Source organism: Tsukamurella sp. 8F, assembly GCF_029167375.1.
Lineage (GTDB): Bacteria > Actinomycetota > Actinomycetes > Mycobacteriales > Mycobacteriaceae > Tsukamurella.
The window spans coordinates 1-40,513 of the sequence record NZ_JARFTP010000036.1 but is presented as its reverse complement, the minus strand read 5'-3'; the positions used below and the strand labels follow the sequence as shown (position 1 = coordinate 40,513).

Below are 40,513 nucleotides of genomic sequence, written 5' to 3'. Positions count from 1 at the left end.
CTCCGGCCAGCACGGCGACGCGGTGCCGTCGCTCGCCGCCGGGGCCAAGTTTGGGGGGCAACCCCCCCCCCCACCCCGCCCCCCCCCCGACTCCTTCGGGAGAGCAGGAGGGCCGGTTCCGGATGTCACACCCGGAACCGGCCCTTCGTCTGTGTCGGTCGGACCGCTTCAGTCCTTCGGCATGATGATCCACAGCAGTATGTAGAGCAGGAACTGCGGGCCCGGTAGCAGGATCGAGACCACCGCCAGGACTCGGACGAGAGCCGGGCTCACGCCGAAGTAGCGGGCGGTGCCGGAGCACACACCGCCCAGCCACCTGTCGCTGGTGTCGCGGGTGAAGCGTCGGGGTGTGGGGGTGCCGGTGTTCGGGTACGTGTTGCTCATGCCTGCCATCGTGGCCCCTGACGGTGCCGTCGGCATCGGGGTCAACCCCCATTCGGGCCCGGATTATGGTTGGGCGATGAGCGATCAGAACCTGCAGGAGCAGATCCAGTCCAACGAGCTCAAGGGCTTCGACGTCGTGCTAGGTCTGCGCTACACCGCAGCGTCGCCCGACTCCGTCACCGCCGAGTTCACCCTGCGACCAGAACTGCACCAGCCGTGGGGGATCACGCACGGTGGCGTCTACTGCTCGGTGATCGAGTCGGTGGCCAGCGTGTCTGGGCAGCTCTGGATAGGGTCGAGGGGTATCGCCGGGCACGTCGTCGGGGTGAACAACAACACCGACTTCCTGCGCGCGGTGTCCGAGGGCGAGCTCACGGCCGTGTCGACCCCGATCCACCGCGGTCGTCGACAGCAGTTGTGGCTCGTCGAGATCACGGGCGCCGACGGTAAGACCGTCGCCCGCGGCCAGGTCCGGCTGCAGAACATCGAAGACTAGGGGTGCCGTACCGGCGATCGAGGCTCGGAGCTCCCGGCTCGGATCCGCCGTTGCAGGAGAAGATTCGCGGCCAGCGTCAGTGTCATCACCGCGGCCGTGGCTACGAAGACCGCGCGCACACCCCAGGTTCCGCCGACCTCGGCACCGAGCACCGGCCCCGCGATCTGGCCGATGTAGCTCGCGGACACGTTCAGGCCCAGTACGCGCCCGACGCGGTCCGACGGGGTGTGTTGCCGGATCGCCGCCGCGACCGCAGGGGTGAGGCCGGCCAGGGCGACGCCCTGTGCCAAGCGTAGGGCGCACAGAGCCCATGGCGCGCCCGCGCCGGCCTGCGCGAGGAGGAGCAGGGCTCCCGCGCCCAGGCTCGCCGCGATCACCGTCGGCGCGCCTCGCGCGTCGGTCACGCGACCGAGTAGCGGTGCCGCCGCGACGCTGCCCGCGGCCGACAGCGCCATGGCGACTCCCGCCCACGTCGCGGCGCGCGTGCCGCCTCCGAGGGCGCCCATGTACACCGTGATGATCGGCTCGGCCGACATGAGGGCGAACATGAGCATCGTCGATGTGACCAGCAGGAGTGGAACACCTGCGGGCAGGCGGCGCCCGGGATACGCCTCCGCATGGCCGGTGGCGGTGCCGGAGTCCGGGACGTTGCGGACGAAGGCCGCGGTTGCGAGGAACGCCACGAAGATCGCCGCTCCCGACGCGATGAATGTCGGCCCCGTGCCGATCATCGCCGGCAGCGTGCCGCCGATGAGTGGCCCCGCGACGGATCCCGCCAGGATGCCGGACGAAAGCACTCCGAGCGCCCAGCCGCGCCTCTCCTCGGGCGCCTGCGCCGCTACGAGGATGGTTGCGCCAGAGGAATATCCACCCATCAGCCCGGTCAGTAGCCGCAGCGCAACGAGTTGCCAGACCGAGTGGGACAGGCCGATGAGCGGCGTCACCACCGCCATGCCCAGGCTGGCGCGCAGCAGCATCGAACGCCGTCCGTAGCGGTCGCCGAGGGCGCCCCACAGGGGTGCCGTCAGCGCCGCCGTGAGGAACGTCGCACTGTATGCGTAGCCGGACCAGCGCAGCACCTCTGCGTCCGAGTACACCCCCAGTGTCCGCACGAAATCGGGTAGGAGCGGAACGAGCATCGTCATCGCGACGAGGGTCGTGAACGACCCGAATGCGCACACCGCCAAGTTGATCCGCCACCCGCTGCCATCCCGTTGCATTGCACCAGTGAAACATGCCGTTCCTGATATGTGGACTCGGCGTCTCAATATATGGACATCGAGTCCGTTCAGCGGATGCGCGCCCTACGTGGCACTATGAGCTCGCGCGGTCTGCAGGCCAGGCCGCACAGCACAGCAGGAGGCCCGATGCATCTCTCCCCGCACGAGCAGGAACGTCTGCTCCTGTCGTATGCGGCGGAGCTGGCTCGGCGCCGCAGGGCGCGGGGGCTGCGGCTCAACCATCCCGAGGCCGTCGCGATCGTCACGGACCACGTGCTGGAAGGCGCACGTGACGGACGCACCGTGGCCGAGCTCATGGCCTCCGGGCGTGAGGTGCTCACGCGCGACGACGTCATGGACGGCATCCCCGAGATGCTGCACGACGTGCAGGTCGAGGCCACCTTCCCGGACGGCACGAAGCTCGTCACCGTCCACCATCCGATCCCCTGAGCGAGGCGCGAATGATCCCCGGAGAAGTTCTCGTCGACGACGGCGTGATCGAGCTGAACACCGGCCGCCCCAAGACGACGGTGCATGTGGTCAACGGTGGCGATCGGCCCGTGCAGGTCGGCTCGCACGTCCATTTCCCGCAGGCCAATGGTGCGCTGCGGTTCGACCGCGCTGCGGCCCACGGGCTGCGGCTCGACATCCCCGCCGGCACCGCGGTGCGGTTCGAACCCGGAATCGGACAGGACGTGTCACTCGTGCCGATCGCCGGCGCGCGCGAGGTATACGGGATCTCGTTGGATCCGCCCGGGCGGCTCGACGGGGAGGCGGCGTCCACATGAGCGAGATCTCGCGCCGACGCTACGAGCAGATGTTCGGCCCCACCACCGGCGACCGCATCCGGCTCGCCGACACGGAGCTCTTCATCGAGGTCGAGCGCGACCTCTCGGGCGGCCCCGGCCTTGCGGGCGACGAAGCGGTCTTCGGTGGAGGCAAGGTACTCCGCGAATCGATGGGGCAGGGTCGAGCGACCCGCGCCGAAGGCGCCCCCGACACCGTGATCACCGGCGCCGTCGTTCTGGACCACTGGGGGATCGTCAAGGCGGACATCGGGATCCGCGATGGTCGTATCGTCGCGCTGGGCAAGGCGGGCAACCCGGACACGATGGACGGCGTGCACCCGGATCTCGTGGTCGGTCCCTCGACCGAGGTGATCGCGGGCAACGGCCGGATCGTCACGGCGGGTGCGATCGACTGCCATGTGCACTTCATCTGCCCTCAGGTCATCCCGGAGGCGCTCGGTGGCGGCATCACGACCCTTATCGGTGGAGGCACCGGCCCGGCGGAGGGAAGCAAGGCGACGACGGTGACCCCCGGCGCCTGGCACCTGGCCCGGATGCTCGAGGCGCTGGACTCCTGGCCCGTCAACGTGGCGCTCCTCGGCAAGGGCAACACCGTGAGTGCCGATGCGATGCGCGAGCAGGCCCGTAGCGGCGCAGCGGGTTTCAAACTGCATGAGGACTGGGGCGCGACCCCTGCCGCGATCGACGCGTGCCTGCGGGTGTGCGACGAGACGGGCGTGCAGGCTGCGCTGCACACCGACACCCTCAACGAGGCGGGCTTCGTGGAGGACACGGTCGGCGCGATCGCCGGCCGGAGCATCCACAGCTACCACACCGAGGGCGCCGGTGGCGGCCACGCACCGGACATCATCACCGTCGCGTCCCTGCCGAACGTCCTGCCCAGCTCGACGAACCCGACGAGGCCCCACACCGTCAACACGCTCGACGAGCACCTCGACATGCTCATGGTGTGCCATCATCTCTCGGCCTCGATCCCGGAGGACCTCGCGTTCGCCGAGTCCCGGATCCGTCCCTCCACCATCGCGGCCGAGGACGTCCTGCACGACCTCGGCGCGATCTCGATGATCGGTTCCGATGCGCAGGCCATGGGGCGAGTGGGTGAGGTAGTGATGCGCACGTGGCAGACGGCGCACGCCATGAAGCTCCGTCGGGGGACCCTGCCCGGGGACGGCCGCGCCGACAACCTCCGAGCACGGCGGTACGTCGCCAAATACACGATCTGCCCGGCGGTCGCGCATGGTCTCGACGGTGAGGTCGGCTCGGTCGAGGTGGGCAAGCTGGCGGATCTCGTCCTGTGGGAGCCCGCGTTCTTCGGCGTCCGGCCGCACGCGGTGCTCAAGGGTGGGGCGATCGCGTGGGCGCAGATGGGCGATGCCAATGCTTCGATCCCGACGCCCCAGCCCGTCCTGCCGCGGCCGATGTTCGGTGCGTCGGCGCCGGTGGCGGCTGCCACCAGCGTTCACTTCGTCGCCCCGGGTGCGGCCGATGCCGGCCTCGGCGACCGAATCGATGTGCGGCGCAGGCTGGTTCCTGTCCGCGATACGCGCAGTCTGGGCAAGGCGGACATGCCACTCAACGACGCGTGCCCGGACATCCGCGTCGACCCCGATACGTTCACGGTGCGCATCGATGGCGAGGTGTGGGACTCGGCGCCCGTGGCCGAGCTGCCGATGGCGCAGCGCTACTTCCTGTTCTGATGGACGAGTTGCGGCTGGCCGGCCTTCTCACCCTGGCGGATTCGCGATTGCCGGTGGGTGGGCACGTGCACTCGGGCGGGATGGAGGAGGCGATCGTCTCCGGTCTCGTCCGGGACGTCCCCGGGGTCGGTGCGTACCTGGAGCGGAGAGTGCGCACCGTCGGGCTCGTCACCGGCTCGATCGCGGCGGCGGTGTGCGCGGGGCGCCTGACGCCCACCCGTGCGGATATCGAGACGAGCGCGCGGACGCCGTCGCCGGCGGCTCGCGAGGCATCCCGCATACAGGGGCGCGGTTACCTGCGATTCGGCCGCCGCGCATGGCCGGACGAAGATCTCGGATGGGCCGAGAGGCCACACGCCGCAACGGTTCTCGGGGTCGTGGCCCGTCTGGCCGGGGTATCGCCGAACGGCGCCGCGCTGGTAGCCGGGTACACCGCGATGACGGGCGCGGCGACCGCCGCCCAGCGCCTGCTCGCCCTGGATCCCGCGGATGTCGCGGTGCTGACGATGAAGCTTGCGACAGAGTGTGAGATCGTCGCCGCCTCGGCGGTCACGGGCCTCGCGGACCTGTCCGACCCCCTCCAGGACGTCCTCGCCGAACGCCACCTGCTGCGGGACAACCCCCTGTTCGTATCCTGAAACACCATGGAAGGGAGGGCGTATGCCCCCGCATCTGATCGACGGCAAGCCGCACACCCACGATCCCGACAGGCCCAAGCGGACCCGGATGCCGGGGGAGGCGCTGCGTGTCGGAATAGGTGGCCCGGTCGGCGTCGGTAAAACGCACCTCGTCGCCGCGGTCTGCCGTGCGCTCCAGGCGGACCTGTCGATCGCCGTTCTGACCAACGACATCTACACCGAGGAGGATGCGGACTTCCTGCGCCGCAATGCGATCCTGCCGGACGAGCGGATCGCCGCCGTGCGCACCGGCGGCTGCCCGCACACGGCGATCCGTGACGACATCACCGCCAATCTCGACGCCATCGAGGACCTGACCGCGCGGAACCCCGGTCTGGACCTCGTCCTCCTCGAGTCCGGCGGCGACAACCTCACGGCCACATTCAGTTCCGGCCTCATAGACGTGCAGATCTTCGTTCTGGACGTCGCCGGGGGAGACAAGGTGCCGCGTAAAGGTGGCCCGGGGGTCACGTACTCGGACCTGTTGGTGATCAACAAGACCGATCTCGCGCCGCTGGTAGGTGCGGACGTCCAGGTGATGATCGACGATGCCGGGAAGGTACGTGACGGGCGACCGACGGTGACGGTCTCCCTAGTGGAGGACGACCTTGCGGGTCCGGTGACCGCGTGGATCCGGGAGCAGCTTGCTCACGTGCGTGCGCACGAGGCCGGGCAGCCGCACGTGGATCCCGGGTGATCACACGGGTCCGGATCGAGGCCTACCCCGGCCGACGACCGTCGCTCGCCGCCGAGGGGGGATTGGCCGCTCGCCTGACCGGGGCGGACCGGGTACACCTGGTGTCGGCCGCGGCGACGCCGGTGGGCGACGACGAGATCACCGTCGATGTGACCGTGCACGCGGGCGCGGTGCTCGAGCTGACGACGGTGGCGGCCACCGTCGTCTACCCGGGGCGCACCTCGGGTCGCTCGACGACGCGCTGGCTGCTCACCGTCGGCGACGGCGCGCGGTTGGATCTCGCACCCGAACCCACCATCGTGGCCGGAGGTGCAGCACATATGAATTCGACGGAGTTGGACCTGGAGCCCGGCGGTTCCGCGCGGGTCGTCGAGCGCGTGCAGCTCGGGCGCCTGGGCGAGCCCGGTGGAACGTGGAGCGGGCGCCTGGCCGTCGATCTCGGAGGCATGCCCCACCTGCGGCACACCGTCGAACTCGCGCAGGGAGCCGCCGTGCCGGACAGGGCGCTCCTGAGCGCATACGAATTCCCCGGTACGGCGGTTCCGCTCGCTTCGATACCGCCGTCGTACGCCGCGGCGGTGCTGCCGCTCGAGCGCGGTGGATCGCTCACGACGGTGACCGGCCACCGCGTGGCCGACCTCGGCGACGAACTACTCCTCGCGCGAGCCTCGCTCTGACGGTGGCGCCCACCGTTCACGGATCCCGGCGAAGCGCCACACGAGCACGGCGCTCACCCACGTCGTGACGAACAGCCCGACGATGAGATAGCCCAGCACGTTCAGGTCGAGGCCCGCCACGGCGTCCCAGAACGGCCCGGACCAGCCGAACTCCTCCGCGAGTAGCGCCAACACCTCGACGGTGCCCACCGCGAGCGCGACCGCGATCGACAGACCGGTCACGACGAGGTTGTAGTAGACCTTGCGGACCGGATCGGCGAACGCCCAGCCGTAGGCGAAGTTCATGAAGGTGCCGTCGATGCTGTCGAACAGGCTCATGCCGGCCGCGAACAGGATCGGCAGGCACAGCACGGCGTACCACGGCAGACCGGCGGCCGCGCCGGTCCCGGCGAGCACGAGCAGCGCGACCTCGGTGGCGGTGTCGAAGCCGAGGCCGAACAGCAGGCCGAGCGGATACATCTGCCACGGCCGGGTGATGGCCCCGGTGAATCTGCCGAGCAGGCGGTTGACGAGACCGCGCTGCGCGAGACGTGCCTCGAGCTCGGCCTCGTCGTACGTGCCGCGGCGCAGGTCGCGCAGGACCCGGAGGATCCCCGCGAGGACCGCGATGTTGAGCGCGGCGATGAGGTAGAGGAAGCCGCCCGAAACCGACGTGCCGACGAGTCCCGTGACGCGGTGCAGAGCCGATGCGTCGTCCTCGACCGGACCGGCCAGGGTGCGCACCCCCGCGGCGAGGAGGACCGCGAGGGCGAACACCACCGTCGAATGGCCGAGTGAGAACCAGAATCCGACGGTGACGGGGCGACGCCCCTCGGCCATCAGCTTCCGGGTGGTGTTGTCGATGGCGGCGATGTGGTCGGCGTCGAATGCATGCCGCATGCCCAAGGTATAGGCGGTGAGCCCGACCCCCACGCCGAGCGTCTGCTGCCCCAGGCTGAGGTGCTCGGGTGCGACGACGAATACCAGTGTGCCCCAACCGAGCAGGTGTAGCAGTGCGATCACCGCTGTCATACCGCCGACACCGGCCCAACCCGCCGGGGTGAGTGCCGCCGTGAGGCGTCGCTGGGCGGGTTGGGCCGGCATCATCGGAGCGATGGCTGAGTCCTAGGTCGTCTCGGGCAGGATGTGCTCCCCGGTCCGGTCGGTGGAGAGGGCGAGGGAGCTGATGTACAGCGTCTCACCTTCGGGCCCGCGCTGCGCGGACGCGATCATATCTGGGCGTTCGAACTCGATGCCCGTGACGTGACACAGCAGTGTGTCGCCGGAGGGGTTGCCGTGCTCGTCGAACATCGGCAGATCGATGCCGTCATCGGCACGGCGTAGGTAGTACCTGCCGCGCGTCGCGATCGCGATCACGGGCGGCAACACCAGCGCGAGAACGAGGGCGACGATCGGGGAGTAGGGCTGGATCGCGTCCCCGAACACGTTGAAGTACACGAGGATAGAGGCTCCGGCCGCGACGATCAGTGACACGAATCCCACCGGATTGACGGCGTACAGCATGCCGCGCCGGAACTCGGGAACCTTGGGCGACAGCTTCAGCAGATACTTGTTGATCGCGATATCCGATGCGACGGCGACGATCCACGCGATGCCGCAGTTCGCATAGAAGTTCAGCAGGTTGTTGAGGAAGCTGAACATATCGGCCTCCATCAACACGATGGCGATCGCGACGTTGAGCACCAGGAAAACGAGCCGGCCGGGGTAGGTCTTGGTGACGCGCGTGAAGCTGTTGGTCCATGCCAGCGACCCGGAGTACGCGTTGGTCACGTTGATCTTGATCTGGCTGATGACGACGAGGGCCACGGCCAGGGTGAGTGCGAGCCAGTGCGGGACGAAGTCCTGGTAGATCTCGAGGAATTGGTGCACGGGCTGGTTGGCGATCCCGGCATTGTCGGCGGCTTGCGCGATGAGGTAGACGGCGAGGAACAGGCCGACGATCTGCTTGATCGCACCGAAGACGACCCAACCCGGGCCCGCGGTGAGTACGGCTATCCACCACTTGCGGCTGTTCTCGGGCGTGCGGGGTGGCATGAACCGGAGGTAGTCGATCTGCTCTGCGATCTGGGCGATGAGAGACAGGCACACGCCTGCCGCGAGCATCGTCCCGGCGAACGAGACGCCGTGGCCCGCAGGCGATCCGTCGGGGTTGCTGCCCGAGTATGCGAAGAAGTCGCCGATGGCGCTGGGGTGTGTGATCAGCAGGTAGGCGAAGGGGAGCACCATCATCACCAGCCACAGCGGGGTTGTCCACACCTGCAGTTTCGCGAGCGTGTTCATCCCGTAGATCACGAGCGGGATGACCAGTACCGAGGACACCAGATACCCGAGCCAGAGCGGGATCTTCAGGCCGAGCTGCAGCCCCTGCGCCATGATCGAACCTTCGAGCGCGAAGAAGATGAACGTGAACGACGCGAAGATCACGTTGGTGACGACGGAGCCGTAGTAGCCGAAACCCGAACCGCGAGTGATGAGGTCGAGGTCGATGTTGTAGCGCGCCGCGTAGTAGGCGAGCGGCAGACCGGTCAGCACGACGACGATCGCGAAGAAGGCGATGCCGAGCAGAGCGTTCCCGGTTCCGTTCGCGATGCCGATGTTCGCGCCGATCGCGAAGTCGGCGAGGTAGGCGATGCCGCCCAGCGCGGACGTCGCGACGACCGCGGGCCCCCACTTGCGGTAGCTGCGCGGCGCGAACCGGAGCGTGTAGTCCTCGAGCGTCTCGCGGGCGGCCGCCGCGGCGGCGCCCGAGCGGCGTGACGGAGATGCGTCGGTGGTCTGCGAGGCGGGTGTCCCGCCCGGGACCGAGTCGATTGTCGGTGGCATGCGAGGACGGTAGGAGCCCCGGTTGTCGCGGGCGCTACCCCGGTGTTGCGGCGCTGTTTCGCGCGGTTACAGCATGGCTGTGCCCGTTCAGACCGTGGCGACGCCCTCCACGACCCGGCCGAGGTCGAGCTTGATCAGGCGGTCGGCGCGGTCGAAGTAGCGGTCGTCGTGGGTGATCACGATGACCGTCTTGCCTCGGGCACGCAGGTCGGAGAGTATGCTGCCGTAGAACAGGTCGCGGAAGTGCGGGTCCTGATCCGCGGCCCACTCGTCGAAGAGATATACCGGCCGGTCCTCCAGCAACGCGGTCAGCAGCGCCAGTCGCTTGCGTTGCCCCTGGGACAGCGCGATGGTGGACAGGCGGCCGTCCGAGACAGTCACCTTGTGTGACAACTGGAGGTGATCGAGCAGCGTGCGCACCTCGTCGTCGATGCCCGGGCGGTCCATGCCGAGGTAGTCCTCGAACAGGTGGAAGTCCGTGAAGACCGCTGCGGTGTGCTGCCGGAACCACTCGACGTTGTGCCGGCCGATCTCCTCGCCGTTCAACCGCACCGAGCCGGCGTCCGGAGCGTAGAGGCCGGTGATGAGCTTCGCCAGCGTGGACTTGCCGCTGCCGTTACCACCCACGATGAACGTCACATGCCCGGGTTCGAACGCCAGGTCGACGGGGCCCAGATGGAAGCCCTGCCCGCCGTCGGGCGGGAACGGGGGATGGGGAGGCAGCGGATGGCCCGTCGGCGGCTGATGACGGCCTCGCCCGCGGCGGCGCGGTGCCGGCCGGCGGCCCGGACCGAAGTCCACGCCGTTGACGTCGGGATGCTCACCGTCTCCGCCCAGGGGGTGCGGCCCGGGAGTCCCGGCACCGTCGGGTCCGGGAGGAGGAGGAGGAGGCATACCCGGCGCCCCGGGGGCACCCGGCATTCCGGGCCCCTCCGGCGGGTACGTGTAGCCGACTCCCACGAGCTCGATCCGCGCGGGCGACATCACGGGTCGGTCGTCATAGGGCAGGTCGGACTCGTCGTGCGCGACCTCCATCGACAGGCTGAGCGACCGGATCTTGGCGAGAGCCACGTCGCCGCGTAGCAGATCGGGTATGCGATGCATGATGTTCTGCATGGGCATGGCGAGGAACGTCGTGATGAGGACGTAGCCCACCATCGTCTCGCGCGGCATGTGGATGATGAGCGCCAACCCGAACAGGATGAAGGCCATCGTCGCCAGCTGGAAAAGCTGTCCGAATCCCTGTGCGAACGCGAATTGTGAACCGGCGTCGACGTTCTGGTCCCGCAGTTTGCGCGCCGTGCCGAGCAGGTGCCGATCCATGAAGTCCGCGCGGCGGCCGCGGTGCAGTTTGAGCTCCTTGATGCCCGAGCCGACAGCGGTGAACGCGTGCAGCAGAGCATCCTCGTTCTCGCGGGCGGATCGGAAGAGTCGCCGCACGCGCGACAGGATCGTCTCCACGCACGCGATAGTGATGAGTGTCGATCCGACGGTGATGGTGAAGACCACGCCCGACACGATCGCGAGGTATACAAGGCATCCGACGATCGTGGCGGCGTCGATGCACATCATCGGGATCGCGGTCGCGGCCTGTGACAACGACCGCACATCCTCGGTCAGCGTCGCGATCAGCCGGTGCAAACCGAGGCGCTCGAGGTGCTGCAGCGGGGCGGCTACGATGCGCTCGCTGAGCCCGGCCCGGAAGCGGTACACCGCGTTCTGGGCCAGGCGCATCAGTATCACCTGCGACACGAGGCCGCCGACCAGGACGATGAGACCGGTGACTATGAACTGCTGCGGTGCCCCCGGGCGCGGCTGCGGCCCGACGGAGCTGTTGATGAGCGTCACGAGATACGCGTTCGCGGCGCCGCACAGCAGGCCGGCGACGATCGCGCCGACTATGCCGGCCCACGAGACGGTGAACAGATACCTCAGAAGTCGCATGGCCGTGTCACTCTCGTACCAGGTCGAACAGGACGCCCTCGAGGGTGACGCCCGGTGCGAACGAGAAGGCCACCCCTGTGAGGGGGCCGCTACCGCCGGACGTCGCGGCCCGCCGCGCCATCTCCTGTAGGACGAATATCAGCGAGACACTGAGCATGTTGCCGTACTCGGCCAGGATGTCCCAGCTGACGTCGGCGACCGACGGATGGAGGCCGAGTGAGAGTGCGGACTGGTCGATGATCTTCGGGCCGCCGGGGTGGATCGCCCACAGGTCGATGTCGTCGGCCGAGAGATCCTGCCCGGCAAGCAACTCCGCGACCACGGGCGCGACGCCGCGCCGGATGTACTGCGGCAACGACTCGGCCAGCTCGCAGGTGATCCCATCGTCGTTCACGCCGAGCACGATGCCGTCCTCCGCATCATCGAACAGATGGGAGAAGCTCTGTCGCAACACGATCCGTCCCGCGGGCAGCTGGTGCTGCACCTCGGAAGCCCCGACGACCAGGGCGCCGCAACCATCGCCGAACAAGCTGTGTGTGATGATCTCGTCGGCCCGCACGTCGCGCACCCCGTCACCCCGCTGCCCGCCGCCGAACACCGCGTTGACACTGCTCAGCTCGAGGCAGACCACGAGGGCCTTGCGGTCGGGGTGCGCGCGAACGTAGTCGGACGCGGTCTGCACGCCGTTCATCGCGGCCGCGCAGCCCATGAAGTTGACGACCACGCGGTTCACGGTACGAGGCAGGCCGAGCCGCTGGACGATCGCGACGTCGACGCCGGGCGCGACGAAGCCCGTGCTCGTGACGAACACGAGTAGGCCCACGTCGGCTGCCCGGACGCCGGCATCGGCGATCGCCCGCCCGGCGACGTCGACTGCCAGCGGCGTCGCGTGCTCCATGTAGAGACGCATCCGCTCGCGGATGGTGGCGGGTCGCCGCCCGAACTCCTCGAACTCGGGCGAGGTCGGGTCGATGGCGAGATGCCGACGCAGGACCCGTGTCTTCGCGTAGACGCGGGGAATGCGTGCGCGTTGCTGAGGGTCGTCGAAGAGGGCGGCGACGCGCGCCGCAGCATCGGCCTGTTCGATCACCTGCTCGGGAGCACCGGTCGCGATGCCCTCGACGACCGCGACGCTCGTCGGTGGCGCGGGCGGCAGCGGCGACTGCGCGGGCTGGAGGCGGGTGGCTGTGCCGGGGCGCTTGCCGCGACGGGCCGAGCTGCCCCCGTCGGTTACGACGGTGACGGTCATGATGGTTGTCCTTGTCTGGGAGCGGGGTGCGGGTCAGACGGTGCCGATGCCCGTGAACCCCTTGACGGTGTAGTCCGCGCAGGTGCGCAGTGCGGAGGGGGAGAAGTGCTCGCGCCAGAAGCCGAGGCCCTGTTCCTGGGCCGGGCGCGAGGGAGCGAGGAGATAGGTGGCGACCTGTTTAGGCAACCTGTCTGCGAAGAAGCTCTTGGCGGGCAGCCATTCGACGCCGAATTTCGCCGCCTCCTCGCGGATCACGTCCTCGCTGGCGATGTTCGCGAACCCGCTGCGCTGGAAGGGGAGTACATGGTGGGCGCGGTGGCTGGAGAGCCCTGCCGAGAGGAAGCAGTCGACGTAGCGGTTACCGACGACCTTGAGGTCGTATGCCTGCTCCAGTTGGTTGACGGCCCAGTCGTCGGTGTTCACTTCGATCTCCTCGGTCTCCACCTCGAAGTCGTGGCTCGCCACGACCAGGAAGGTCGATACCCAGAGGGTCACGACGAACTGCAGGGCCCAGGCCCAGAAGTCGCCCATCACGAGGAACAGCACCATCTCGCCCAGCAGCAGGAAGCGGGTCCCGAAGGCCCCGATGAAGTGGGGCAGACCGCCGCGCCAGGAGCCGTACATGTCGGCCATGCCGACCTTGCGGGTCAGCTTGCAGATCTCCAGCATCCGCACGAACATGCCGGTCACCGTGTGGCCGAACTTGTGCAGAGTGTGCACCGGTACCCGGAAGCCGCGCGGCAGATCCATCATGAAGGTGAAGACGTTCTTCTTGATGTCCACCTCGCTCTGGGTATGCGGATGGTGCAGCAGTGCGTGCCCGTCGGCGGTCACGAAACTCAGTGCGACGTAGTTGAAGTCGAACGCGTTTACGAAATACTTGTTCGCGCCCTTCTGCGCCCGGTGGATGGCGTAGTGGCCGAAGCCGGCGAGGGAGCTCCGCAGCACGACCATCAGGATCACGAACGCCCACAGGGGCATCCAACTGCGCTCGAAGAGACGGAGCCCCTCGACGGCGAAGTATGCGACCAGCAGCAGGGCGGCGACCACGTCGAACAGCCGGTCCATCCGCTTGAGGCGCGCGGCGAGCGCCGGCTCCTTGAGCCGCCCCTTGATCTGGTGCAGAAGGTCGTTGCGGTCGGTGAAGTCGTAATGCGGAGTGTCGCGCCAGCTGTCGAACCCCTCGGTGAAGAGGAAGTCCGGAGCATTGTTCTTGGGGTGGACGTCCTCGACGACCGCGTCCCGGCCGAGGGAGTAGCGCTCGAGCATCCGCTCGATCTTCTCGGGGTCGCGATGGTAGGAGCCGATGATCGACGTGATGTCGCGGTTCTTGGTGCGCCCGATGAAGAACTCGCCGCCCGGATGCTTGGAGATCCAGTCGCTGAGGTCGTAGGCCTTGCCGTTGTACACCCAGACGTTGGAGAGCCGCGGCCCGCCGTCGGGCCCGGGCATCCGGCCGAGATCGTGCTCCGCCGGCACCTCGGCGTCGCCGTCGCCCACGGCGACGGGATCAGAGGGCGTGGCGGGATCCGGCTGCGGCGGAAGGACTTCCCCCGGTGCCGGCACCGCCTCGTCGGCGGGTGAATGGTCGATGGACATGGCGACATCCTCCGCTGGTCGGCTAGCCCTCGACTGAACAATCGCCAAATGGTACGTGGCTTGTAACAGGCTGTGACCGATTGATCTTATATTTTCGAAATTGATCGGAACCGTTGCCAATGTACAGTCGGTGCCCAGCCAAGCGGATTACTACTGAAACGCTGGTGGGGCGGGCTACAGTCGCCGTCATGAATGCCCATCTCCGCGGTTCCACCGCACGTATCCGCTCCGGACTGCTGCCTGTCGTCGCCGTCGTCTCCGTGTCCGCCGCGCTGGTCGCGGGCTGTTCCAGTGGCAATGGCGGAGGTGTCGCCACCAACGCGCCGACGGCTGGCTCCGCCGCGTCGTCCGAGACCATCCCGCCCGCCCAAGACTCCGCGACGGGCTCGGTCCCGCCCACCGTCGCTGCGACCGATGCCGCGGCGGTGCTGACCGAAGCCGCGAAGGTCACGCAGATGATGCACTCCGTGCACATCGTCATGAAGGTGGACAAGAACGTTCAGGGCGTGCCCCTGCAGAGCCTGACCGGCGACGTCACCAACCAGCCGTCGGTCGCCGCGCAGGGTGAGGGCAGCTTCCGGATCGACGAGAAGTACGTCAGCGCCAAGTTCGTCGTGATCGACGGCAATCTGTACGCGCAGCTCGCGGGCGCCGCGTACAAGAACTTCGGCCCCGCCAAGAGTGTCTACGACCCGGCGGTCATCCTCAACAAGGATCTCGGCCTCGGTCACCTGCTCGGAGCCGTCAAGAGCCCCAAGTCCGCCGGCAGCGAGTCACTTGCGGGAACCCAGACCATCAAGATCACGGGCACCGTCGACTCCGCAGTCGTCGACAAGATCATCCCGAGCAAGTCGCCGACCGGTGCTCAGAACACGTCGGGCGACCTGCCCATCACCGTCTGGCTATCCGAGAAGGCCCCGCACAACCTGGTGCAGGCCGAGATCACCATGGGCTCCGGCAAGGTGACCATCCAGAGCAGTGACTGGGAGAAGAAGGTCTCCATCTCCAAGCCCGCGACCTCGTAACGCCGCGGATCGCCGACGCGAAGGCCGCCCACCGGATCAGGTGGGCGGCCTCTCGCTTTCGCCGTCCGCCGCTCAGCCTGCGGTGCCGTCTGTCGGCGGGACGGTCAGCTGGCCTTCTCGTCGGCCTTCTCGTCCGACTTCTTCGGCAGCGCCTTGCGGGGAGAGCTCGTCTGTACGGGCGGGATCGCTACGGAGCTGCGCCCGCTGGATTCGATCTCCTGCAGGGCATCCAGCGCCGAACGTGCGTAGACCTGCTGCTCGGTCACCGTCATCTGGCCGCGCTTGTTGGTCAGGAAGGTGATGGCCCACGACAGGAGGGTGACGACGCGGTTCTGGTAGCCGACGATGTACCAGAGGTGCAGGCCGAGCCACATCAGCCAGGCGATGAACCCGCCGAACTCGAACTTCCCGACCTTCGCGACGGCGCTGGCTCGGGACACCGTGGCCATCGAGCCCTTGTCGAAGTACTTGAACGGCTTGCGTTCGGTCGCCTGCTGGCCCTTGAGCCCGGCCTTGATGGCCTTGGCCGCATAGGTCGAGCCCTGGATGGCGCCCTGCGCCATGCCCGGCACACCGTCGACGGCCATCATGTCGCCGACCACGAAGACGTTCGGGTTGCCGGGGATCGTCAGGTCCGGCAGCACCTTGACGCGGCCTGCGCGGTCCAACTCGGCGCCGGACTGGTCGGCGAGGGTCTTGCCGAGCTTCGATGCGGCGACTCCCGCCGACCACACCTTGCACTGCGCTTCGATGCGGCGCTCGGTGCCGTCCTTCTCCTTGACCGTGAGCCCGTCGGCGTCGACGCCGGTGACCATCGCGTCGAGCTGGATCTCCACGCCCATCCGGGTGAGGCGATCGGCGGCCATCTTGCCGAGCTTCGGACCCATCGGGGGGAGAACGGCCGGGGCTGCATCGAGCAGGATGACGCGGGCCTCGGTGGCGTCGATGTTGCGGAAGGCGCCCTTGAGGGTGTTGTCCGACATCTCCGCGATCTGCCCGGCGAGCTCCACGCCTGTGGGGCCGGCACCGATCACAACGAAGGTGAGGAGACGCTGCCGCTCCTCGTGGTCGTTCGACAGCTCGGCCTGCTCGAACGCGCCCAGAATACGGCCGCGCAGCTCGAGGGCATCATCGATGGTCTTCATTCCCGGCGCGAACTCGGCGAACTGGTCGTTGCCGAAGTACGACTGGTCGGCCCCCGCGGCGACGATGAGACTGTCGAACGGTGTGACGGTGGTGCGTTCGAGCAACTGCGACGTGACGGTGCGGTTCTCGAGATCGATATCGGAGACCTCGCCGAGCAGGACCTGCGCGTTGCGCTGCTTCCGGAGGATGACGCGGGTCGGGGGAGCGATCTCGCCTTCGGAGAGGATGCCCGTGGTGACCTGGTACAGCAGCGGCTGGAACAGGTGGTGGGTGGTCTTGGCGATCATGGTCACGTCGACGTCGGCGTTCTTGAGCGCCTTCGTTCCGAAGAGGCCGCCGAACCCCGAACCGATGACGACCACCCTGTGGCGGCCGGATCCGTCGTTGAAACTCATCTGATCACATGCTCCTGCACTAGTCTCGATTCCTCTCGGTGGTCCGCGCCGACACACCGCCCTGCCCTACGGTAGTCGTCCCCAGGCGCCGCGTCGCGCGGCGTGGTGGCTACCCGTCAGCGGCGTCGTCGTGGCGCAGCGCACGTCGCTCGCGGTACGCGGCCACGTGTGTCCGATTGGCGCAGTTGCCCGTCGAACAGAACCGTCGTGAACGATTGCGGGTCAGGTCTACGAGGACGTGGTCGCAGCCGTCTGCAGCGCAGGTCTTGAGCCGGTCGACGTTGGCGCTGCGCACCAGGTCGACGAGTGCCATCGCCATCTCTGTGCGCAGGCGCACCGTGATCGGGGCGTGGTCGTCGACGAAGTGCAGGTGCCAGTCGAACTTGCCGTGCTTGACCAGGTGCGGTTGCTGCGGCGTGTCGGCCAGTAGCTCGTTGACGAGTGTCGCCACCGTGGGGGTGTCGGGCGCGGCCCAGACCGCGGCGAGGCGCTCGCGCAGTTCGTGCACGGAGTCCAGGTCCGCTTCGACGGCGTCGCGCCAGCCTGTCATGTGGTGGCGCCGGAAGAACGCGCGGAGCTCGGTGCCCGAGTCGAGGAGGTCCCCAGCATCGCCGCGCGCGCTGTTCAGCAACTCCGCGGCCATGACCAGGGACGGCTCCGTGTCATGGGAGAAATCCATTTGACTCCTTACGAGAGTTCTCTATATCGTCATGAGTGTAATCGAGTTAGAACATGTCGTGCGCTGGTCGGAGGTTTGGTTAGGAAGGGGATTGCTGTCGCGCTGGTGTCGGGCGCGGCGTTCGCCATGTCGGGTCCGTTCGGCAAACCGCTCATCGAGGCCGGCTGGTCACCCGGCGCGGTGGTGCTTACGCGTCTGTGGATCGCATCGCTCGTGACCTTGGTTCCGATGCTCGTCTTCGCCCGAGACCGCCTCGCGACCCTGCGCTCAGCGCCGCGCAGCGTGATCGCATACGGATTGGTCGCGGTGCTGGCGACCAATCTCTCGTACTTCTATGCGGTCAGCCGGATGTCGGTCACCGTCGCCCTCCTCATCGAGTTCTCTGCTCCCGTCGTGGTCATCGGCTACCTGTGGATGCGGTTCGGGCGGCGCCCTTCTGTGCTCACCACGGCGGGCGCAGTGGTGGCGATCGCGGGGCTGGCCCTCGTCGTCGGGGCGTCGGACGGCGGGGCGCGGGTGACGCCCGGGGGCGTGGCGTGGGCGCTGCTCGCACTCGTCGGCTGTGCCGGCTACTTCCTTCTCGCACACGACGGTTCGGACGGCGACGAGGCCCCAGAGGCGGATCAGATGGCGCTCGCGGTCGGCGGCATGACCGTCGGGGCGATCGCACTCACCGCGCTGTGGGCCGTGGGTGCGGTGCCTGTCCGCATCCATGCGGTCGACGTGCACATGGGTCACCTTGGAACGGTGCCCTGGTGGGTGCCGGCGGTCGTCGTGGGCGCGGTCGCGACCGGACTCGCATACGTCGCGGGCATCGTCGCCATCAACATGGTCGGCCCGACACTGGCGTCGTTCCTCGCGTTCAGTGAGGTGCTGATGGCAACGGTCGCGGCGTGGTTCCTGCTGGGCGAGTCGCTTGCCCCGGCACAGTTCGGCGGGGCCGTCCTCATCATGGCGGGGGTCATGGCGGTCAAGCGGGGCGAGCGGCGTGCCGTCCCTGTCCCGGGCGACGCCCCCGTGCCAGCTCCTCCAAGGCGCGGTCGAGCAACTCTGCGGAGGCGACCTGATCCGCGGGATCGGCAACCTGTCGGCTGAGTCGCGGCGGAAGTGGGCGGCGGGCGGGTGTTCCCGCCCATCCGCCGCTGCGCCGGGTCAGCCATGTCTCGCGATCGATCTCGTACTCGAGCCGCGCGAAGGGGCGTAGGTCCAGCCCGTCGGGAGCTGTGGCGTCGGCTATCGGTGGCGCCGCAACATCTTCCGCAAGGGACTCCCAGTCGTGCATCGCGACCTCGACCTGGCGCATACCGAGCGTCTCCAGCACGTGCCGCGACGCGGCGTTCGAGAGCGCCGTGTGCGCATATACGCGCAGCGTGCCGGTCACGGCGAATGCGTGGCCGACGAGGCTCGCGGCGGCCTCGGTGGCGAATCCCCTGCGCCGGAAAGGGGCGGCGACGGCGTAGCTCAGCTCGAGGCCGCCCGCACCGATGCTGTGTCGTGACGCGCGCAGGGAGATCCGGCCCAGGGTGCGTCGCAGGTGCCGGTCGACGATGGTGAACCGGCCGTCGGTCGACGCCGGGCAAAGCCACAGGCGGGCGCTCTCGACGCTCGTGCACAGGGCCCGGTACGGGTCCACTGACGCCGCGGCCGGGGGCTGCGTCGGGCAGGGGCTCGTCACGCGGCGCCTTTCGTCGTCGTGGTGGACTCACGTGAGCAGTCGCATCGGAGGCCCGGCTGCTCGAGGGAACCGTCAGCCTAACCCGCGTCCACACCGATCCGGTGGTGCTTCACGCGGGTGTCGCGGACGGGGGTGCGAGGGCGACTGCCATACTTGCTCGCGTGAGTTACCGAATTGCCCTAGCGACGGCGGCCGCATATCCGGACCTCGACGACGATGGCCGACTGGTCCTCGACGCGCTGCGCGCGGCCGGCCACACGGCCGAGCCGGTGGTGTGGGACGACGCCTCTATCGAGTGGGAGGACTACGACGCCGTCGTGCTGCGCGGCACGTGGGACTACTCGCGGCGATACGACGACTTCCTCGGCTGGATGTGGAAGATCAAGGACAAGGCACTGGCCCTCAATCAGGAGCCCCTCGTGCGTTACTACGCGGACAAGCGCTACCTGCGCGACTACGAGTCCGAGGGTGTCGACATCGTTCCGACTCAGTTCGTCACCGTCCACGACCCCACACTCGAGCACGACTACCTGGGTGTCGAGCACATCGTGCGGCCGTCGATCAGCGGCGGCCTGCTCGAGGCCCGGCGCTTCGGTCCCGGTGACGCCGAGGCGAGCAAGGCCGAGCTGGAGAAGATCAAGGCGGCGGGGAAGACGGCGATGATCTCGCCGTACGTCGAGTCCGACCTCGAGCGTTCGGGCGTGTCGCTCATCTACCTGGACGGCGAGTTCAGTCATGCGGTGGCCCGATCCCTGCACATCGCACCGGACTCGGACCCGTCCGACGAACTGCGGCCCGGCGAGGACGTGGTCGACATCGAGCCGACCGAGGGGGAGCGCAGGCTCGCCGATTTCGCGCTCTCCCGCGGCGTGACCGAGTCTCCGCTGTACGCGCGCGTCGACCTGATCCGCACGCCGAAGGACGCCCCGTGGCTCATCGAGGTGCAACTGGTCGAGCCCGTGTTGTTCCTGGGACGCGTTCCGGGATTGGCAGAGAAGTTCGCGGGCCAGATCGTGGCCAGGATCGAGAAGGCCGCGAACGCCTGACCCCCGGCCCGAGTCGAACGGCCCCGTCACCGCTGGTGACGGGGCCGTCTGCGTTCCGGGCACGGCCCCCGATGTCGAACCGTCCAAGCAGGACATGTCACGGCGCCTTGCAATCGACACGATCGCGATATATCGTGAGTGCATCAGTAAGAAACCGGCGCTCCCGGGACAACCCCGAGCGAGCCGCCCTACACGAGAGGAGTGCCACCATGGCACCGCACATGATGAATCACGAGTTCGGCCGCGACGACGACTTCGGTGGAAGGGGACGTGGCCGCGGCCGGCGCGCGTTCCGCAATCCGGGATTCCCCGGCGGCCCGGGCTTCGGTCCCGGCTTCGGGCCGGGACGTCCCGGCGGCCGTCCCGGCCCGGGCGGACGCCCAGGGCCCGACGGAGAATTCGGCGCCGACTTCCGCGGTGGGTTCCCCGGGCCGTTCGGCCCCGGCGGACCGGGACGCGGCCGGGGGCGCGGTCGCGGCCGCCGCGGGGTCCAGCGCGGAGATGTCCGCGTCGCGGTCCTGCAACTGCTCGCAGCCGAGCCGATGCACGGCTATCAGATCGTCCAGTCCATCGAGGAGCGCACGGCCGGAGGCTGGAAGCCCAGCCCCGGCGCGATCTACCCGACGCTCAGCCAGCTCGAGGACGAAGGCCTGATCACCATCAGTCGCGATCAGGGGCGCAAGGTCGCCACGCTGACCGACGCGGGCCGCGAATACGTCGCCGAACAGCTCGGGGACGTGAACCCCTTCGCGGTGTTCGAGGGCGGCGCGGATCAACGCGACCATCTTCGCGAGACCGTGCGCGAGCTAGCCGAGGTCACGCGGCGCGTCGCCCGCAACGGTGACGCCGACCAGATCACCGCGGTGGACGAGCTGCTCGGGGATACGGTGCGCAGCATCTACCTGCTGCTCGCCAACGCCGATCGGACCCCTGCGGCCGCGGCCGAGGAGCCGACGGACGAGGCCGACGAGGCATGAGGCCCGAATCACCGCCGGGCGGCGTCTCGGACTCGCGCGGGATCCGGTAGCGCGGACACCGCCTGCCCCGCCGCCAGCTCGGCGTAGCGCTCCAGCGGAAGGTCCGCCGTCAGCGACGACGGCGGACCTTCCGTCGTCTCGACGGTCGCGCGACAACGTCCGGCGAGCAGCGTCACATCGGTGATGCGTGCGGGCGTGCCGCCCGTGCCGGGCGCGTCGAGATCGAGCGCATCGGGTGGGAACACGATCGCCCCCGCGTCGGTCGGCAGGTAGTTGAGCCCCGTCAGCTGCGCAACGAATCGTGTTGCAGGCGTGAGCAATGCCTCGCGGGCCGGGCGGTGGTCGACGAGCGCTCCTTCGTGCAGGACGGCGACGGTGTCGGCGAGTGCCAGTACGTCGGTCGCGTCATGCGTGACCAGAACCGTCGTGCGCTCGGCGAGCACGTGGCGCAGTACCGACCGCGCGTCGGCGGCCGCGGCGACATCGAGTGCCGCCATGGGCTCGTCCAGCAGTAGCACGTCCGGCTCGGCGGCGAGGGCCCGCGCGATCGCGATCCGCTGGGCCTGGCCGCCGCTCAGCTCGTGTGGCCTGCGGTGCCCGAGAGACGCGCCGTCGACTGCATCGAGCCAGTGCTCCGCGGCCGCGCGGGCCTTCGCCCGCGAGCGCCCTGCGCTGCGCGGCGCGAACTCCACGTTGGCGCGTACCGACAGGTGCGGGAACAGGCGCGTGCGCTGCCCCAGCAGGGCGACCCGCCGGCGGTGGGGCGGCACCCAGACTCCGTCGCCGAATACGGTTCGGCCCCCGATGGCCACCGTGCCGTCGTCGGGGCGTAGCAAGCCGGCGATCGCCTGCACGAGAGTCGATTTGCCGGCGCCGTTGCGGCCCACGACGGCCGTGGTGTCTCCGGCGGCGACAGCGAGCGTCACGGCGACGCCGCGGTCGGCGCGCACGACGTGTGCCTCGAGATCCGTGTCGCTCACCGCCACGAGCGTCTCCCTGTCCCGTAGACCGAGGCGACGATCACCGCGGCGACCGCGACCAGTAGCAGTGACAGTGCGACCGCGGTCTGCGGATCGGTCTCGTTGGCCAGGTAGATCTGCAGCGGCAGGGTGCGCGTCGTGCCCGCCAGAGAGCCGGCGAACGTCAGCGTCGCGCCGAACTCGCCCAGCGCACGTGCGAATGTGAGCACCAGCCCCGACGCGACCGGGGGCAGCATGAGAGGCAGGGTGATCCGGCGGAAGACGGTGCTCGGGCGCGCGCCGAGAGTCGCAGCCGTCTGCTCGTGGCCCGTCCCGAGCGTCCGTACCCCGCCCTCCACGGACAGCACGAGGAAGGGGAGCGATACGAAGGCCTGGGCCAGTACCACCGCCACTGTCGAGAACGCGATGTGGCCGCCGAGCCCGCCGATCTGCCCCACCAGTCCGCGCCGGCCGAACGTGTACAACAGCGCGATGCCGCCGACGACCGGTGGCAGCACGAGCGGCAGCAGCACCAGCGGCCGTGCCAGCTGTACGGCTCGTCGGCGCGACCGCGCGAGGACCAGGCCCATGGGCACGCCGACGACGGCGCACAACACCGTCGCCGCAAGCGACGTCTCGAGCGACAACCACAGTGCGGTACGTGCGTCGGAGGAGGTGACGAGGGAGCCGAATTCGCCCCAGTGGACTTCGCTCACGATCCCGGCCAGCGGCAGAACGACGAACAGGAAGCCGAGGGCCACCGGCAGCCACAGCCACCTGGGCACGGTGCTCATGGTTTGCTGAAACCGGCTGCGGCGAGCTCCTTCTGGCCGTCGGTGCCGAGCACGAAGTCGACGAACTGCTGCGCGGCGGCCGCGCTCTTCGACTCCTTGAGAGTCGCGATCGGGTACGTGTTGACGGCTTTCGCCGCTTCCGGGAAGTCGACGGCGGTGACTGCGTCGCCCGCGCCCTTCGCATCGGTCGTATAGACGAGGCCGGCGTCGGCCTGACCTGTGCGCACCTTGGTGAGGACGCTCGTGACCGAATCCTCTTCACTGACGGGATGCAACATGATGCCGGTGGCCTTCTCGACCTTCTCGGTCGCGGAGCCGCACGGCACGGGAACGGCGCACACGACTACGGATACGTCGGGCCGCGCGAGGTCCGCGAAGCTCTGCACGCCCGCGGGGTTGCCTTTGGGCGTGGCGATCGTCAGCGTGTTGCTCGCGAAGTTCTTCGGATCGCCCGCGAGGAGGGCCTGGCCTCGCGCCTTCTCCATGTTGGCGGTGTCGGCGCTTGCGAACACGTCCGCGGGCGCCCCCTGGGAGAGCTGGGTGACGAGGCTCGACGATCCGCCGAAGGAGAACTTGACCGTGACCTGCGGATGCGCTGCCGTGAACTCCTTGCCCAGCGTCTCGAACGTCTTCTGCAGGCTCGCCGCGGCGAACACCGTCAGCGTGGCCGGACCGGCCGTACCGGATCCGGCCGCCGCACCCGATGAGGAGCCGGCGCTGTCGGTGGAACCCGAGGAACAGGCGGCGAGCGCCGTGGCCACGGCCACGGCGCCGGCGGTGACGGCGACGGCATGGGGGAGTCTCATGGAGTCGAAGCCTACGACCAGCCACGGGCTTCCGCGCGGGATGCGGCGTAGGCAGGCGGCGACACCCGGGCCGGTTCGAAGGTCCTCGTACCGGACTGCCAGAATCGTCCGCATGCCTAAGAAGACGGTCGAGATCCAGATGCGCTGGTCGGACATGGACCTGAACGCACACGTGAACAACGTGCTGTTCCTGCGCTACTTGGAGGAGGCGCGGATCCGCTTCATGACGGACGTTTGGCAGGCCCAGACCGGTGACGTCGCCGTGCTCGTCGCGCATCAGGAGATCGACTATGTGCGCCCGCTCGTGTACGCCCTCGAACCCGCGCGCTTCGACATCTGGATCAGCGACATCGGCACCTCGCGCTACACGTTCGGATACGAGGTGTTCGACCCCGCGGGGAACCTGTGCGCACGCGCCGAATCCACCCTGGTCAGCATCGACCCCCGGACCCAGCGCGCCACGCCGATCCCGGACGATGTCCGGACGGAGCTCGAGGCCCACCTGGGCGAGCCCGTCGCCCTGCACCGCAGGACGTCCGGCAGAGGCTGACTACACCCGCTCCGACACCGGAGCACCTGTCCGCCGCGCGAGCTCGATCGCCGATGCGATGGTCGCGACGACCGCGACGAGGACCGCGAACCCGCGTGCGCCGGTCAGCGTCACCGACTCGTCGAGCACCACGGCACCCAGCACCGCGGCGCCCACGGGCTCCGCGACCGTGATCGCGGGCAGCGACGACGCGATCGGGGCGAGCTGGAAGGCCCGCTGCTGCAGGTACATCGCGCCGAGGCCGCAGGCCACCAACAGGTACAACCGCCAGTCGGTGAACAGGCGCAGCGTGTTGGGGACGAAGTCGCGCTCCTCATAGGAGACGAGCAGCGGCTTCGTGAGCACCGTCGTGATCGCGAACAGGAGACCTCCCGCGACGCCGAAGGACAGCGCGCGCAGCGGTGTCTGCACACGCGGTGTCGAGCCGACGATGCACGCTATCGCTGCCACGATCCCGACGGCGACCAGCGGCCACAGCCAGATTCGGCCGGGCTTGTCGCCTACCCCCTCGGTGGGGTTGCCGGCCACCAGGAACACCGCGAGGGCTACGGCGAGGACGCCCGCCAGCGCCCACGTGGTGCGGCCGATCCGCGCGTGGTTCATGACCGCGGAGATAGGCAGCGCGAACAGCAGCGTGGTGACGACGAGCGGCTGCACTACGAGGACTGATCCGACGCCCAGCGCGGCGGCCTGGAAGACGTAACCGCCCACGTCGCCGCCGATACCCAGCCACCATCGTGGCTGCCGGAGCAACTCGCCCATGAGCGAGCTGCCCTCGGTGACCTGCTCCGCCTCGTTCTGCTGCATCGCGGACCCGAGGGCGAACAGGAACGCCGCGATCACGGCGAGCACGATCGACAGGGCCAGCGACGTGACGTGACCTCCCGTCACAGCCCGGCCTCCACCGCGGCGAGGTAGCGCCTCGCGTACACCCGCTGCAGGGCGCGGGCCACTGGCGCCCCGAGCCACACCAGCGGGTTCCCGGGGCGCGAGAACGCGTAGACGAAGGCCACGACGTCGTCGCCGCGGAGTTCGACGCCGAAGAATTCCTCGCCGCGCTCGGGATGGCCGGGGAGCGTGCCGTAGGCGAACCCGGCGAGCTCGGGCTCGTCCAGGACGTAGACCACACGTGCCGGGAACGCGGGCGCGAACGGCAGCAGCCGCAGCCGCAGGCCGGTTTCGGGCTGCGCAACCGGTGTCGTCGCGGACACTCGCATGCCGGCCCCGCGCTGCATCCCGTACTCCAGGATGAGCGTGCGCACGGCCGCGAAGTCGTCGCGTCCGCGCCCGACGGTGCGCTCGTGGCGCAACACGTCCCAGCCCCCGGGCGGCTTGCCGCCCGGGGCGGTCGAGCCGACGCCCGGATAGGTGAACGCGGCCGGTCCGCCACGCCGAAGAAGCCTCACGATGCGAACGGTACTCCCGCCGTCGCGATATGTTCCGGGCCGAGAACTATCGTGAGGAGAGCCCCATAGTGGCGAAGGTCGAGAGCACCGTCGAGGTCCCTTTCACCCCGGAGGTCGCGTGGTCATATGCTGCGGATCTGCAGCGACTGCCCGAGTGGGTGGTCGTACACGACGGGTGGCGCGGCGAGCTGCCCGCCGAACTGGAAGCGGGCGTGACGCTCACGTGCGTCGTCAAGGCCAAAGGCCTGCGCAACCGCGTCGACTGGACCATCACCGAGTACGATCCGCCGCGCCGCCTGACCCTGAGTGGCAAGGGGATGGCCGGCACCAGGTACGGGCTGACGGTGAGCGTCGAGCCACGCGGTGAGGGCACCCGGATGTCCCTGCGTGCGGATCTCGGTGGCGCGCCGTTCTTCGGACCCATCGGGGCGGCGGTCGCTCGCGCACTGAAAGGCGACATCGAGACGTCCCTGAAGCAGTTCGTGCAGCTCTTCGGCTGATCCCGGCGCCGCGCGGGGCGGGAGCCGAACCTGTCGGTGCAGTCTGTGAGAATCCACTGCATGCTCACCGTGCACCGATCCCAGCGCGCCGATGTACTGGTGGACGCCCTGGGGGAGGTGCTCGCCACCCCGGCCGACGACCCGTTCGTCCCCGAGGTGGTCGCGGTCCCCGCGCGCGGCGTCGAGCGCTGGGTCACGCAGCGCCTCGCGTTGCGCCTGGGGGCGGGTGCCGACCGGGACGGAATCGCCGCCAATATCGAGTTCCCTTCGCCGGGGCGCCTGGTCGCGGACGCCGTGGCGGCCGCGGCCGGCGTCGCGACCGACGAGGATCCGTGGGGTGGTGAGCGCCTCGTATGGCACGTGTTGGGGGCGGTCGACGAGCTGGCGTCCGAGCCCGACGGTGCGGTGCTCGCCCACCATCTCGGGCTCGGCGCCGGTCCTGAGGCCGGGTACAAAGCAGGTCGCCGTTACGCGACGGCCTACGGACTCGCGCGGCTGCTCCGCGGGTACGCCGCCGATCGCCCCCGCATGCTCGCGGCGTGGGCCGCGGGACGCGACACCGATGGGACCGCGCCGCTGTCGGCGGATCTCGCCTGGCAGCCCGAGCTGTACCGCCGCGTGCGGGACCGGGCCGGCATGCCCGGCCCGGCCGAGCGACTCGACGATGCGTGTGCCGCGCTGCGGTCGGACCCGCAGGCCGTGGATCTGCCGTCCCGGCTGTCGCTGTTCGGGCCCACACGTCTCGCCGCCGACCAGCTCCAAGTGCTGGGCGCGCTGGCCGAACACCGTGACGTGCACCTGTGGTTGCCGTACCCGAGCCCCGCGCTCTGGGACGCCCTCGCGGACGCACCCGCCTTGACCACGCGCGCCGAACTCGAGACGCACGCAGGCAACGAACTGCTCGCCAGTCTCGGCCGTGAGGCGCTCGAGACGCGGCTGCGGCTGCGTTCGCTCGAAGGCGCGGACGTCCTGCACCCCGCGCCCCCGCGCCCCGGCACCCTGCTCGGCCGGCTGCAGGCGGCAGTAGCGGCCGACGCGCCGCTGACCCGACAGCCGGAAGCGGAGGCGGACGGAACCGTCGAGCTGCACGGATGCCACGGAGCGGCCCGCATGGTCGAGGTCCTGCGGGAGCGGCTGGTCGGTGCCTTCGAGGACGATCCGTCGCTCGAACCCCGGGACGTGCTCATCAGTTGCCCCGACATCGAGACCTTCGCGCCCCTGATCCGGTCCGCATTCGGCACGGCGAGCGGTGACGGCGGCCATCCGGCCGGGGAGCTGCGGGTACGGCTCGCCGACCGGTCGCTGCGGTTCACCAACCCGGTGCTCGACGTGATCGCGACGGTGCTCGAGCTCGCCGACGCCCGCGTCACGGTCACGGACGTCCTCGACCTCGCGGCCGCAGCGCCGGTGCGCGCCCGGTTCCGGTTCGACGACGGCGACGTCGAGCGCCTGCGTGAATGGGCCGCGGAGGCAGGTGCCCGCTGGGGGCTGGACACGGCTTCCCGCGACCGGTTCGACCTGGGCGGCTTTCCGCAGAACACTCTCGCTGTGGCACTCGATCGCATCCTGCTCGGCGTTGCGGCGGACGAGGGAGCGTCGGAATGGCTGGGAACGGCCCTGCCCTTGGACGACGTCGACTCCGTGGATATCGACCTGGCCGGCCGGTTCGCCGACTTCCTGGCCGCGCTGACCCGCGCAGCGCATGCCGCGGATCGGCGGCAGCCCGCGTCGGCGTGGGCGGATCTATTGGTCGGTACGGCGGAGGAACTGGCCGACGTGCCACGGGTGGACGCTTGGCAGGCGACCCAGGCCCGTCGCGAGCTGGCGGCGGCTCTCGAGCACGGCGGGGATCGTGACCTCTCGCTGGCCGACGTGCGGTCCATGCTCGCGGCCCGCCTCGCGGCCAAGCCGACGCGCGCCAACTTCCGGACCGGCGAGCTCACGGTCTGCACGCTCGTGCCCATGCGGTCGGTGCCGCACCGCCTCGTCGTTCTGCTAGGCCTCGACGACGAGGTGTTTCCGCGCGGCGGGCGGCCCGGTGGTGACGATGTGCTGGGCCGCGATCCGCGGATCGGCGAGCGCGACCGCCGTGCGGAGGACAGGCAGTTGTTCCTTGATGCCGTCCTGTCGGCCACCGACCGGCTCCTGGTCTTCTACACGGGCGCAGATCCGGTGACGGGCACGCCTCGCCCGCCCGCGGTACCCGCGTCGGAGCTACGGGACGCCGCCGCCGTGCTGCTCGGCGCGGACCCTGGTGAGCCCGTTCGCGGGCTCGAGTACCGGCACACGCTGCAGCCTTTCGATCCGGGTAATTTCGCTGCCGGGGCACCTCGGAGCTACGACGCGGCGGCGTACGCGGGCGCTGCGGCGTCCATCGAACCCACGCGGCCGGCGCGCCCGTTCCTGGCCGGACCGCTTCCCACGACGGCGGACGACGTCGAGCTCGACGACCTGGTCGCGTTCTGCGAGCACCCGGTGAAGGCCTTTCTCAAGCAGCGCCTGGGTATGCGCCTGCCGGAGCCGGACAAGGATCTGGCGGATGCCCTGAGCATCGATCCGGATGCGTTGGCGCGCTGGGATATCGGTGAGCGGATGCTGGCCGCGGCGGTGGCCGGTGTGCCGTACGAGACGTTCGCGGCGGCGGAGGTCCGGCGGGGTACGCTGCCGCCCTATGCCATCGGTTCGCGTCTGCTGGCCGATATCGCCGGGGACGTCGGTGAACTCGCCGGCGCCACCGGGCCCTATGCGGGATGTGAGTCGCGCACGGTCGACGTAGCGCTCGACCTCGGCGGCGGCCGCCGGCTCTCCGGCTCGCTGCCAGGTGTGCGCGGTGACGTGCTGCTCCGCGCGTCCTACTCGAGACTCGGTCCGCGGCAACGAATCGCCGGTTGGGTCCGCCTGCTGGCCCTGGCCGCGTCCGATCCGGACGCCGGTTACCGGGTCGAGCTGGTGGGGAAGGGGCGGTTCCGCGGCGCGGCTACCGCCACGCTCAGCGCTCCCGAGAACCCGGCCGAGGTGCTGGCGCAGCTGGTAGACCTGCGCGACCGCGGCCTGTCCGAGCCGCTCCCGCTGTTCCCGAAAGCGTCACCGGATTACGCGGAGCGACGCCTTCGTGGCGATCCGGGCGCCGGCGAGAGCGCGGCGGGAGTCTTCGGCGGGAGGTTCGGCGACCGGACGGACCCGGCCGTCCGCTATGTGTTGGGGGAGCGTGCCTTCGAGGACGCCGCCGCCACCGCGAGTGCCGAAGAGGCGGCCTGGGACGGCGAACCGACCCGATTCACGGCGCTGGCGACACGGCTGTGGACGCCGATGCTCAGGCACGAGAAGACGAGGTGGTAGCGATGGGCGCCAAGCGGGACTCGGTCCTGCCCGTCACGCCGTTCGACCTGACGGGGCCGCTACCGACGGGCACCAACGTGCTCGAGGCCAGCGCGGGTACGGGTAAGACGTATGCGATCGTCGGGCTCATGGTGCGGTACGTCGCCGAGGGCCACGCGCGCCTCGACGACCTCCTACTGGTGACGTTCTCGCGTGCCGCGTCACGTGAACTCCGGGAACGCGCGCGATCGCGGCTCGTGTCCGCCGAGCGGGCGCTGCGGGACCCGGGAACCGCGCGCGCAGGAGCCGACGAACTCGTCGCCTTCCTGGCACGCCCGGACGACGGCGAGGTCGCTCGCCGTCACGCCCGGCTGGCGCGTGCGGTGGCGGACTTCGACTCCGCGACCGTCACGACCACGCACGGGTTCTGTCAACAGATGCTCATCGCGCTGGGGCTCGCAGGCGATCTGGAGCCCGACGTACAGCTGGTCGAGGAGGTCGACGACCTGGTCGCTGAGGCGGCCGACGACATCTACCTGCGGGCGTACGCCCGCGCCGACCGGCCGGGGATGTCGATCGACGAGGCCCGAGACTATGCGCGAACGGCTGTCGCCAACCCCGGCGCGGTCCTCTCGCCCTCCGACGACCCGCGTGACTCGGCTTCAGGCGAGCGTGTGGCCTTCGCCGGAGCGGTGCGCCGTGAGGTGGATCGGCGCAAGCGGGCGGGCCGACTACGGGACTTCGACGACCTACAGGTCCTGCTGCGGGACGCGCTGAAGGACCCGCTGCATGGCCGGCGTGCGTGCGAGCGCCTACGGCGCCTGTACAAGGTGGTGCTGGTCGACGAGTTCCAGGACACCGACCCGGTCCAGTGGGACATCTTCCGCACCGCGTTCCACGGGCACGCCGATCTGGTACTGGTGGGTGACCCCAAGCAGTCGATCTACGCGTTCCGCGGAGCCGAGGTGCTGAGTTACCTCGCCGCCGCCGACGTGGCCGACCGGCACCAGGCGCTCACGACCAATTGGCGCACGGACGGGAACCTGGTGACCGCGCTGCACGCGCTGTACGGGGACACCGCCCTCGGCGACCCACGCATCGTCGCGCACCACGTCGAGGCGGCCCACCCGGGCACGCGCCTGAGCGGCGTCGCGCCCCTGCGCATCCGGTGCCTCGCCAGGACCGGCCACGGTCCCACGTATGCGTCGGGCTACCCGCGCGTCGACAGGATCAGGCCCGACGTGGCGCAGGACGTGGCGGCGGACATCGTCGCCCTGCTCGGCTCGGGCGCCGAATGCGATCTCGGGCGAGGTCCGCGCCCACTGGAGCCGGGGGATATCGCCGTGCTCGCGCGGACCGGCGCGCAGGTCGCCCTCGTGCAGGCGGCGCTCCAGGCCGTGGGGGTGCCGTCCGTCGTCGCGCGCGGGAGTTCGGTCTTCGGCACGGCCTCGGCGACGGACTGGCTGTGGGTGCTGCAGGCGCTCGAATCGCCGCACCGCGGGGATCGCGCACGTCTCGCAGCGCTGACACCGCTGCTCGGATACACGGCCGACCAACTGGCTGCCGGCGGCGACGAGCTGGTCTCGGATGTCAGCGGGCGACTTCGAGGCTGGTCACGGCTGTTCGAAGAGGCCGGATTCGCGGCGATGTTCGCCCGCCTTGCTCGTGACAGTGAGCTCGAGGCGCGCCTGTTGTCTCAGGCGGGCGGCGAGCGCGTCATCACCGACCTCCGACACATCGCCGAGCTGCTGCAGCGCGAGACCGTCGCGGAGGGGCTGGGGCTCACGGCGCTCACACGCTGGCTCGGCGAGCGTGTCGCCGATCCCGCCGCAGGCGCGAGCACGGACCGAAGCCGCCGATTGGAGACGGATATCGCGGCGGTGCAGGTGATGACGGTGCACGCCAGCAAAGGCCTCGAGTTCCCCATCGTCTACCTGCCGTACGCGTGGGATGCCGCCCGGCCGAGCGAACCCCGGACGCTGCTCCTGCACGCGGACGACGGAGCCCGTCTCGTGGACGTCGGCACCGCGGACAGCCCCGGCTACTCGGACCGTAGACGCCGGGCGGAGGCGGAGGAGGCCGCGGAGGAGCTGCGCCTGCTGTATGTCGGAGCCACGCGTGCGAAATGCCAGGTCACCCTGACCTGGGCGCCCAGTTCGGTGACGTCGCGTTCGGCGCTGAATCGTCTGTTGTTCGGACGAAACCCCGCCGGGGAGGTCCCCGTCGACGGCGCGGAGGTGCCCTCGGACACGGACGTTCCCGGGAGACTGCGCGAGTGGGCCGCCGACGCCTCGAGCCACATCTCCGCCGAGCCCGCGGGACGGCACGAACCACGCGACTGGGTCCCTCCGGACATCGGCGGTCGTGAACTCGCACTCGCGGTGGCCGGCCGCGAGGTGGATCACGCGTGGCGGCGCACGTCGTACTCCGCTCTCATCGCGTCGGCGGCTCATGGTCCCGCGTCCACGAGTGAGCCGGAGGCTCTCGATCGTGCAGACGAGCCGACCGAGGAGCCCGCCGACGCGCCCGTGGACGCCCCGGACGCGCCATCCTCGCTGATGAACGGGCTCTCCGGGGGCGCCGCGTTCGGGACGCTCGTGCACGAGATCCTGGAGCACGTCGACACGGCGGCGGCGGACCTCGAGGCGGAGGTGCTCGAGAGATGCGCGGCCGCGGCGGCCTTCGGGGGTTCTCCGGATGCCCCCGAGGATCTCGCCCACGCTCTCGTGGCGGTGCTGCGGACGCGCCTAGGTGGTGCACTCGGTGAGCTCACGCTCTCCGGCGTGGAGCCGCGGGACCACCTGGCCGAGTTGGACTTCGAACTGCCTCTGGGATCTCCGGACACGTCCGCGACGCTGGCGACGATCGCCGATCTGCTGGACGCCCACCTGCCCGCCGACGATCCTCTCGCGGGCTACGCCGAGCGACTGCGCGAGGTGCCGGGCGCTGCGTTGCGCGGTTACTTGACCGGCAGCATCGATTCGGTGCTGCGGGTACGCAGCGACGGCGATCGGTATGTCGTGGTCGACTACAAGACCAATCGGCTCGCGCGCGGGGATCTCACGCTGGCCGACTACACACCCGATGCGATGGCCGCCGAGATGATCAGCTCGCACTATGTCCTTCAGGCTCTGCTGTATTCGGTCGCACTGCACCGCTTCCTACGGTGGAGGCTCGCGGACTACGCTCCGGAGCGACATATCGGCGTCGTCCAATACCATTTCGTGCGGGCCATGATCGGGCCGGATGCACCTGCCGGTAGCGGAGTGTTCGAGTGGCATCCGCCGGCCGCGCTCGTGACCGCGGTATCGGATGCGCTCGCCGGGACGGGGGGCCTGCCATGACGTTGCTCGACACGTTCGCCGACGCCGGTGTGCTGGCGTCGGCGGACACGCACGTGGCGCGCGCGATGGGCCGTCTCGGTGGCGAGACCGACGAGTCCGTGCTGCTGGCCGCCGCGCTCGCGACCCGGGCGGTGCGGCAGGGCTCGGTGTGCATCGAGCTCTCCCGCATGCGGGAGGTCGGCGTCGACTCCGGCGGTGAGGTCGACGTCTACGCCCTGCCGTGGCCCGACCTCGCGGAGGTCCTCGCGGCGCTGGAACGCTCACCGCTCATCGTGGGGTCCCCGGCGGGTCCGCTCAGGCCGCTACACCTCTCGGGCGATCTGCTGTACCTCGATCGCTACTACCGCCAAGAGGAGGCGGTGCGCGAGATCCTCGACAACCGTGCGGGGCCGGCGCCCGGCGTAGACGCGGATCGGCTCGCTGAGGGCCTGCGGCGTTTCTTTCCGGAGCCGGGCACCGACCGGCAGCGCGTGGCCGCGGCTGTCGCGGTGCTCTCGGCGACGTCGGTGATCGCGGGTGGCCCCGGCACGGGGAAGACCCACACCGTGGCCCGCATCCTGGCGCTCCTGTTCGACCAGCACGGACCCGAGCTGCGCGTGGGCCTTGCGGCGCCGACGGGGCGCGCGTCAGCGCAGTTGCAGGACGCCGTGGCTACACAGGCGGATGCGCTCGGCCTTCCACGCACGCTCGCTGCGCAGACGATCCACCGCATGCTGGGATTCAAACCGGGCAGCGCGAGCCGGTTCCGGCACGATGCCGACAACCACCTGCCCTATGACGTGGTGATAGTCGATGAGACGTCGATGGTGTCGCTGACGATCATGTGCCGTCTGGTCGAGGCGATGCGCTCCGATGCGCGACTCATCCTCGTCGGCGATCCGGATCAGCTGGCTTCGGTCGATGCCGGAGCCGTACTCGCAGACCTGGTCTCGCGTACCGTCGTCCGCGCGCCGAGCCCCGCCCTCGACGGCCTGCTCGCGCAGGAGGGTGCCGGCGGTGCCGAGCCTGCGCTGTCCCTCGACGAGGTGGCCGCCGCACGCGGCGGCGTGGTGCGGCTACTCCGCGGACGACGGTTCGGTGGGATGCTCGGCGGCCTCGCCGATGCGGTGCGCGGCGGGGACGCCGACGAGGTCATGCGTCTCCTCCGCGACGGTGGCGACGAGATCGAGTGGTGCGCGGCTGATGACCTCAGGGGCGTGCGCGCCGACGTGATGTCGGCCGCGGAGGAGACCACGCGTCTCGCTACGGCGGGGGACGCCTTCGGGGCACTGTCGGCGGTGCGTCGGCATCGCCTGTTGTGCGCCCATTCAGACGGTGCCTCCGGTGTGCAGCGATGGGGGAGGCTGGCGGAGGAGTGGATCGGCGTGACCCGCGGCGACCGCGACTGGTACGCGGGACAGCCGTTGCTCGTGACCGCGAACGACTACGACGCGCGTGTCTACAACGGGGACGTCGGCGTGGTCGTCGCCCCGTCCGGCGTCCCGCAGTCCGATCGTTTCCGGTCCGGCGGCGAGAACCCTTTTCTGCGTGCGGCCTTCGCGCGGGGTACCGGCGTAGCGCTGCTGTACCCGAACCAGCTGGTGTCGGTACGGAGCGTCTACGCCATGACGATCCATCGCAGCCAGGGCAGTCAGTACGACGCTGTGTCCGTGGTGATTCCCCCCGTCGACTCGCGCCTACTCACGCGCGAGTTGCTCTACACCGCGATCACGCGGGCACGCAGCCGTGTTCGGCTGATCGGCGAGGAGGCCGCCATCCGCGCCGGTGTCGAGCGCCGCGTGCTCAGGGCCAGCGGACTTCGGACCCGTTGATCATGGCGCGAGGTGGTGGTCCGCTCCACGAGGGGTGATTCCACCTGGCGTGCGGGTTCACGTATCCGCCGTGCGCGGCTCTCCTGTTCGTCCACGCCCCGTGCCTCGTTATAACCCGCGGGCGAGCGCAGCGGTCACCGCGCCGGCGACGGCTGTTCGGCGCCGTGTACGACGCCGGGCGTATCTTCACCGTTCCGGCGGTGGCATGCCCTCGAGTTCGCCTGCGCGGACGGTCCGGGGAGGGTGCGCGGCAGCAGTAGCGGTGTGGCGAGCAGGAGTACGCCCGCGATTGCGAGTGCCCCGCGTGGGCCCGTGGCCTCGGCGAGGACACCCCACGCCGCCGTGGCGGAAGCCGTGCAGAGCGCACCCGCCGTCGACCATGCGGCGAGTACCCGCGCCCGAAGGTGGGGCGAGATGGACTCGAGCCGATACGCCGCGAGCACGGGGTTGTAGAGGCCGCAGCACAGGATCAGACCAGCCTCGCAGGCGGCTACCACCAGCGGCCCCATCGTCGGACCCTCCGCACAGGCGAGCCCGACCGGCCAGCACGCGCGAAGCGCGCCTGCGCCCCGCAGAACCCTGGCGGTCCCGCAGCGGCGCACGGCACGCGGCGCCAGCCGTGCGCCTACCAGCCCGCACACGCACGGACCCGCGAAGACCAGCGTGTACTGCCACACCGGCACACCCACGTCCCGCAGGAGCAGCACGGACAGAACCGGCTCGCCTGCCATGATCAGCGCGTTGACGGCAAGGCTGTTGGCGAACAGGCGGCGCAGGGTCGGGTGCGCGAGCAGGTAGTGCCAGCCGCCGGCGAGATCGGACCAGCGCTTTCGCGTGCCGCCCACTGTCGGCGGTTCGGGAGCGCGGATGACCCCGACAGCGCACGCGGACAGCAGGTAGCTCGCGGCGTCGGCGATCAACGTGACCGCGGGGCCGCCGATCGCTATCAACGCGCCGCCGGCCGGTGGTCCGACCACCGTCGCTGACCAGGTCGTCGACTCGAACCTGCCCGTCGCGACCAGTAAGCGGTCCGCGGATACCACGGACCGGAGGTATGCGCCGCACGCCGCCGTGAACGCGATCTTCGCGGCCGCCGCCACGACCGAGACGGCCAGCAACTGCCAGAACGTCAGGAGGCCCAGCCAGTACGCGATCGGCACGGTCGCCAGAGACGCGCACCGGACCAGGTCGGTCGCGATCATCACCGACCGCTTCGCGTGGAACTCCACCCACGGCCCCAGCGGGATCGCGACCACGGCACCGAGCGCAAGCCCTGCCGACGACAGCGCCGCCACCTCTGCCGTTCCCGCGTCGAGCGCCAGCACGGCGACGATCGAGAACGCGCCGAATCCGATCCCCGTTCCATATGCGCTCACCGCGTAGCCGGCCCACAGCCACCCGAATGCCGGTCCGAGCCGAGTTCCGTCTCGCACCGCGATGCGTCTCACCATGCGATCCATCGAACGCCGCCAGGGGCGTCCATCCCCAACAACGGACGCCGCGGCGCGCCACAACCGGAGGTTGTGGCGGTACGTTCGCATCGTGCATCTCGACGCAGTCCGCACCTTCGTGGCGGTAGCAGACAGCGGAGGCTTCCAGGCCGCCGCAGACGATCTCGGCGTCTCGCAGCAGGCCGCGTCCAAGCGGGTCGCATCCCTCGAGTCTCAGCTCGGCACACGGCTTCTGGTGCGGTCCGCACGCGGTACGGGTCTCACTGCAGACGGTGCCGCCTTCCTCCCGCATGCGCGCGAGATGCTACGGGCGGGGGACCTCGGCACCGCGGCGGTGGGAGGAGACCGGCCGTTGCGGGTGGACGTGCTCAGCCGGCGCATCGCGACCGCAGGCCTCGTGCTCGACTTCCACCGTGCCCGCCAGGACATGGAGCTCGACGTCGTCGCGCTTGCGCATCTCGGCACAGACGCGGCCCTCTCGGAAGTGGCATCGGGCGCCGTCGACCTCACCTTCCGTTCGCTTCGCGCGACTCGCGGTCGGGTGCCCGAAGGGCTATGCGCCACGCGAGCCGTCGACGACGCCCACGCCGTTCTCGTAGGCCCGCGTCATCCGCTCGCCACGACGGCACAGGTGACGCCCGCGCAACTCGCCCGGCACCCGATATGGATGCCGGGAATGGCCGACGAGGAACCCATCGGCTACTACGAGGACCTCGCAGCTGCGTTCGGACTCACGATCGACACTTCTGGCCCGGCGTTCGGCGTCGAGGCACAGCTCGCGGAGATCGCGCAGTCGGACAACCTGGCCACCTTCGTCGGCGAAGGCGCCCGCTACCACTGGCCGGCAGAGTTCGACCTGCGCAGGATTCCCGTCGTCGGTCCGGCGCCGGTGTACCCGCTGGCCGTCGTGTGGCGCGCGGAGAATCGCCACCCCGCGCTCGCGGCGCTCGTGGGCCACGTGCGGTCGGTGTACGCCCCGCGAGCGGATACGTGGGTACCCGAGTGGGCTACAGCGTCGGGGTCGCGAACACGAACAGGGCCATGAACGCGAGATTGATGAAGTACGCGGCTTCGACCAGGCTGACGGTGATGAAGAACGGTGTCAGCAAACGAGTCTGGGCCTCCGGCTGACGGGCTATGCCTTCGATCAGGCGGGCACCGGCCAGACCGTCGCCGATGCCGGCGCCTACCGCGGCACCGCACATGACGAGCCCGCCGCCCGCCAGCGCGCCGGCAGAGACGATCGCCTTGGCGAGGGAGTCGTAGTCGGTCATAGGATTCTCCTTGTCTCGATGGGACTCTCAGGTCGGCCGAGCAACCGGGTCACGAATCCGGCCGCTGCGGTGATGCCGTCGGTAGCCGCCACCCGCACGCCGAGATCCACTGCCGCCCGGCGCATCTGCTGGTCCGCCAGAACAGACTCGAGCGCTGCGGTCAGTCCGCCGACGGTGATCGTGTGACGGGGCAGCGGAGCGGTCGCGACGCCCAGCCGGTGCAGGCGGTCGGCCCAGAACGGCTGGTCCATGATCCCGGGCACCGGGACGGTGGGGATACCGGCGCGCACGGCCGCAGCGGACGTTCCTGCTCCGCAGTGGTGGACCGCCGCTGTGACACGCGGGAGCAGCCATTCGTGCGGAACGTCGCCCACCGTCAGTACGTGGGGGGCGCTCCCGCCGTTCAACCGGGCCCAGCCGCGCTGCAGCACGACCCGGACACCCGCTTGTTCGGCTGCGTCGATCACGATGCGGGACAGGCTGTCTCCGTGAGCAGTGGCGGTGCTGCCGATGCCGACATATACGACAGGGCCGTCGGCGAGGAAGTCGACGAGCCGCGCATCGGGAGCCCACCCGGGATCCACCGCGGGCCAGAGGTATCCGGTGACCTCGGCGTTGCCGGGCCAGTCCGCGGGCCGCGGGACGACGGCCTCGTCGAACGCGTACAGGCAGGGCGATTCTCGCGGATCCGCGGTGACCTCGGATGGGAGACCGAGGTTCCGCCGGAGCTCGGACACCACGGGACGGTATACGCGATCGGCGGACCCCGCTGCGCGCCAGGCGATCCGGTTCCCCACCCTGCCATACGAACGGGTACCGAGCGGGGGAGGAGAGAAGTCGCCGGTCGGATGCAGCGGCTGGAAGTTCACGCCGGCTCCGGGGATCCCGGCGGCTTCGGCGACGTGGCTACCGAGGACTGCGCCGACCGGGCCCTGGTACAGGATCGCGTCTGCGCCTTCCGCCGCCTCCGCCATCGCTTCGCCGACGCCGCGGAGCCCGTCGCGCATCCGTGCAAGCATCGCCCGGGACGGCGTGGCGCGTCCGCCGTCCACCAGTGCCTGCGCGGCCGGCCAGTCGCGGGTCTCGTTCTCGGTGTCCTTGGGCAGTAACGCGAATCGAGCCCCGGCGGCCTCGATCATGCCCCTGTACGGCGCCTGCGCGGCAAGCGTCACGTCCAGGCCATCGCCGGTCAGTGCCTGCGCCAACCCGGTCAGGGGGGCGACGTCTCCGCGTGTACCGAACGCGAGTATCGCCACCGCGGTCACGGGCGGATCCCGTTCAGGAGGACGCGGATCAGCTCCTCGCCGAATGCGACCACGTCGTAGCCCGCGCCGCGCGTCAGGTTGGCGACGGCGCCGTCTAGCGCGCCGCGCACGGTGTCCCGGGTGAACTCCACGTCGAGGTCGGGGCGAAAGGCGCCCAGCTCGATACCCTCGCGCAGCAGGTACACGGGGTCCAGGAGCGCGAGTTCGCCGGTCGGTGGTTCGGCCGCCGCGCCGTCGGCGATGACCTGATCGAACCGGCGGCCGTCCTCCGACCGGTACCCGGTGTCGATCTCGCGCATGGCAACGGTGGCCGCTCGCTGGTCGACCAGGAAGCCCACGTTCGCTCGGACATACGCCGCGAGTCGATCCGGGCCGGGTGCCGCGGCTGCGACCGCCGGGACGACGGCCGTCGCAGCGTCCGTCATCACCTTCATGGTGACGGCGAGGACGATCTCGTCCTTGTTCCGGAAGTGGTACAGGGCCGCGCTTTTCGCGACGCCGGCGCGCGCGGCGATCTGAGCCAGGGAGGCGCGCGGGTAACCGAGCTCGGCAATGGTCTCGATCGCCGCATCGACGAGTTGGGCGCGGCGCGCCCGGGTGGTGAAGGTATCCGATTCGTTAGACCGCATGGTCTGAGATTAGACCGAACGGTCAGGATATGGAAGAGATCGCATCCGAACAGTCCCGGCGAAACGGACGATCCGGCTATCGTTCTCGGCGTGAACCTGGGGGAGGCGGCACGGTTGCGGGAAGCGATGCTGCGCTTGGCGGGGAGCCTGGACGACGGCTATCTCGCGGAGGTGGGTCTGACGGCGGCGCACCGGGACGTACTCGGCGCGATAGCGCGGCTGGGTCCGGCAGCCTCGCCGTCGGCGGTGGCCGAGGCCGTCGGGATGCGGAGGTCGAACGTCTCAGCGGCACTGGCGTCGCTCCGCGCGGGTGACCTGGTAGCCCCGGACGCTCCGGCGCCCGACGGGCGTAGAAGGCTGGTCGCCCTCACGGCCTCGGGTCGCTCTGCCCTGGCCGCCCTCGACGAACACCGATGCCACAGATTGTCTGCGCTGGCCGGCACGCGACTGGCGGCCGAGGAGGTGCGCCGCCTCGTTGCGGTGACACCGCTGCTCGAACGGCTCGCCGCTCCGGACCCGGTCGCGCCGCGCCGCCGGCCGGCGTGACTTCGGTCGCCCGTGAATCGCTCACGCTGAGTGGAAACCTGGGCACCGCCGCGACCCGCGAGTACCGTGCGGGACCGGGGTGGTATCGAGAGAGGTGCGAACGTGGCGGCCAGATTCCTGACGTTCCCGAATCCGGTGAACGAGTATGCCGCCCGGGCGACGGCCGGGCTGGTGGTCGTCCTGGCGGTCGTGACGATCGCGGTGAACACCTGGTGGCTGTACGCCGTCCTCGCGCTGGGCTTCCTGTTGCGGGTCATGGCGGGTCCGACGCTGTCGCCGTTCGGCAGGCTATCGGTGCACGTGATCGTGCCGTTGTTGGGCCGCACGCGCATGGTTCCCGGGCCGCCGAAGCGGTTCGCCCAGGCCATCGGCCTGGCGATCACCACCGCCGCGCTGGTTCTGCATCTCACGGGCGCCTCGCTCGCGGGCCGGATCGTAGCGGCCCTCGTGGTGGTAGCGGCGTTCCTCGAGTCGGCCTTCGGTCTCTGCCTCGGCTGCGTGATCTTCGGCTACCTGCAGCGGGTGGGTCTGATCCCGGCATCGGTATGCGAGGCGTGCGCCGGTGTGCGTGCCGACCGCCCGACGCTCGACGTTCCCGCTCGCTGACCCCCCGCACAGCTGCGTGGCCCCCGCGCCCGCGGGGGG

37 protein-coding genes and 1 pseudogene are annotated in these 40,513 nt (G+C 69.8%); 19 read left to right on the top strand and 19 right to left on the bottom strand.

Annotated elements, in window-relative coordinates; translation table 11 throughout:
- Positions 1-168 precede the first annotated feature (168 nt).
- On the bottom strand, positions 169-384 hold the full coding sequence (locus P0W64_RS19760) for a PspC domain-containing protein (protein WP_275481891.1): 216 nt from the start codon (positions 382-384) through the stop codon (positions 169-171).
- Positions 385-460: 76 nt separating this feature from the next.
- On the opposite strand from P0W64_RS19760, the gene P0W64_RS19755 reads away from it, so the two are divergent.
- A complete protein-coding gene (locus P0W64_RS19755) occupies positions 461-880 on the top strand; it encodes a PaaI family thioesterase (protein ID WP_275481890.1) in 420 nt (139 codons plus the stop codon).
- Here the strand turns inward: P0W64_RS19755 and P0W64_RS19750 are convergent.
- Positions 877-2,100 carry an MFS transporter gene (locus P0W64_RS19750; RefSeq protein ID WP_275481889.1) on the bottom strand — a complete coding sequence of 408 codons (1,224 nt, stop codon included), beginning with the start codon at positions 2,098-2,100 and terminating at the stop codon, positions 877-879. The genes P0W64_RS19755 and P0W64_RS19750 overlap by 4 nt on opposite strands.
- A gap of 147 nt (positions 2,101-2,247) precedes the next feature.
- Here P0W64_RS19750 and P0W64_RS19745 point away from each other — a divergent pair, with 147 nt between their 5' ends.
- From P0W64_RS19745 to P0W64_RS19720, 6 genes are read left to right on the top strand one after another with little or no spacing between them, the layout of a single operon-like run.
- On the top strand, positions 2,248-2,550 hold the full coding sequence (locus P0W64_RS19745; protein WP_275481888.1) for an urease subunit gamma: 303 nt from the start codon (positions 2,248-2,250) through the stop codon (positions 2,548-2,550).
- 11 nt (positions 2,551-2,561) lie between these two features.
- Positions 2,562-2,888, top strand: coding sequence for an urease subunit beta (locus tag P0W64_RS19740; RefSeq protein WP_275481887.1), 327 nt, complete (start codon positions 2,562-2,564; stop codon positions 2,886-2,888).
- Positions 2,885-4,606 (top strand): urease subunit alpha, encoded by a 1,722-nt coding sequence (locus P0W64_RS19735; protein WP_275481886.1) that lies wholly within the window; start codon positions 2,885-2,887, stop codon positions 4,604-4,606. Before P0W64_RS19740 ends, P0W64_RS19735 begins: the two co-directional genes overlap by 4 nt.
- Before the next feature lie 8 nt (positions 4,607-4,614).
- Complete coding sequence (locus P0W64_RS19730) at positions 4,615-5,244, top strand: urease accessory UreF family protein (protein WP_275481894.1); 630 nt, start codon at positions 4,615-4,617, stop codon at positions 5,242-5,244.
- A 22-nt stretch (positions 5,245-5,266) separates the two neighbouring features.
- Complete coding sequence (ureG, locus tag P0W64_RS19725; protein ID WP_275481885.1) at positions 5,267-5,980, top strand: urease accessory protein UreG; 714 nt, start codon at positions 5,267-5,269, stop codon at positions 5,978-5,980.
- On the top strand, positions 5,977-6,657 hold the full coding sequence (locus P0W64_RS19720) for an urease accessory protein UreD (RefSeq protein ID WP_275481884.1): 681 nt from the start codon (positions 5,977-5,979) through the stop codon (positions 6,655-6,657). Before ureG ends, P0W64_RS19720 begins: the two co-directional genes overlap by 4 nt.
- Here the strand turns inward: P0W64_RS19720 and P0W64_RS19715 are convergent.
- The 5 genes from P0W64_RS19715 to P0W64_RS19695 all read right to left on the bottom strand — a co-directional run bounded on the left by P0W64_RS19715 (position 6,631) and on the right by P0W64_RS19695 (position 14,125).
- Positions 6,631-7,743: a HoxN/HupN/NixA family nickel/cobalt transporter gene (locus P0W64_RS19715; RefSeq protein WP_275481883.1), complete on the bottom strand. Its 1,113-nt coding sequence runs from the start codon at positions 7,741-7,743 to the stop codon at positions 6,631-6,633. The genes P0W64_RS19720 and P0W64_RS19715 overlap by 27 nt on opposite strands.
- Before the next feature lie 18 nt (positions 7,744-7,761).
- Positions 7,762-9,480 (bottom strand): hypothetical protein, encoded by a 1,719-nt coding sequence (locus P0W64_RS19710; RefSeq protein ID WP_275481882.1) that lies wholly within the window; start codon positions 9,478-9,480, stop codon positions 7,762-7,764.
- An 87-nt stretch (positions 9,481-9,567) separates the two neighbouring features.
- Entirely contained in the window at positions 9,568-11,424 is a 1,857-nt protein-coding gene (locus tag P0W64_RS19705) for an ATP-binding cassette domain-containing protein (protein WP_275481881.1), read from the bottom strand.
- A gap of 7 nt (positions 11,425-11,431) precedes the next feature.
- Positions 11,432-12,673, bottom strand: a complete 1,242-nt coding sequence (locus tag P0W64_RS19700) for a 3-oxoacyl-[acyl-carrier-protein] synthase III C-terminal domain-containing protein (RefSeq protein ID WP_275481880.1) — start codon at positions 12,671-12,673, stop codon at positions 11,432-11,434.
- Positions 12,674-12,706: 33 nt separating this feature from the next.
- On the bottom strand, positions 12,707-14,125 hold the full coding sequence (locus P0W64_RS19695) for a cytochrome b5 domain-containing protein (protein ID WP_275481893.1): 1,419 nt from the start codon (positions 14,123-14,125) through the stop codon (positions 12,707-12,709).
- A gap of 335 nt (positions 14,126-14,460) precedes the next feature.
- Here P0W64_RS19695 and P0W64_RS19690 point away from each other — a divergent pair, with 335 nt between their 5' ends.
- Positions 14,461-15,297 (top strand): LppX_LprAFG lipoprotein, encoded by an 837-nt coding sequence (locus P0W64_RS19690; protein WP_275481879.1) that lies wholly within the window; start codon positions 14,461-14,463, stop codon positions 15,295-15,297.
- A 104-nt stretch (positions 15,298-15,401) separates the two neighbouring features.
- Here the strand turns inward: P0W64_RS19690 and P0W64_RS19685 are convergent, their stop codons facing one another.
- Positions 15,402-16,838: an NAD(P)/FAD-dependent oxidoreductase gene (locus P0W64_RS19685; RefSeq protein WP_275481878.1), complete on the bottom strand. Its 1,437-nt coding sequence runs from the start codon at positions 16,836-16,838 to the stop codon at positions 15,402-15,404.
- Positions 16,839-16,947: 109 nt separating this feature from the next.
- On the bottom strand, positions 16,948-17,517 hold the full coding sequence (locus tag P0W64_RS19680; protein WP_275481877.1) for a CGNR zinc finger domain-containing protein: 570 nt from the start codon (positions 17,515-17,517) through the stop codon (positions 16,948-16,950).
- Between P0W64_RS19680 and P0W64_RS19675 the strand changes: the two are divergent.
- Positions 17,503-18,474: pseudogene (locus P0W64_RS19675) on the top strand (DMT family transporter); the annotation flags it as partial. The gene P0W64_RS19680 and the pseudogene P0W64_RS19675 sit on opposite strands and share 15 nt — an antisense overlap.
- A 13-nt stretch (positions 18,475-18,487) precedes the next feature.
- On the opposite strand, the gene P0W64_RS19670 reads toward P0W64_RS19675, so the two are convergent.
- Entirely contained in the window at positions 18,488-19,192 is a 705-nt protein-coding gene (locus P0W64_RS19670; RefSeq protein WP_275481876.1) for a GNAT family N-acetyltransferase, read from the bottom strand.
- A gap of 161 nt (positions 19,193-19,353) precedes the next feature.
- Between P0W64_RS19670 and P0W64_RS19665 the strand changes: the two genes are divergently transcribed.
- Both P0W64_RS19665 and P0W64_RS19660 read left to right on the top strand, forming a co-directional pair.
- A complete protein-coding gene (locus tag P0W64_RS19665) occupies positions 19,354-20,238 on the top strand; it encodes a hypothetical protein (RefSeq protein ID WP_275481875.1) in 885 nt (294 codons plus the stop codon).
- A gap of 209 nt (positions 20,239-20,447) precedes the next feature.
- Positions 20,448-21,215, top strand: coding sequence for a PadR family transcriptional regulator (locus P0W64_RS19660; protein ID WP_275481874.1), 768 nt, complete (start codon positions 20,448-20,450; stop codon positions 21,213-21,215).
- 8 nt (positions 21,216-21,223) lie between these two features.
- Here the strand turns inward: P0W64_RS19660 and P0W64_RS19655 are convergent, their stop codons facing one another.
- Genes P0W64_RS19655 through modA form a run of 3 tightly spaced genes read right to left on the bottom strand, consistent with a single transcriptional unit; the run spans position 21,224 to position 23,774 of the window.
- Entirely contained in the window at positions 21,224-22,165 is a 942-nt protein-coding gene (locus P0W64_RS19655) for an ABC transporter ATP-binding protein (RefSeq protein ID WP_275481892.1), read from the bottom strand.
- A gap of 26 nt (positions 22,166-22,191) precedes the next feature.
- Positions 22,192-22,968 carry an ABC transporter permease gene (locus P0W64_RS19650; RefSeq protein ID WP_275481873.1) on the bottom strand — a complete coding sequence of 259 codons (777 nt, stop codon included), beginning with the start codon at positions 22,966-22,968 and terminating at the stop codon, positions 22,192-22,194.
- Positions 22,965-23,774 carry a molybdate ABC transporter substrate-binding protein gene (modA, locus tag P0W64_RS19645; protein WP_275481872.1) on the bottom strand — a complete coding sequence of 270 codons (810 nt, stop codon included), beginning with the start codon at positions 23,772-23,774 and terminating at the stop codon, positions 22,965-22,967. Before modA ends, P0W64_RS19650 begins: the two co-directional genes overlap by 4 nt.
- Before the next feature lie 112 nt (positions 23,775-23,886).
- Between modA and P0W64_RS19640 the strand changes: the two genes are divergently transcribed.
- Positions 23,887-24,324: a thioesterase family protein gene (locus P0W64_RS19640; protein ID WP_275481871.1), complete on the top strand. Its 438-nt coding sequence runs from the start codon at positions 23,887-23,889 to the stop codon at positions 24,322-24,324.
- Here the strand turns inward: P0W64_RS19640 and P0W64_RS19635 are convergent, their stop codons facing one another.
- Entirely contained in the window at positions 24,325-25,215 is an 891-nt protein-coding gene (locus tag P0W64_RS19635; RefSeq protein ID WP_275481870.1) for a DMT family transporter, read from the bottom strand.
- Positions 25,212-25,730 (bottom strand): DUF1990 domain-containing protein, encoded by a 519-nt coding sequence (locus P0W64_RS19630; RefSeq protein WP_275481869.1) that lies wholly within the window; start codon positions 25,728-25,730, stop codon positions 25,212-25,214. Before P0W64_RS19630 ends, P0W64_RS19635 begins: the two co-directional genes overlap by 4 nt.
- Before the next feature lie 68 nt (positions 25,731-25,798).
- Here P0W64_RS19630 and P0W64_RS19625 point away from each other — a divergent pair, with 68 nt between their 5' ends.
- From P0W64_RS19625 to recD, 4 genes are read left to right on the top strand one after another with little or no spacing between them, the layout of a single operon-like run.
- A complete protein-coding gene (locus P0W64_RS19625; RefSeq protein WP_275481868.1) occupies positions 25,799-26,230 on the top strand; it encodes an SRPBCC family protein in 432 nt (143 codons plus the stop codon).
- A gap of 60 nt (positions 26,231-26,290) precedes the next feature.
- Complete coding sequence (gene recC / locus P0W64_RS19620; protein WP_275481867.1) at positions 26,291-29,569, top strand: exodeoxyribonuclease V subunit gamma; 3,279 nt, start codon at positions 26,291-26,293, stop codon at positions 29,567-29,569.
- 2 nt (positions 29,570-29,571) lie between these two features.
- Positions 29,572-32,892, top strand: coding sequence for a UvrD-helicase domain-containing protein (locus tag P0W64_RS19615; protein ID WP_275481866.1), 3,321 nt, complete (start codon positions 29,572-29,574; stop codon positions 32,890-32,892).
- Positions 32,889-34,703, top strand: coding sequence for an exodeoxyribonuclease V subunit alpha (recD, locus tag P0W64_RS19610; RefSeq protein ID WP_275481865.1), 1,815 nt, complete (start codon positions 32,889-32,891; stop codon positions 34,701-34,703). Before P0W64_RS19615 ends, recD begins: the two co-directional genes overlap by 4 nt.
- Positions 34,704-34,837: 134 nt before the next feature.
- Here recD and P0W64_RS19605 read toward each other — a convergent pair whose 3' ends face one another.
- A complete protein-coding gene (locus P0W64_RS19605) occupies positions 34,838-36,154 on the bottom strand; it encodes an MFS transporter (RefSeq protein WP_275481864.1) in 1,317 nt (438 codons plus the stop codon).
- Between the two features lie 91 nt (positions 36,155-36,245).
- Between P0W64_RS19605 and P0W64_RS19600 the strand changes: the two genes are divergently transcribed.
- Positions 36,246-37,199: a LysR family transcriptional regulator gene (locus tag P0W64_RS19600; protein WP_275481863.1), complete on the top strand. Its 954-nt coding sequence runs from the start codon at positions 36,246-36,248 to the stop codon at positions 37,197-37,199.
- Here P0W64_RS19600 and P0W64_RS19595 read toward each other — a convergent pair.
- Genes P0W64_RS19595 through P0W64_RS19585 form a run of 3 tightly spaced genes read right to left on the bottom strand, consistent with a single transcriptional unit; the run spans position 37,162 to position 39,322 of the window.
- On the bottom strand, positions 37,162-37,428 hold the full coding sequence (locus tag P0W64_RS19595) for a F0F1 ATP synthase subunit C (protein ID WP_275481862.1): 267 nt from the start codon (positions 37,426-37,428) through the stop codon (positions 37,162-37,164). The two genes, P0W64_RS19600 and P0W64_RS19595, sit on opposite strands and share 38 nt — an antisense overlap.
- On the bottom strand, positions 37,425-38,693 hold the full coding sequence (locus P0W64_RS19590) for a glycosyltransferase (RefSeq protein ID WP_275481861.1): 1,269 nt from the start codon (positions 38,691-38,693) through the stop codon (positions 37,425-37,427). Before P0W64_RS19590 ends, P0W64_RS19595 begins: the two co-directional genes overlap by 4 nt.
- Positions 38,690-39,322 carry a TetR/AcrR family transcriptional regulator gene (locus P0W64_RS19585; RefSeq protein ID WP_275481860.1) on the bottom strand — a complete coding sequence of 211 codons (633 nt, stop codon included), beginning with the start codon at positions 39,320-39,322 and terminating at the stop codon, positions 38,690-38,692. The genes P0W64_RS19590 and P0W64_RS19585 overlap by 4 nt, the downstream gene beginning before the upstream one ends.
- A 90-nt stretch (positions 39,323-39,412) precedes the next feature.
- On the opposite strand from P0W64_RS19585, the gene P0W64_RS19580 reads away from it, so the two are divergent.
- Together P0W64_RS19580 and P0W64_RS19575 are read left to right on the top strand one after the other, a co-directional pair.
- Positions 39,413-39,868, top strand: coding sequence for a MarR family winged helix-turn-helix transcriptional regulator (locus tag P0W64_RS19580; protein ID WP_275481859.1), 456 nt, complete (start codon positions 39,413-39,415; stop codon positions 39,866-39,868).
- 102 nt (positions 39,869-39,970) lie between these two features.
- Positions 39,971-40,474 (top strand): DUF4395 domain-containing protein, encoded by a 504-nt coding sequence (locus P0W64_RS19575; RefSeq protein ID WP_275481858.1) that lies wholly within the window; start codon positions 39,971-39,973, stop codon positions 40,472-40,474.
- Positions 40,475-40,513 lie beyond the last annotated feature (39 nt).

What these genes read in the sequence shown, in the direction of transcription:
- P0W64_RS19715 (WP_275481883.1), bottom strand. Translation starts at nt 7,743, where the DNA reads ATGATGCCGGCCCAACCCGCCCAGCGACGCCTCACGGCGGCACTCACC.
- recD (WP_275481865.1), top strand. Translation starts at nt 32,889, where the DNA reads ATGACGTTGCTCGACACGTTCGCCGACGCCGGTGTGCTGGCGTCGGCG.
- P0W64_RS19615 (WP_275481866.1), top strand. Translation starts at nt 29,572, where the DNA reads ATGGGCGCCAAGCGGGACTCGGTCCTGCCCGTCACGCCGTTCGACCTG.
- P0W64_RS19695 (WP_275481893.1), bottom strand. Translation starts at nt 14,125, where the DNA reads ATGCCCGGGCCCGACGGCGGGCCGCGGCTCTCCAACGTCTGGGTGTAC.
- P0W64_RS19755 (WP_275481890.1), top strand. Translation starts at nt 461, where the DNA reads ATGAGCGATCAGAACCTGCAGGAGCAGATCCAGTCCAACGAGCTCAAG.
- ureG (WP_275481885.1), top strand. Translation starts at nt 5,267, where the DNA reads ATGCCCCCGCATCTGATCGACGGCAAGCCGCACACCCACGATCCCGAC.
- P0W64_RS19690 (WP_275481879.1), top strand. Translation starts at nt 14,461, where the DNA reads ATGAATGCCCATCTCCGCGGTTCCACCGCACGTATCCGCTCCGGACTG.
- P0W64_RS19640 (WP_275481871.1), top strand. Translation starts at nt 23,887, where the DNA reads ATGCCTAAGAAGACGGTCGAGATCCAGATGCGCTGGTCGGACATGGAC.
- P0W64_RS19740 (WP_275481887.1), top strand. Translation starts at nt 2,562, where the DNA reads ATGATCCCCGGAGAAGTTCTCGTCGACGACGGCGTGATCGAGCTGAAC.
- P0W64_RS19585 (WP_275481860.1), bottom strand. Translation starts at nt 39,322, where the DNA reads ATGCGGTCTAACGAATCGGATACCTTCACCACCCGGGCGCGCCGCGCC.
- P0W64_RS19750 (WP_275481889.1), bottom strand. Translation starts at nt 2,100, where the DNA reads ATGCAACGGGATGGCAGCGGGTGGCGGATCAACTTGGCGGTGTGCGCA.
- P0W64_RS19710 (WP_275481882.1), bottom strand. Translation starts at nt 9,480, where the DNA reads ATGCCACCGACAATCGACTCGGTCCCGGGCGGGACACCCGCCTCGCAG.
- P0W64_RS19650 (WP_275481873.1), bottom strand. Translation starts at nt 22,968, where the DNA reads ATGAGCACCGTGCCCAGGTGGCTGTGGCTGCCGGTGGCCCTCGGCTTC.
- P0W64_RS19680 (WP_275481877.1), bottom strand. Translation starts at nt 17,517, where the DNA reads ATGGATTTCTCCCATGACACGGAGCCGTCCCTGGTCATGGCCGCGGAG.
- P0W64_RS19735 (WP_275481886.1), top strand. Translation starts at nt 2,885, where the DNA reads ATGAGCGAGATCTCGCGCCGACGCTACGAGCAGATGTTCGGCCCCACC.
- P0W64_RS19760 (WP_275481891.1), bottom strand. Translation starts at nt 384, where the DNA reads ATGAGCAACACGTACCCGAACACCGGCACCCCCACACCCCGACGCTTC.
- P0W64_RS19685 (WP_275481878.1), bottom strand. Translation starts at nt 16,838, where the DNA reads ATGAGTTTCAACGACGGATCCGGCCGCCACAGGGTGGTCGTCATCGGT.
- recC (WP_275481867.1), top strand. Translation starts at nt 26,291, where the DNA reads ATGCTCACCGTGCACCGATCCCAGCGCGCCGATGTACTGGTGGACGCC.
- P0W64_RS19595 (WP_275481862.1), bottom strand. Translation starts at nt 37,428, where the DNA reads ATGACCGACTACGACTCCCTCGCCAAGGCGATCGTCTCTGCCGGCGCG.
- P0W64_RS19660 (WP_275481874.1), top strand. Translation starts at nt 20,448, where the DNA reads ATGGCACCGCACATGATGAATCACGAGTTCGGCCGCGACGACGACTTC.
- P0W64_RS19605 (WP_275481864.1), bottom strand. Translation starts at nt 36,154, where the DNA reads ATGGTGAGACGCATCGCGGTGCGAGACGGAACTCGGCTCGGACCGGCA.
- P0W64_RS19700 (WP_275481880.1), bottom strand. Translation starts at nt 12,673, where the DNA reads ATGACCGTCACCGTCGTAACCGACGGGGGCAGCTCGGCCCGTCGCGGC.
- P0W64_RS19705 (WP_275481881.1), bottom strand. Translation starts at nt 11,424, where the DNA reads ATGCGACTTCTGAGGTATCTGTTCACCGTCTCGTGGGCCGGCATAGTC.
- modA (WP_275481872.1), bottom strand. Translation starts at nt 23,774, where the DNA reads ATGAGACTCCCCCATGCCGTCGCCGTCACCGCCGGCGCCGTGGCCGTG.
- P0W64_RS19745 (WP_275481888.1), top strand. Translation starts at nt 2,248, where the DNA reads ATGCATCTCTCCCCGCACGAGCAGGAACGTCTGCTCCTGTCGTATGCG.